Origin of the sequence: Actinomyces sp. 565, from assembly GCF_010365615.1 — a bacterium.
Lineage (GTDB): Bacteria > Actinomycetota > Actinomycetes > Actinomycetales > Actinomycetaceae > Actinomyces.
This window is the reverse complement of the sequence record NZ_PIZD01000026.1, coordinates 1-42,441: the sequence shown is the minus strand read 5'-3', so window position 1 is coordinate 42,441 and position 42,441 is coordinate 1. Positions and strand designations below refer to the sequence as shown.

The window sequence follows — 42,441 nt, the reverse complement described above, 5'->3', positions numbered from 1 at the left end:
GTCTACCACAACGGCCGCAGCCGCGACCTACAGACCAAGGGCGCCGAGTTCGAGTTCCAGCTCGACGGCCAATACCAGGTCCTGGCGCAAATGCCCGCCAAGGACTACCTGGCCGCCCGCGACCTATTCAGACAGCAAGGCAGACAAGGCAACGAAGCCACACGACAAGCACGCAAAGAACTTCAGAACAAACTATTCGACTATCGGTTGTCGCTAGAAGATAGTCCGTCCCGCACTCAAGCTCGCGCCTGGGCGCGTGAGGCTATGCGGCAGGTAGCAATCCTGCACAACCCCGACCAGGTCCTGGGAGGCAACCTGAAGCCCTCCCGGGACGCGGGCGGCACGCCAATCCCCGGGGACAGAGGCGTGAACTCCTCCCTAGGAGCGCAGAACCTCAGCAACGCGGCACTAATAGAGGCCGCCGCCGAGCGCCAGGCAGCCGCCGGGAAGGGCCACCTTCCGCTGAGCTTCCAGGTGGTACTGACCAACCGGCGCCGCAACGTCAAACAGCTGCGCGCCCAGCAGCCGCCCCCACCACTGGCCATCCAGCCGCGCACAGAACACGACTCCCGGGCACCCGCACAGACTCTGAGCAAGGCAGTACTCGCCGCCCGCCCACCACCCAGCACAAACACCAACCCGACCACCGCCGCCCGCATCCGCCAAACCCTGGGTATTAACACTCCCAGAAACACGCCCCCGCACCGAAACCGCCCCAACACCACCAACACAAACGGACCGGAGCGCTGACACCACTAGCGACCGCTTCAGCGAGCCGCCCCAAGCCAGTCCACCATGCTAATTCAGTCGTCGAACATGCCGGGCGGCGGAGCCACGTACGGAAGCGGATCGCCCTTCTTGGACAGATTCTCCTCCCCCAAAGCAGCGGTTGAGAACGGCCCATCCGGATCCATCAGCACGGCCATGTGGTAGTCGGCGTGATCGCGCCACCAAGTACTCATGCCCGTCGTCGGATCGAGTCGCAGGTACTCCCAGGCCCGCCACAGCGCCTCCAGCCGGGCTACGGCCTCTTCATACTGCCACCATCTTGCGGCCCAGCAGCGGTGTCTGCCGTCGATCCGCCGCCGGTACATGTTGCGTAGGAAGTCGCGCACGAACTCGTCGACATTACCGAAGTAGGGCTGAAACTCCTCGGCGCCTCCGCCCGGTCCACCGGTTTCAGCGAGCGCCGCCTGACCCGTTAGCAATTCACCTTCGCTCATGACGTCTCCTTCTCCTCGACATTGGCTTCGACAACAGCCAATTCGCTGTCCGCTTCCAGGATGGTTCGCTCGGCCCGCGGGTCATGAGCGGCGATTGATGCCCTCACTGCGTCTGCATGGGGACCGGACATCCAGGGGGTGGTGCGGATCAACGTGGGTCGCGCACCGGATGCGAACACGACCGCACGTCCCTTCGGCAGGGCGGCAAGGTCGGCGACGTCGAGGATGCGCTCTCGCTGCAGCTGGCGGGAGACGGTGCGTTGCGTTCCTCGAGAGTAGGAGGTTGAGGACGATACGCGGTCGTAGTCGCCGACCATCCGGGAGAGGTCTTCCAGGAATGCCGCCTCGGCGACACCCCCTCCGTACACCTTGATGTTCGACGCGCTCCACAGTTTCTTCATTCCTGCCTCGCCCCACACTTCCACGCCCTGAGACCAGGACTGCAGGATCGTCATCAGGACTATTCCGCGTGATCCGTAATGGCTGTACAGGTTCGGGAGTTCGCGCCAGCGGCACACGTTCGCAGCCTCGTCGAGTACGCCAAGCAGTGGCGTGGTCAGGCGCCCGCCGGGGGACCTGGCCGCCATCTCTTCGGCCGCTTCGACGACGGCGACGGTCAGGGCCGTCACCAGGGGGCCGGCGGTGCCGCGCCCTTCTTTCGATAACGAGTAGAGCGTGCCGTCGCCATCCCGCACGAAGTCCTCAGGAATGAACTGCGGGCGGGGGTCTACCGCGCCCTGTGGGGTGACCCAGCGCGCGACCTGACGGTTGGTCAGGCATGAGGCCATCTGCTGAGCGGTGCCGAACACACCCCCACGCTGCTTGTCGGGGGCGGTGACCACCCCGGCCACCTGGTCAGCGGTCAGATTGAATCCGTGATCACGCAGGATGTCCACGGCCGTCTCATCCGTGGGACGGGTGAGCCAGGTGTAGACATCCGTGATTGCGCGGTGGTCGAGTGCAGCAGCCAGCAACAGCCCTGCGAGGAGGTCCTGTCCGGCCGGGTCGAAGTAGGCGTCGGTACGGGCGCCCGGGTCGCGTGAGCCGGAGGCGAAGTGCTCAGCCAGTTTCGCCGCGCGCACCTCGTCGGTGACGTAGCTCAGCGGGTTCCACCACCAAGTAGGTTCCTCCAGGGCGATGCCTTGGGGATCAAACACCCAAACTTGGCCGGAGCCCTCACGCACGTCCCGAGTCGCGTCGACGATGTCACGCTTGTTGGAGGTAACCAGCGCGGCTCCCGGCGCATCCAGGATCGCGGGGACGGCCCGCGAGGTGGTCTTGCCGGTGCGCGGTCCCCAGATGTCGATGTGCATGTCCTCCCATGAGCCGTAGAGCACGTCGCCGCCGTTGAGGGCACGGCCGATTGGCACGCCCGGGGTAGCCGCGACGCCCAGGCGTCTTGCCGTCGCCTGAGCGCTCTTCCGAGTCAGGGAGTCGACGTCACGCCCCCGCCCCATATAGTTGGCGGCACGGTCCACGCGTGAGTGACGACGCCGCAGACGACGCACGCCCAATCCCACCAGGGTGCTGAACGCGATGACAACGACTCCGATACCACCCGTCACCCACCAACCGGCGGATCCGGGCCAGGGCAAGTCGCCTCCGAGCAGACCGAAGGCCACGGCGAAGGGGTTGCCGGGTACTTCAAGTCCCGTGCCCGCCAAACGGTGTCCCAGGTGCATCGCGGCATATACGACGCCCACCACAATGGCCACCAGGACGATAGCTACCCACAGGAGAATGACCTCGCCGGACATGCCCCCAGGGTCGCGACGGCGGTTACTAGCGGTACTCATTGGTCTACTTCCTCCTGGACCGGAACTGCGGATTCGGATCGTCTGCCCACGCGCGACTGCTCGTGCCAGAGCCTGTTGGTGTCGTTGATGGACAGCTCCGTGGCTGTGAGTTGGACGTTTACGGGGATACCCGGACGGCCGCCGACTTTCACAAGGAACTTGCCACGGCCAGGAGGCTCTGCCTCGCGGCCGGTGGCCGGGTCCCAGGCGGGCGGGTCCTGCCAGCCGATGAGCATTTCTTGCTCGGCACGGGAGAATGGCACTGCGGCCGTGAGTTGAGGCATCTCCGCCGACGGCAGTCCGCCGCATATCACCATCCCCGAGCGTTCCACGAACCCCCGGGCCTTCATCCGGTCCTCCTCGTTGGCCAGGGCGAGCAGGTCGCTCATGGTGTGGGAGATCATGGCCATGCCGACTCCGCGCTGGCGATTCAGACGGGTGAGGGCGTCGACGCGGTCGACCATTCCGCGGCCGGCGCGCAGGGCCCGCCATAGTTCGTCCAGAATGACGAAGTAGTGGCGGCGCGGCTCAAGTCCGGCATCAGCCAGTGCGTTGGCGACGTTGACGGTGCCGAATCCGGCCGACCAGCAGGCCAGCAGTGTGGCTGCCTGGAGATCCATCTCCGAGTCGTCGATCGCGGAGACGTCGTAGACAACCGGAGCGTCTCGCCGCATCGGATTGGTGGTGGGACGCGCAAAGGTCTCGCCCAGGCGGCCGCCGCCCACAAGGCCAATGAGGGAGGCCTCGAGGTTCTCGGTGATGGCCTGGTAGCGGGCGTCGTCGCCGCGGTCGAGCGCGACTGCGCGCACCTCTGCCGGCCCTTCCTGGATCACGCGCAGCAAGTCGCCCAGGACGGGGACGCCGTCGTGGTGGGCATCCAGATACTTCAGTGCCCGGTCGATGATGGTCTCTTCACGGTCGGTGGGTGGCGAGGAACGCAAAATGGTGAGTAGGGCAGAAACCATGGTGTGCCGGCGGCCGTGCGCGTCGGCCAGTACCTGCGCTGCCTCACGCGTGTAACCGGCCTGGCGCAGCCGAGCCGCGGCTTCGGCAGCCTCGCCTGGATCCAGGATGTTGAGGTACCCCCGACCACGCCCAAGGGTGATTACCTGCCCTCCCAGGGCCTCAATGAGGTCGACGTAGTCCGGCTTGAGGTCACCCAGGACCAGCGGCATGACGCCGTATCCTGCCAGGCCGGTGGCCATTCGGCGCACGATGGTGGACTTGCCCAGTCCGGGCTTGCCCAGCACGAATGCGCTCGGGTTGGAGATCAGCTTGGCCCGCTGGAACCAGGAGATCGGGTCGCAGCACAATGTGGCGCCGGTGTGGATGTGGCGCCCGAGGGGCACCCCAACCATGGGTGTGCCGGTGCCGATCGCGTACGGCCACAAACCGCACACCTGCACGGTGGTGCCCCGCCACTCGTCGGCGGCCTGCACGTAGCTGGAGGAACCGCGTCCGCGCCCCAGCCAGCCGCGCATAGGCGGCCGCTGCGGGCGTACCTCCCGCTTGCGCTCAGCCGGCTTCCGCTTCCGCTTACCGAGTAGCTGGCGCTGCTTGCGTGACGATTGCTCGCTCATAGCTTGTCCCTCAGCTCGGCCGGAACCTTGATGTGCTTCGGCAGCACCAGCCCCAGGGGCAGGGCTGCCGCGAACGCGGAGTCCTGCGAGCCGTACACGGGTCGCAGCCGCAGGCGGGCGGTGGCCGCAAGGTTGTCGATGGCGGCGCGTGCGTCGGCCTCCTTGGCCCGATCGGCGACAGTGGCGGTTACCAGCATGCCGAACTGCGTCAGGCCCGCTCCAGATGCCTCCTCCTGGGCGGTCGCCGCAGCCGCCCGCACTGCGAGGCTGTCGCGGGCCGCGGGCTTGTCCGTGGAGGTCATCCGGAACTCAGCCGCACGCAGGTCCGCTTCCACGATTGCGGCAGCACGTGCTGCATCAATGGGTCGGTAAAGGAGGGTCACACGCTTGCGGTCGACGTCTCGGTGCGGCGCCAGCAGCCGCGCGAGGATGCCAGACTGCACATTGCCGCGCGGCGCTTGCGTCATGGACCAGGTGCACGAATAGGCGCTGTCATGCCGGTAGCCGTCCCAGGAGGCCTGGGTGGCGGTAGGGCCGACGTCGGGCCATGAGAGCTCGGGCACCTCACCTGCCGCATGCGCCTCATCAATCAGTGTGGCCGCGGCCGGATCGTAGGCGACCCGGATGACCTCGCACAGCTCCTGGGCGGACAGTGGGTGGGCAGCGCCCGCCCCGGTGGCCTGCAGGCCGGCCGTCAGCCCGGGCAGACGGGCCGCCAACTCACGGGCCATTTCCTCGGCCTTCCGTTTGCGACCGCCGGATCGTGGGGCAGCGCTGAAGGTGACGGCGACGAAGGCTCGCACGGTGGAGGAACCAGCCGGGTAGCGGTCGACGACCTCACGCAGCATCTCACGGGCGAATGCGGGCGACTCCGGATCGATGCTGGTGCTCACCTCTCGGCGCAGTCGGGTACCGGAGTCGGGCGCGGTCTCAATCGTCACCGAAGCGGCTTCGATCCCAGGCTCATCGCCCAGATTCGCCAGCCAGTGCCCCCAGTCTGCGACCCAGATGTCGATTTGCTCCTGATCAACCAACGCCGCGCCGTCGGGCTCGGCACCGATGACCACCGAGTACGAGCCTGTGGCCGGGGTGTACAGGAGGGCGAACTCGCGTCCGTAGGAGTCCCTGTGCTCGCTCAGCCGGGTGGGAGCAGCAAGCCCGGGCAGCTGGTAGGTACCCCACAGCGTGCGTCCCAGCGGGCCCGAGCGGTAGATGGTCAGGCCCCGCGAGCGCGCCGACCACCAGGCGATGCGCGCTCCGCCTCGGGAAATCAGGCTCTTGCCGTGGGCGTCTTTGGTCAGTACCGCCAGCATGAGCACGCCCAGGAGCGCGGCGACTCCCAGCGCGTGCAGCAGGTCGGAGACCATTACGGTGATCACCACGATGATCAGTCCGGCCAGCAGCAGGCCCGTGCCCACTGAACCGAGCCCGAGAATTCCGGGGGATGCGGGCCGCTGCCAGTTCCCGTAGGTTCTCGGTCCACTGCGCGTCTCAACGGCTGCCATCCGGACCACCTCCTTCACCGGTTGCTGCATCGCCGAGCGACTGCGCCGCACCCACCGCCGTATCCATTGCCTTCTTGCCCACATCAACAGCGACGCCGGCGGCGATTCCGATTGGGCCGGCGGCCGCACCTGCTGCGGCTGCTCCACCACCGGCAGCGGCTCCACCGGCGGCAGCACCGCCTCCAGCTGCTCCACCACCGGCGGCAGCGCTTCCGCCTCCCGCGCCCGCACCTGCCGTACCCGCTCCCTTACCTCCGGCAGCGCCGGCACCTCCACCCGATTTGCTGCCAGCCGTACCAGACTGCGGTGCGCCATCGGCCTGCCCTTGCCGACTCATCTCGCCCTGACCGCCGCCAGTGGGCGCCTGCGTAGACGTGCCGGACTTTCCATCGGAACCGCTCCTACCGCTAGCGCCCGAGGGGCCTTCAGAACCCGAGGAGCTGCCGGAGGCCAAGCGTCCCAGCTGAGCAGCACCGCTAGGCAGCGAAGCCAGTGCACCGGCCGCCAGTGCGCCGCCACCGGCACCCGCAGCCATCGAGCCGACCATGGGCGTAACGAAGCGCATGAGTGCAGGCATGGCGAAAAGCGCCAGGATCATCAGCATGAGACCCGTAAGCACAGCCAACAGCCCGCTGCCATCATCCTTGAACACATCTGTACCTGCAAGCTGGAAAGCGGTGGCGTAGATGATCGCAGCGGCGGGTTTGTACAGGACGAAGGCCACCAGCCAGGAGACGCACTTCTTGAACCAGCCCTTACCCATCTCCGTATTGGTGAAGGATGCCGCGAGCGGCAGGATGCCTGTAAGAATGACCAGCATCCCACTGCGCGCAACCATCAGCACCACCTGGAACGCGGCGGCTAGGACGGCTATCAGACCGAGAATAATGATGAGCATCGGCCCCAAGGAATCGACCGACTGCCGCGTAGTGAACGCGAGTAGCACCAGCATGTTTTCACCGAAGCAGGTAGACCCTGCCTCGGATACCCTGCAGTCCAGGGAGCTGTCGATGATCCAAACCGAGAACAGGTCGGCCGACCGGATCAGTATGCTGACCACAGTCACCCCGGCACCCGCGACCACCACCAACGTCAGCAGACTTTTCACCACTTCACGACCCGGCTCCGCACGCTGCTCCCACGCCATACGCGCACCGCCGACGATCACGGAGAGAATTGCTGTCGCGCCCATGTACCACCACAGAGCCGATTGAAGGAACAGCGCCGCTCCGCCGACGCGGCTAGGCCGGGTAGGAATGAATCCGCCCACCAAGGCGCTAGCGCCGGATATCAATACGACCGCGCATAGGATGAGGCCCACCCTCCCGACGGCCATCACACCTTCTCCGGCCCGCATACGCGTGGCGATCATGGCACCCAGTATCAGCAACGAGAGTATTGCGACCGCAAGACTGACCCACACCACATAGTCCATGACCCTCTCGAGATTGAGACTATTCGGCGGGATCTCATCTGCCGATATAGCGGACTCAATACCACCAGAGTCCGTCAAGTCCGGCGTGCCGACATTAACCCAGATTGTTCCCACGGAAGCTACCGCCCTGCCGAACGCTTCCATCACCGCGTTCGCGAGGTTGTCAACAGCACCCCCAACCACCTTTGACGCCGAGCAACCAACAAAGTCCGTAGTCCACTCGCGAAAACCGCACATCATATGTCACTGACTCCATGAAATATAACCTGTGATATCAGGTATACGTTCTGCGCTACCTACATCCTCCGCGTCAGAGGGCAGTTTCCAATCTCCCTCCGACCACACAAGTGGAGCAATTACCGACATATAAAAAGACTGCCCTTGAAGAGAAACTGCCACCGCAACGTCAACTTTGGCCTCATTCCCATCATAGGAGAGCAACCGAAATCCCGCTATACGCAGCCGTCCGGTCTCCGCGGAGCCGTCATCCTCCGACAAGTCTTCAGACAGCTGTTGATCTCGATATGGCCCCGGAGCGATAAAATAATCCAAGAACTGCCTTGCCACATCCGGATCGGCACCAATAATCGACGCATAAGCAGCAGCATAAACCGCACCTTCTGGCGAACGCTGGAAACAGTACCGATAGCCGGCATCGGCGGTCGCCGCAGGACCATATTGCGCCGACACAGGATACGCCGCAGAACCCTGATAGTCCCAGTAGTCAACGTCGGGCGCCTTCGCGAGGCGGGCACGCTCCGTCACTTCACCAGTTAGCCCGCACACGCTCGTGCTGGCTGAATCCTCGTTGCTTGCCGGAGGCTCCGGGGACGCAAAGGGCGTTGGCGCCAATGTTGTCGATACCGCCGAGGCGCTCTCCGGCGCGGGGTCGTCACGCAGCACATTGGTCACGCCCACCACGATCCCAAGCACCGCGATCAACACGACTACCAGCGCGGCAGCGATGAACCCCGGCCGGCCGAACGCACCGTGCTCGCTGTTCTTTGCGTTGTTATTTTCATTCGTCACTGTACTTAACTCCTCGCTCATAGTCCTGTATTCAGGCGGACAGGGCTCATGAGTTGTGTCCGCTCACCATACTCAACTCAGGGCTAATGATGAGATCACGCCGCCACGTGATATACCCCGACGCAGCGGGAAGCGCCGCAAGAATAAACGGCGCAGTTACGCTGGCGTCGGCCTTCCATTCCCCGCCCTCCCAAATTAGAGAATAGATGATCGATGGCGTCACCCCGGTGGATCGTTGAAAACAACAGCGATAGCCGGAACCAGCAGTGGCACTGAGACCGTATTGCTCAGAGACGGGACAGGCAATGTCTCCTTGGTCTTCCGAGTAGTCGACGTCGATCGCCTTCGCAAGGCGAGCCTGCCCCATGACTCCACCGGACAGTCCGCACACGCTCGCGCCGGAGACGCCGGCGCCTTCGGCTTCCTCTGAGCTGGCCTGCCCCTTAACTGACGAGGAACCCGACGAGCGAAGCGGCCGCAGAGATCACGATAACGCCTCCGAGCGCCATACCGATCTTGCCAACGTGTTCTCCGCCCTCGCCCCGACGCGACTGAATTGCCATCAGCGCACCGGCAACGAACAAGCCGAGTATGCATACCGCCAGGGCGATCCACTTGGCCCACCCCATGATCGAGGTGAAGCCCTCGGTGCCAGGCGGCTGGACCGGCTCCGGATCAGGAAGATCGAGAGGCAGTGACAACATGGCCTCGGTCATGACCTGTGTGACATGTGCAATAACCATCAGTGTTCCTTTCGTTTGCCGACGCCATCGGCGTCCACATCGGTTGTGTTGATCAGCAGGTGCAAGTCCTTGATGAGCCGCCGCACAGCTCGAGGCGACTCCGTCTGCTCGGGCGGCTCTCCCAATCTCCAGGCCTCCACCCAGGGCAACTGCCAGGCACGGGGCACACCGCCACCTACCACCTGCGCGAGGTCCCGCAACGGTCGCGGCAGCCGGCCCGGTGCATCGGCGATAATCACCAGACCGAGGAGCTCAACATACGGGACTGCACCCGCAGCCCACTGGGTAGCTGCGCTCTGAGCAGCCTGCAGTCCGTAAGCGCTGGACCGCGACACGAGCACCACGCGCGCACGCTCGTTGTCCGGCGGCCGGGGCCAGCAGTGTCCGCCGCCCCGCCACTCGGGCACCAGCGCGGACAGGGTCGACTCGCCTGCTCCTCCGTGCGCCCCCACCCACCACAGAGCGACGTCACCCGGGCGGTCACAGGATGGGAGCCGACCATGCTCGGGCGCAGACACGTGTTCCTGCGGAGCGGCAGGCCCAGTGAGCGCAGGAGTCACGTCCGAAACCGGCGCTTCCGGCTCTGGATCGGGCTTCTTCTGCGCGAGCCACGGGTTGGTAGTGTACGGCACAGGAACATGTCTCCTCGGTAATGATTCGACCAACGTAGCGGGGTGACGGCAGCGAGTGTACACACTCCGCCAAATAACAACAAGGTTGACAAGATCACTGTAATATAGTTTGCTATAGCACAACGTTACCCAGATATCGTAGCGCCAACTTGCGCCAACCAGCATGCGGACAGCCTCGGCGCCCCAACGGCCAGTCCGCGCAGCCACAGGGAGGATCACGCATGGGAGAACTGACATGGACCCCTTCGCGCCTGCTGCTGCCGCTTGCGGCGTTAGCGGCCATCGTCTCCGGATGCAGTACGGATGCCCCACCTGAGGCAACGTCCAGCTCCACAGCGACCACGCCGGTACCGACATCGCCCTCTGCCACCGCGACCGATTTCAAGCGCCCCGATCCGAGTCAGTTCACTCTCGCCCCCGAGGGTTCGGTTGACGAGGACACCGGCCAGACAATATCCCCAGACCCCGCCGTGTGGGACGATGCTTCGCGCGAGGCTGCGATCGACGCGGCAGAGGCGGCCCTGGAAGCGTTCGCACACCCGGAACTCGACTATGACACCTGGTGGGCAGGCCTGGACCCGCACCTAACCCAGGAGGCCGCCGAAGTCTACGTGTACGTCGACCCCGCGAACATCCCCGTGCACGAGCTGACCGGCTCCGGATCCATCATTGAGGACGCCAGCGCCTATGTGGCGACTGTGAAGATTCCCACCGACGCCGGCCGCTACGACGTCCTGGTAATCCGCACCAGCGGCAGCGCCCCGTGGCTGGCCAATCGCATCGTGCCGGTCGAAGAGGCGTAGCAGTAGTGGACCAGAAGTCGACTACCGCTCTCATCATCGTCTGCCTGGTACCGGTTATGGTTCTGCCCCTGATCATCAGTATTGTGCTGCTGGGCGGAGACGACGACTCAGACACCTGCACTCCGGTGAGCTCACAGGCGGGCGGATCAGTCAACCTCGGCTCGGTACCGGAGGGGCCAATAGCCGGATACGGTCACGAGCAACTCGTCAACGCCGCCTACATCATCCAGGCCGGACATGACCTCGGGCTGACCACACGAGACCAGACCATCGGCGTGATGACTGCCATGGCCGAGTCAGGACTGATGGTGCTCGATTACGGGGACGCAGTGGGCCCGGACTCCCGCGGTCTGTTCCAGCAGCGCGCCAACGGCGCCTGGGGCAGCGAGGAGGACCGGATGGACCCGTACACCTCCGCCACATACTTCTTCAGGGTGCTCCAAAGTATTGACGACCGTGAGTCACTTGCGCCCACGCTCGTAGCACACCGCGTCCAGGCCAACGCCAACCCGTATGTCTACGAGTCTCACTGGCCGGCCGCCGTCACCGTCGTCGAGGGCCTCAGCGGCGTCCAGGGCATCAACGCCGCCGAAGCCGCCCAGGGCTCCAACCAGTACGCCCTCGGCGACGTTCAGCCGCAGACGGCGATTGTTGCGAACAAGGTCGGGCCGATGTTCGGCATCAAGACCGTAGGCGGATATCGAGATGCGACGAGCCCCTACGACGACATGACCTACGGTCACCCCGCCGGCCGCGCTCTGGACTTCATGATCAACGACCTTCCCGACGGCAAGGCCGTGGGTGACCGTTTGGCCGCCTACCTGCAGGAGAACGCCGAAAGCCTCACGGTCTACTACATCATCTGGCAACAGCGGATCTGGATGGCCGGGGATCCACCCGACGCATGGAAGTTGATGGAAGACCGTGGTAGCGACACCCAGAACCACATGGACCACGTACACCTGTCACTAGACGTCTCAGGAGAGGTCAGCGTCCCCGCAGCAGACGATTCCTGCACCACCAAGAGCAGCACGACCTCGACCACCACGGTGAGTCATGACGGTTGGGCCTCGCCCGGCGCAGGCCCGGTGACCAGCTCGTACGGCATGCGCGTTAATCCGGTTACCGGTGTCTATCGCCTACACGCCGGCACCGACCTAGGTGGCGGCGGCTGCGGCGGCCCCATATGGGCCGCCCAGTCCGGAACCGTCACCGTGGCGGGAATGGTGGATGGCACGGGCATAATCACCATCGATCACGGCGGCGGCGTGGAGACTTCGTACCTGCACATGTACGAGAACGGCATCCAGGTCAGGGCGGGCGACAAGGTGACTGCCGGCCAACAAATCGGGCTGGTCGGCTCCTCCGGGAACTCCACCGGATGCCACCTGCACTTCGAAGTCCACCTGGACGGTTCCCCCACTGACCCGGTGCCCTACATGGCCCAAGTCGGAGTAACGCTGGGCGACTGATAACGACGGAACGGAGACAAGACTATGACTGAACAAACTAAACCCGCCGACTGGCCGCGCGTGGAGGCGATCATTAACGCCGATGGCACGGCAGAAGTGTCAATCGGTGGACGGGCACATCATTTTGCCGCCGACAGCATCGACGCCGCTCGTCCCGAAGTGATCGCGCTGATCGCGCAGCACGCCGCACAACTCGGCCGCCCGCTGCGAGCCGTGACCAACGATCCGGACGGTCAATGGCCCCTGATCATCCACGCCGACGGCGTCGTCGAGAACGACCCAACCACACCGGCCCGGCCACACTCACGCCCTCAAACCGCGTCGGAACCGACAGCTCAAGTGGAACCAACGTCTCAACAGACAACGGTTCCACATACACAACCCGAGCCGGCGTCCCCGCCTGAGGCATTGACTCAGCCGCCCGCCCCATCAATGCCCGTCTCTCCCGCTCCTCAACAGGCACCGCGACCGCGGCAGTCCTTCCTGGTGCGGGAGCAGACCGAGGAGCCCGCGACGCAGGGATGGCGAGGAGTTGCCGCACGGCTAGGAATCCGCGTGGGCCCCAGCGAGACCGAGCGTGCCGAACGGGCCGATGTGCAGGCAGTCAGCCAGCACTGGCCAGGTCCGCGCACGATCGCGATAGTCAACGCCAAGGGAGGAGCCGGCAAGACCCCGACTACCGTGCTACTCGCCGCGGTGTTCGCCCGCTACGGCGGTGCCGGTGTGCTTACCTGGGACAACAACCAGACCCGGGGAACCCTGGGATGGCGCACCGAGCAAGGACCACACGACGCCACCGTCCTGGAACTGCTGCCCCAGGTTGACCGGCTCCTGGGCACCGGAGCCCAGTCCGCCGATCTCGCCCACTTCGTGCATCACCAAACCCGAGACCGCTTTGACGTGCTTCGCTCCAAGCCCACCGCCCTATCGGCGGACCAGCGCGTGGACGCCTCGGATGTGGATGCAATCCATCAGGTCGCCTCAAAGTACTACCGGCTGATCTTCGTCGACTCGGGCAACGACGAATCCGACCCCATGTGGCTGCGGATGATCGACCACACCGACCAGCTGGTGGTCGCTACTACCACCCGTGACGACCACGCCGAAGCCGGCGCCCTACTGCTCGAGGCCCTCACCAACCGGGACCAGCACGGCGCCGACCTCGCCCGGCAAGCGGTGGTCGTAGTCACCCAGGCGGACCCTCGCGCCCGGGGCAATGACATTGAACGCGTCGTCAACGGCTACCGCGACCTGGCGCGCGAGGCACGCACCATTCCCTATGACCCCGCCATGGTCGACGGCGTGCTCCGGTACGGCTCGCTCAGGCCCGTTACGCAGCGGGCTTGGCTGGGAGCTGCGGCGGCGGTTGCGCGGGGCCTGTGACAACGGCGGCGGTAGCAGCGGCGCAGGGCCGATGAGACCTTAGCGTTACTAGTTAGGTAGGGTTCGGTTCATGATTGCAGGTATGGACAAAGCCGCCTGGCATGAGGCGTGGCTGCACGCCACCCCGCAGTGGGTGGACGCCAGGATGGACGAAGAGCTGGAGTACAACGGCTGGTCGCCGATGGGGGCGGGTCGCCCGGCCAGCCGGGAGCACCTGGGGCGGTTCAAGGACGTGCTTCCGGCCTCGGTGCTGCAGCTGTGGCGCCGCTTCGGCTTCGACGGCTTCGGGGACGGGCGCTGGTGGTTCACCGACCCCCTGCAGTGGCAGCCAGTGGTGGACGCCTGGCTAGAGAACACCGAGGTGCCCTTCCCCGAGCAGAAGTGGTGGTGCCTGTCGCGCACCGCCATGGGCGACATGGATCTGTGGGGGGAGGTCTCCGGCCCCGCACTCACCATCACCCCCACCCTGGGCTGGATACGACCAAACGCCGGCAACGCCCGCAAGATATCCGACCCGGTGATGCGCGAGCGCAAGGGCTGCACCACGCTGGTGTCGGCACGGGAGGATACGTTCGAGGATGATGACACCGGGCAGCTGCTGGTGGACTGGGCCATCGAGCACCTGGGCATCCTGGGCCCGGGCCAGGTCTACGGGCTGACCCCCGCATACTGCTTCACCGGCAAGGCCAGCACCAGCCAGATGGGCATCGAGGACGCGACAGCCCACCTGACCTTCCTCGCCCAAGCCCAAGAACACCAACTAGTAGAGGACTTCTCCGACGCAGTCTCCGGCATAGCCGCAGGCATCGCCAACACCACCAACAACGGCGGCGGTAGCGCCGATGACCAAGACGGGGACACCAGCACCTCGGAGGCCGACTCCTGATGCCCATACACCCCGACAACCCCATCCTTGCCAACAACACCGGCACAGGCTTGCCGGCTGCGGATATGTTTACCCCGGGGCGCGCCGGTGGCAGGGATGTGCTGGTGTGGGAGGGGGATGCCGCGGCTCCGACCAGCCCACTGCCCTGGCACTCCAGGGAACCGGTGGAGGTCTTCTTCCACACCGGGCGCGGACCTGGCACCAGGGCGGAGCCCCAGGAGTTCACCCGCCAACTAGACCGCCAACTCTCAGCCCTGTCACTCCTGTCCGCCCAGCGCCTGCTAGAGGGCATCCGCACCTACCGGGAACAAGGCCGCGAGCCCATGTCCGAGGCCACCAGAAAAGCCCGCGAGAACTTCATGAACCAGGTCATGCGCGAACTGGTGGACGAGTATGACTTCTCTAAGCAGGATGCTGAGGAAAAGCGCGATGAGATCAATGATGCCCTGGTGGTGCTGCACGAGTCCGACCAGATCACCTTCGGCCCCTCCCAACCCGGGATGAGCGCTAGCGGACACCCGTCGATGGGGCACAAGCCGGTCAACTCCTCCATCGGCTCCCAGGGCAAGTCCATGGCCACCGCACTCGAACAAGCCGCCCTGGCCATCCCCGCCGAGCAGCGCCCCGGCGTACGCATCCTGATGCGAGCAGTACTGACCGACTCCCCCAGGCTCACCAAGCAGCTGCGCAGCGGCCAGGCGCTACTGCAACCCCGCTCACAAGCACAGCGAGCGGCCACCAGCCCCAGAGCACCACCCTGGACCCCCACCAAAATAGCCTCCGACATCGCCGCCGACCGTCTTCCCTGGCAACCACCCACATCATCCCAGACCAGGAAGCCGCGTGCGCAATCTCCTACAACTCCGGTACAGCAGGCCCCCCAGGTCCGCCAGCAGTCCGGACCCGCTGCGGCTAACCCGCCCCCCTCGCCGTCGGCACCCAGCCCCGGCGGGAACCCCGACAAGGCCGCCTTACGCCGCATCTCCTTCCCACAACCAGTCTCAGCCGGGCTGCGCAAACCACCACCCCACAAAACCACCCCCACAACCAGACCCCGCACCAACCCCCACCGACCCCACCGAGGACTAGACCGATGACTCACCGACGTCGAGGGCATAAGCGTGCCCGTGAGCCTGGCGGACCGAGCGGGGCACGCACTGCCAGTAACGGTAGGGTGGCGACATGAGCGTTGTGGGACCGTCATCGTCGGCCGTGCTCGGACGGGAGCAATGGCAGCAGCGGGTCCTGCCCGCTCTGAGCGGCACGATCCTCGACATGGGCGCGGGCAACGGAACGGCCGCATCAATGCTGCATCCCGCAGTCCACTGGCTGGCACTAGAACCCGCACCGGGGCGTAGGTTGGCGGCCGCAGTGAAGTCCAGACCCCGCTCTCGGTTGCTGACGGCACCCGCAGAACGGATGCCCGTGGAGGACGCCAGCGTCGACGCGGTCATCTGTTCCACCGTTCTGTGCTCGGTGGCCGACCCGGAGCTCGCCCTGACCGAGACCGTCAGGGTGCTGCGCCCCGGGGGCGTGCTGGTGTTCTACGAGCACGTAGCCGCCGCGCCCGGGTCGGCTGCTCGCCGCATCCAGAGGTTCGCAAGCCCGATCACCCGCCTGCTTGATCACGGATGCGACCCGTGCCGGGACACAGCCGACACAATCAACCACGCGGGCTTCTCCCACGTGCACTTGGAGGCGCCGCACGTTGACGGGGTGCTAGGCCGACTCACGCCGTTCATTCACGGTCACGCCGAGCGCTGAGAGGCACCTGCGTCAGTTTGGACCGCCTGGCAGGCACTCTCAGACGGTCCAAGCGCAAGAACGCGGCCCAACTGAAGGAGCCCGGCCAAACCGGGGAGGTTGACGCCAAGCCCCCGCGACACGCCGGCCAAAAGCACTACGCCCGAACCACACACGCATTCGCTCTGATAACCAGAAGATGGCGAGGCCCCCGGGCGGGCGCCTGCCCGGCCCGAGGGCCTTCGTCAGTGAGGGGCTCCGCGCCCGGGTTCCCACATCCGGGGGAGCGCCCTCCTTCGCCGGAGCGCCCGGCCCGGGCTCCCTAGTACCCGGACCGACCTCGAACCGGGCCGGTCATCGGGTTCCCCAACCCTCGCGGCCCGCCTCGTCCGGCGGCAGAACTCATATAACCCGCCGCATCTGAAAAGCCGCTCCGCTGAAGCTGTGAAAACCATGGGAACCGCTAACAGGCCGGTTCAGTCCCTGCCGTGGTTTCACCCTCACTGGTCACCACGGCCTCCCGGCCCTTGGAAGTTGAGCCGGAGGAGTCACGATCGCCGGCATCCCGGCGAGTGGCGTCTTCAGACTCGTCGGCATCGGTGTCTCCGGCCGAAAGGAAGATGTTCACCCACCGCGAGCGCGGATCGGAGTCCACCAGTAGCGCCTTGACGAACAGGGTCAGCGGCACCGCCAGAATAGTGCCGAGCGCACCAACGATCTGACTCCAGAACAGCAGGGACAGGAAGGTCGTGGTCGTGTTCAGTCCCACCGCGTCACCGGTGAACTTCGGCTGGATGAGCGACTGGATGACAAAGTTCAGCAGACTGTAGGCGACCACCACCCACAGCGCGGTCCACGGCCCGGAGTCGACCAGACCGATCAGAGCCGGCGGAATCAAGCCCAGGATGAAGCCGATGTTCGGTATGTAGTTAGTGATGAATGACAGCACGCCCCAGGTGACCGCCATCGGCACGTCCAAGAACCACAACGCGATCACGTCCAGCACTGCGACGATCAAGCCGAAGATGGTAGACACCAGCCAGTAAGAGCGCACCGATGAGGCGAAACCGCCCAGAGCCGCCGCAATGCCCGGCCGCAGTCGACTCAGGGCGCGTGAACGTACCTCAATACGGGCCGTGTCGAACATCAGGAACACGACAGTCAGCACCAGTACGCTCAGCACCGACCCCAGGTTGGACAGCTGCCCGAGCAGGCTCTGCGCCAGGGAGACAATCCGGCTGGGGTCCACCGACTGCGACACCTGATCGATAAGAGTGGACTCGTCAACGCCCAGTCGCTCCAGCAGGGAGCGCATGCTGTCCCAGATCGAGGTGAACTGCGCGGAGTAGTTGGGCAGGGTCTCAATCAGCTGCACGATAGCAATCGCCAGGGCCGCGAACAGTCCTATGACGAACGCGAAGATAATCAGGATGGCGATTACTGCCGCCAACGGCCTGGGCACGTGCCGCCGGGTCGCCCAGGACACCAGTGGGCGTACGGTGATCACCAGCGTCAGGGCGAAGAAAGCCGGACCGAAGAGTGATCCGATGTAGTACAGGCCCGCACAGCCGACAACGAGTACTGCGATTATGAAGGCGATTGACTCGCCCTGCGAGCGGCCGGTCACCGCCTGGCGTACGTCACTCATAAGTTCATCCTCACACGGGGCCACCCCCGCGCACACCCGACGGGCCGGGACCGCGAGTCACACCACTGTTGCTGCGCGCCTCAGCGCACCGCCTCCAGGGCCCGCACCCGATCAAGGGCACGCATATGCGGCAGCGGATCGATGCCCGCCTCAAGCACGAAGTCAGTCAGCTGATCACGCACCACCTGCTCCAGCACAGCGGGCTGCCACGGCTTGGCGATGTAGTGGTCCAGGCCGGCGTCATTGACCGCACGAATCGTATCGGCCTGGTCCGCCTGCCCGGTGACCAGCACCTTCCGCGCGGCAGCGGTACGCTCATCGGTGTTCATCTCTACCAGCATGTCCACACCGCTACGCCCCGGCATGCGGTGATCAGCAAGTACCAGCGCGAGCAGATCGCCGTCGTCATCGACATCCGCAACCGCCTCCCAGGCATCCGCAACGTCCTCGGCCGGCTCTATACGCACAGCCGAGGCGAACGGCGCCAGGTCCCCGACGACGGCGTCACGGACCTCAGGCTCATCTTCGACCACCAGGATGACCAGTTTCATTGCTTCCCCTTGAGTGACTGAAAGTCGTCACGCGACTTCTCTCCATGTGAATGCCCGACCCCGACCTTACGTAACCCTGCCCCGGGGGCATCCGGCCCGACGGCCCTGTCCCCCCGCACCACCGCCGGGTTAACCGGCAGCACCACCGTCACACGGGTACGGCCGGGCTGGGAGTCCACCGTGATAGAGCCGCGGTGCGCATCCACCACGCTCTTGGCCAACCCCATGCCGAGCCCGAGCCCATAGCGCACCTGGCCGTGCTTGGTGGTGAACCGGGGCTCAAAAATGCGCGGCAAAATATCCGGATCGATGCCCGGACCATTGTCCTGCACCTGCACGCGCACGCCCCCGGCCACCGGGCCGATGCGCACCGCGACCCGGCCTGGCTGCGGGTCCCTTCCGGCCTGAACGGCGTCCTTCGCCTGGGCAGCCAGGGCATCGGCGGAGTTAGCGAAGATGTTTGTCCACACCTGGACCAGCTCGCCAACATGACCGGGCACCGGCGGAAGCACGCCCGGCTCGGTGGGGTAGTCCCGCTGAATCTCCACCCCCTCCAGGCGATGCGCGGTAAGCCGCAGAGCGTCCTCAACCACCTCCCGCAAGTCGACGTCAACCATGTCCTCGCCGTCCGGGCGCACGTAGGTGGACAGGCTCGCAACCAGGCCGCTAATACGTTTAGTTGCCAGCTGCATGTTTCGTTCGGCGCGGCCTATGGCCGCAGCCGCCTCCACCGTAGCCAGGCGTTGAGGGTCCGCAGCCAGCGCACGCACAGCACCGGGATCCGCGTCGGCGTCAACCCCGGCGGCAACCAGTCGGCGCGCCAGTTCCCGATCCCCGACGGTTTCCTCCAGCCGCTTACGGGCAGCCCGCTCTGCACGCGTAGACGCGGCGGGCCGTGTGCGCGCGGCGACGGCCACCCGGCTGATCGTCTCCCCATCAGGGTGCGTAGCCAGCACTGCGGCCAAGTCCTCATGCAAGTGGTCGTTGGCGCGCTGCAGCGCAGCCACCGGATTATTCAGCTCATGGGCCACGCCGGCGGCCAGCTCCCCCAAGGTGGCGAAGCGCTCCTGGGCCAGCAGCTCCAGGCGTGCCTGCTCCAGAGCCGTAAGCGCCTCCTGCACCTGCAGGCGCTCGGCGTCCAGTGCCGCCGCCAGTTCGATCTTCTCCACCTGCAGGATCTCCGAACGCGCCAGCCGCTTGGTCAGCGAGCGAATGATCAGGGCGGCCAGCAGCTGCTCGGTGACCTCGTTCTCCCGCAGCGCCCGGTCCAGCTGCTCGATAGACAGCAGGATCAGCTCCACATCAGTGGTGGTGGTGGCCGTGACAAAGGCGCGTCCATGACTGGCCAGGGACACCAGGCCGATGATGCGGCCCGTGGTGGCATGGTGCAGAGTGACCTCACCTACTCGGGTGTGCCGGGTCAGCGCCACCGACCCGCTCACCACCACGTACACCCCGTCCACGATCTGCCCCTGATGAGTCAGCCGCACCCCTGCGGGCAGCCGCAGGCGCGGACGCGGCCCGAGGACCTGTTCGCAGGCCGTAATGAGCTCTGCGGTAAGCGCATCGGAATGACGCGTGAGCGCCTCCAGCAGCGGCGAGTGCCCCCCGTTTCCGTCACGCCTCCGAGGATCATCATCGGGCAGGTGGTCGCGCATCCAGCGGCGGATCTGCGCCCGGGCACGCTCCCCAATAGCTCCGGGCGTCCAGGGCACCGCAATCACCTCGCGCACCAGGTCCTCATCTATGGCACGGCCGAGGTTGTGTAGCTCGGCGCGCTCGGTCAGCAGTACCATGCGAGCCGATTCCAGGGCGGGGTAATGCGCCACCGCGGCGGCGACGTCGTCGAGGCTGCCGACCTCGTCGGTGGCGACGATCAGCGCCACCGTAGCCGGGGCCGTGCGGCCGGCAACCTCCGGGGCGGCGCCGTCGCCCGCGGAAGGCGGCGGCTCTTGAACAGGACCTGGGCGTTCTGTGCCCGCCCACCGGAGTAGTTCCGCCAGAGTACGTACACGCACGACGTCGGCCAGGGCGTGCACCGCCGGGGTGACCTCGTGGGCCGCCTGGGTGCCCAGCGAGCTTGGTGACACGACAGCAACCACCAACCGGTCGTAGTCTTCGGCAGCGGCGGACGAGGGACCTACGGCACCGGGTTCTTGAGTCATAGCATTCCCATCGCCGACCAGGCCAGGGGCATGAGCGTAACCAGGATCATGGTGCCGATCACGCCAATGATGATGCCGACCCGGGCCATGTCACCCGTGGCGATCTCCCCGGTGGCGTAGGCAATCGCGTTGGGCGGGGTGGAGATCGGCAGGCTCATGCCCAGCGAGCAGGCCAGCGCCAGCACCACGGCTATAGTGACCGGCTCCAGTCCATCGATCCCCGTGGCCAGGCCCATAGCCAGCGGCACCAGCAGGTTACAGGCGGCGGAGTTGGAGATGACATTGGACAGGGCCAGGCCGAGCGCCCCCATCAGCACCAACACGGCCAGGGACGGCATCGCAGTCCAGTTGAACAGGTTCAGGATCCACTTGTCCAGACCGGTGGCGCCCACGCCGTCACCCAGTGCGATGCCGCCCGAAACCAGCCACAGCACGTCCCAGGACAGTCCAGCCAGGTCCTTGCCGGTCATTACCCGGGTGACGAGCATCGCCACGATCGCCAGGAAGCCGACCACGTTCGCGCTCAGCCCGTGCAGCGACTCGGTCATCCACAGCAGGATGGTGGCACCGGCGATTACATAGAACATGACAGCGCGGCGGTCGGTGTACCACTCGGCTCGCATGTCCAGTTGTATGGCCATTCCGCCGGGCAGGAACACCGCGCAGATCAGCAGCCAAGCGGCCAGCAGGATAACGAGCATCAGCGGAATGGCCATGAGCATCCAGTCCAGGAAGCTGACGGCGTGGCCGGCCTCCGCCAAGGCGCCCAGGGCGATGGCGTTAGGGGGTGTGCCCACGGGTGTGCCCATACCACCGACGTTCGCCGCCACCGGTATCGACAGCGCCAGACCGGTACGGGGCCGCCCCTCCGGCAGGGCACCGAGCACGGGGATGACCACAGCGAACATGGTGGCGGTGGTGGCCGTATTCGACATGAACATGCTCAGCACGGCGGTAATCACCATCAGCCCGAGCACGGTGCGGCGGGCGGAGCCGGTGAATGGCTTGATCAGTACGGCGGCGAGGTTCTTGTCCAGGTGGAACTTCTCCGACCCGTCAGCGATCAAGAAGCCCCCCAGGAACAGGACGATGACCGGGTTGGCCAGGGCCGCGAAGAAGCTCGAGTAGGCGGTGGCATCCTCGGGAACCGGCAGGACCGCCTGATCGGAGATGAGCAGTACTTCCAGTCCGATGACCAGCACGGCGGTGGCTACCAGGGGGATCGCCTCAGTAACCCACAGCACGATGGCGAGCAGGAAGATCGACAGCATCCGCTCACCCATCGGGTCCAGGTCCGGGATGTCTACCAGCAGCGGTGCCGCGAAGACCGCGACGGCAAGCAGTAGGCCGATGACCTGCTTGGGTGTCAGCGGCTCAAGGCGGTCGGGAACACGAGGACGTGGTCGATTGGCGGCTGGACGTGTGCGCGCGGGCATGGATCCTCCTCGTGGCACCCGGTGTCCGGAGTGTCCCGACATCTTTGCGGGGTAAAGGAGATCCTAGGCGATAGTCAGCGATTTTTATCGAGTCCCAGACACCGCTGCGCACGCCCACCCGCGGAGTCGACGCTGGTGTAGGCGGCCCTGGGCGATCACGCGGGGCTGCACACGCCCACCCGCGGAGTCGACTCTTCAGGCGTTAAGCACTATTGCTCCCCCCGCACCGAACAACCGGTCCAGCCAGGAATCCACAGCCGCCCAGAACTCCGCGGGCCGGGTGCGCCGCACGTCATGTCCCGCGCCCGCAAGCAGCGCGGTCTCAATCCTCGGGTTGGCGATGCGAGCGAGCCGGTCCAAGCCGACGGGGCCCACGCGCGCCGATCCGGGGCGGTCGCCGGTGACCAGGAGCGTAGGCACCGCCAAATCGGCCATCGCCTCCTCCCACGGCACCGGTGGCGCAACTACTCCGGTGTCCAGGAGGGATGGATCAACCCGCTGGCCGGCCCACACACCGGCCACGGCCTCGCCATCTGGAATCTCCGGATTAGCCAGGGCACGCGCAACGGCGCCGGGCAGATCAGCGAGGTCGGCAGCGCGGGCGCGCTTGCGGGCAGCGCCACGCTCACGCAGCTCCTGTGGGCTGCGTGAGCCGTAACGGGCCGGGTCCAGTAGTACTGCGCCGCTTACCAGGTCCGGGCGGCGCACGGCCACCACCATCGCGGTGGCCGCCCCCATGGAGTGGCCGATGAGGACCGGGCGGGAGCCTGGCGCGGCAGGCGTCGTTTCAGATTCTCCCGACTCTCCCGCCACCGGGTTCACCGCCTTGGCCGCGACAGAGGGACTGACGCGCGATGCGCCGCAGAACTCACGAGTTGCGTCGCCGACCGCCGGTAACGCGGGTATTCCAGGCACTGCGGGAATGAGCTCCTCCAGCAGGCTGATGACGTCCTCCACCAGCACTTCTCCCGCCCGATCCAACTCGGCTGTTGTCCAGCGCGGGGACAGGCCGTGCCCGCGGGCGTCCGCCGCAACGACCCGGTAGCCACGGCCAACCCAGTGGTCGATGGCTTCTGCTTGTGAGACGGCGGATCCGGTGATTCCATGGAGTAGCACAAGGGTGGGAGCGTTGGCAGGACCGGCGACGATGCGGGCGAGGGGTAGGCTCATGGCCCAATTGTTCCCCGAAGATGCGGCTAGTCTGAAGGCATGGACAAGCACCGTATGAACGTGGAGTCCTTCAACCTCGACCACACCAAAGTGGCGGCGCCCTTCGTGCGCATTGCGGACCGCAAGCGCCTACCGGGCGGGGACGAGCTGGTCAAGTACGACGTGCGCTTCTGCCAACCCAACCGCGAGCACCTGGAGATGCGGGCCGTGCACTCGATCGAGCACCTGACGGCCGAGCTCATGCGCAACCACACCGACCGGTTGATCGACTGGGGGCCCATGGGCTGCCAGACCGGCTTCTACGCGTTGACCCTGGGCCTGGAGCCGGAGGACTTCCTGCCGCTGCTGGAGGCGACCTTCCAGGACATCCTGGCCGCAACCGAGGTTCCGGCAGCTAATGAGGTGCAGTGTGGATGGGGCGCCAACCACTCCCTGGAGGCGGCCCAGGAGGCGGTCCGCGGCTTCCTGGCCAAGCGCGATCAGTGGGAGACCGTGTTCGCGCAGTGAGTGCCGCGCGCCGCCTACTCCAGCACGCACCACCGGACGCCACTCACCCCGTGGCCACGCCCGGCTCGGCGGTGCTGAAGTGTCCGTCTCTCGCCACTTTGCCCGCCGGCGCGGCCTCCACCCTGGGCGCGGCAGCGCTGTTTGCCCTGGTAAGAGGCGGTACACGACATGTGCGAACCTCCCCGCATCCGTGAAAGTGGCGAGAGATGGACATTTTTGTCCGGTGCACCCACCGGGGCATAGGGTTCTCGCTCGCAGTCGGATACGCCTGCCACCCAAGGGCGCAGGCAGCTGCCGGAACCGCGAGCTCCTGTGGATATCCCGTGCGTGACCGTCAGTTATCCACAGGTCGCGGATTAGTCATTGCCGACTGTCACCCGCCGACCGATGCTCACTCCATGAGGTACGCGGACAGGCGGGAACAGATCCTGCATAGGCTGGCTAAGGCCCATGGCGCTGCCAAAACGCGCCACCTCGCTGCTGATCGTTCAGATCGCAGGGCTATCGCCCGCATGGTGGATGAAGGTCTGGTCAGGGAGCACCCGGGGCGCGTGATCGCCCTTCCCGGAGTGAAGCGGGAGATCATTGTCGCGCGTCAGGTGGGTGGGCTCATCGGCTGCTTTCATGCCGTCGAAGCCTGTGGACTTCCAGTCCGGAACCGGCCTGGGCCCCGAGTCCATGTCCTCGTTTCGGGAACACCGCCCTCCATTCCCCTACGCACTGTCTGCCATCACGTCCCCGGTCTGCAAGTAGACCCGGCGGCATCGCCGTACGCCGACGTGGAAACCATGCTCATTGCCTTCATGCGGTGCGTGGAGCCACTGGATGCACTCATCGCACTAGATGCGGCATTACGTGGGGGCATGATTGCCAGGGAGCAGATGCACGCCAGGCTGCGTGGCAACCGTAATGGCCAACTTCGACAGCTGCTGAACCGGGCCAATCCCAAGGCACGCTCGCCGCTGGAGACCATTGCGCGCTACGAACTTGAGGAAGCCGGCGCCACACCCGAGGCCGGCGCTGAGCTGCCCATCGGGGAGCTGGACCTGCTGCTGGGGCGGTTAGACATTGAAACCGACGGACACGAGTTCCACAGCCAGCGGGCGGACTGGGAGCATGACCGCCATCGCGACCAGTGGCTCATCGCGCACGGCTACACACCACTACGACTGACCGCCCGCCAGGTACTCGCCCATCAGACTGTCGAACTGGTGCGGCCCGTAGCACAGCGCCTGGGCTGGTGGCCCGACTGTGCCAGCAGACCGTAGAAAGTGTCCATCTCTCGCCACTTTGCCGCTGGCGCGGCCTCTGCCGCAAGAGCGGCACCACTGTTTGCCCAGGTCAGAGGCGGTATACGACATCTACGAAACTCCCCGCATCCGTGAAAGTGGCGAGAGATGGACACTCTGGCCGTTTAAGCTCGGGGTATGAGCGCGATTCCAAGTCATGTGCCGCAGGCGGACCGCCGCCGGGTGGCCGCCGTGGTCGTGGTGGCGATGCCGGAGGAGGCACACCCCTTCCTGGATCGTCTGCCGCGGCTAGTAGACGCGACCGCCCCGCATCTTCCGGGCGGTGCCGAGGCCTGGCCGCTGGACCTGGGCGGGGGCCGGGAACTGCTCCTGGTGCGCTCGGGCATCGGGCTGGTGGCGTCCGCGAGCGCACTGGCGACGGTGCTGACGCAGGTGAACACGGGACTCATCATCTCCGCGGGTACCACCGGCGGCCTGGGCCGAGAGGTTGAGGTCGGTGACGTGTGCGTGTCCGCCAACCTGGCCTACACCGACGTTGACGCCACCGCCTTCGGCTATGCACCGGGCCAGACCCCGGGGCAACCCGCCACCTTCACCGGTGATCCGGGTCTGGTGGCACGCACCGGAGCGGCCGCAACTGCCCTGCGCGCCGCGACGCCCAGCGCGGGCGCCGCCCATATCCACGTGGGCCAGATGCTGGCCGGCGGCTCCTTTGTCACCGCCGCTAACGTGGGCACCACCCGCGAGCGCTTCCCGCAGGCGATCAGCACCGACATGGAATCGACGGCCCTGGCACAGGTGGCACACGCCGCGGCCATCCCCTTCGCCTCGATCCGCGGGGTCTCGGACCTGTGCGGCCCGCAGGCCGGCCAGGACTTCCACATCGGCGCCGACGAGGCGGCTGCCCGCTCGGCCGCCGTGGTGCTGGCGGCGCTGGGCTGAGCGGCGCGAGCCGCGCCCGGGGAGCCAGACGCCCGCGGCACGAGCCGACAGTTGTACGGAAGCCACCACGTCCGTTTATGCGGGAAGTTCCACGTGCTTCCCGGCTCCCGCTCCCGCCCAGCGCTACACCGCCACCAGCACCTGCACCATGACGATCTTGACGATGATCGCCAGCGCGAACAGGGTCGCATAGCCTGCCTCCACCCGTTCGTCATCCCGCTTGGACAGGGCGAAGGCGAGGATTGCGGGCTGGCCCACTAGCCCCGCCAGGGCGCCGGCGGCGCGCGGCGCGCTCAGCCCCACCCGGCGGGCACCGGCCAGCAGCACCACCGCGCTGACCACCACGATGAGCGCGGCCAGCCCTCCCACTGCCAGCCCCGTCACAGAAAATGCGGAGGCGGCGAAGTCCGGCCCGGAGGCCAGCCCAATGGCGGCCAGGAAGAACAGCAGCCCAAGCTGGCGGATGGTGGCGTTGGCGGCGTGCGGCAGCTGCCAGATGAAGGGGCCGGTGCGACCCAGCCGCCCCAGCACCATACCGACCACGAGCGGCCCCGCCGCCACCCCCAGCCGCAGCGTTATGCCGCCGGGCAGCGGGATCGCAGCGAGCCCGGCCAATGCGCCCAGTGCCATGCCGACCCCTACGGAGAAGGCATCGATCTGGGCGATGGACTTCTCCGAGTCGCCGAAGTAGTCGGCGGCCCGCTCCAGGTCTCCGGAAGGAACCACGGCCAGCACCCGGTCCCCGAGCTCGAGCACCAGGTCGTCATTTGCGAGCAGGTCCAGGTCGCCTCGCCGCACCCGCGTGATGACGCCCCGGAAGCGTCCGTGCATGTCCAGCTCGCCGATCGTGCGCCCGGCCACGCGGGTGGAGGAGACGGTCAGGCGCCGGTAGTCGACGACCGTGCGGTCCTTGGCCAGGCAGCGGTCATACCCGGTGCCGAGCTCATGAATGGCGTCCTCGAGGGCCGCCGGGGCGCCGACGATCACCACCTTGTCGCCCGGCAGCAGCTCCTCGTCGGGGGAGACCACCCGCGTGGCGCCATCGCGCTCCAGGTAGGAGATGCGGATGCGGTTGCGCTGGAAGGCCTCCAGATCGCTCAGCGCAACGCGGCGCAGCAGGAACACGCTGGTGGCGGCCAGTCCATCGGCGGAGGCCGGCCGGGGGTCGCGGCGCCCCGGCCAGTCGCGGCCAATGACCAGGGCGACGATGAGGATGGCGACGGCCACGCCCACCGGGTAGGCCAGGGCGTAGCCGACGGCGGGCTCCTGGCTGCCGGCGGCCTCGATCGCGGAGTCCAGGACGGGACTGGTCAGGGCGCCCGCGTAGGCGCCGGCGTCCATGGCCGGGCTGATGCCGGTCAGGTGGGCGTACACCGCCCCGGCTCCTCCGGCGAGCACGAGCGCCACCACGCACAGTGCCATAAGCGGCAGCTGCCGGCGCAGATTGCGGAAGAACGTACTGCCGGCGCCGATGCCGACGGTGTAGCAGAACAGCCCCAGGCCGAGGCTGCGCAGCAGGGTGAGGTTCTCCCCCAGGCTCGGGTCCAGGGCACCGACGGCCAGGCCGACGAACAGCGCCCCGGCGGCTCCGAAGCGGATCGGCCCGAAGGGGATCTGTCCGACGGCCGTACCCACACCGATCACCAGGAAGACGGTCAGGATCGGCGCGGAGGCGAGCACGTCGACGACGGCGGCGAGGAAGTCTGGCACGCCCCCAGGCTAGTCGGCGAACGCACCGCCGCAGCGGGGCAGCGGGGCGGCGCCAGCCGCGCTGCTGGGCGGTCAGCCCTTGCACGGCCGTGGTCACGACTGGGATTCCGTAGCGGCACTCAACGCCGCCTCGGACGGCTATTGCCGCCCCGCCCCCACGGGAACTAGGCTTCCCGGGTACGGACCCTCCCTGGCCCGCTGCGCACCTGTCCCTCCTCAATGATGAGCCACCCGTATGGAAACCTCAGTAGCCCCTGCTCTCCCCACTTACAGCCCCGAGGAAGAGCACCTGGTTATCCGCAACCACCAGGGCGTCCCCGTGGGTATCAAGCCGCACACCAAATGGACCCCGAAGAAGATCGCCCTGTGGGTCGCAATCACCGCCCTGGGCGTGCTGGGGTGGTGGATGCTCGCCGTGGCGCGCGGCGAGAGCGTCAACACGATCTGGTTCGTGGTCACCGCGATCTGCACCTACGCCATCGGCTACCGCTTCTACGCCCTGTACATCCAGCGCACCATCATGCGGCCCGATGACACCAACGCGACTCCGGCCGAACGCATTAACAACGGCCGCGACTTCGACCCCACCCACCGCGTCGTCCTGTACGGGCACCACTTCGCCGCCATCGCCGGCGCCGGCCCGCTGGTCGGCCCCGTCCTGGCCGCCCAGATGGGCTACCTGCCGGGCACGCTGTGGATCATCCTCGGCGTGATCGTCGCCGGCGCGGTGCAGGACATGCTGGTGCTGTTCTTCTCCATGCGCCGCGGTGGCCGCTCCCTGGGGCAGATGGCGACCGACGAGATCGGCCGCGTCGGCGGCACCGTGGCCACGGTGGTCGTCCTGGTCATGCTGATGATTGTGCTGGCGGTGCTGGCGATGGTGTGCGTCAATGCGCTCGCCGAGTCCCCCTGGGGCGTCTTCTCCGTCGGCTGCACCATTCCGATCGCCATCTGCATGGGCCTGTGGCTGCGCTTCGTCCAGCCCGGCCGCATCACCCAGGTCTCGCTCGTCGGCTTCGCCGTGCTCATCGGCGTCATCATCGCCGGACGCTGGGTCGCGGAGTCCTCCTTCGGCCAGTACCTGCACCTGTCGCCCACCACCCTGGTGTGGTGCATGATCGTCTACGGCTTCCTCGCGGCCGTCCTGCCCGTGTGGGTGCTGCTCACTCCGCGCGACTACCTGTCCACCTTCATGAAGGTCGGCACCATCGCGGTCCTGGCCGTCGGCATCATCATTGTGCGGCCCCTGGTGGAGATGGCCGCCGTCTCCGAGTTCGCCCTTAACACCGACGGCCCCGTGTTCGCAGGCCAGCTCTTCCCCTTCCTGTTCATCACCATCGCCTGCGGCGCCCTGTCCGGCATGCACGCCACCGTGTCCTCCGGCACCAGCCCGAAGATGATCCAGAAGGAGAGCCAGGTCCGCATGATCGGCTACGCCGGCATGCTCATGGAGTCCTTCGTCGCGATCATGGCCCTGGCAGCCGCGGTCTCGCTGAGCCCGGGCATCTACTTCTCCATGAACACCTCCGCCGCCACCATGAACGCACTCGCCGGCGACGACGTCGTCGCCACGGCGTCCAACCGCGAGGAGGTCGCCGCGGCCGCCGTCGCCAACCTCCAGGTGACCGACGCCCACGGGGACTCGCTGGTTCCGGTGTGGGACTCCTGGGACGAGAACGGCAATCCGAAGACGTACACGGGCGCCGAGGCGCTGGAGCAGGTGGCCTCCGACGTCGGCGAGCCGAGCATCATCTCCCGCACCGGTGGCGCCCCCACGCTGAGCGTCGGCATGTCGCACATCCTCCACCAGATCGGCGGTGGCCGGACGATGATGGGCTTCTGGTACCACTTCGCCATCATGTTCGAGGCGCTGTTCATTCTTTCCGCCGTCGACGCCGTCACCCGCGTGGCCCGCTTCCAGCTCGGTGACGCCCTGGGCAACATCTGGCCGAAGTTCCGTGACCCGTCCTGGCACGTTGGGGCGTGGGTGACCACCGGAGTCGTCGTGGCGGCCTGGGGCTCGCTGCTGCTCATGGGCGTGACCGACCCGCGCGGCGGCATCCAGACGCTCTACCCGCTGTTCGGCATCGCCAACCAGCTCATCGCGGCGATCGCCCTACTGCTGTGCCTGGTGATGACGGTGCGCAAGGGCCGGCTGAAGTACGCGTGGATCCCCGCGATCCCGCTGGCCTTCGACACGGCCGTCACCTTCACGGCGTCGTGGCAGAAGATCTTCTCCACCGATCCGCAGGTGGGCTACTTCCAGCAGTGGCGCGACGCCCGGGCGCTGCTGCCCGCGCTCACTGACGCGGAGGCGATCAGTGTGCAGCGCGCCATTATCCGCAACACCATGATCCAGGGAACGCTGTCGGTCGTGTTCCTCGCGCTCGTCGTCTTCGTCATGCTGTGCGCTGCCATCACCATGGTGCGTGCCGTGCGCGCGGGCGACACCACCACCTCCGAGGATCCGTATCAGGAGTCGAACTTCTACGCCCCCGAGCACCTGATCGCCAGTCCGCTGGAGAAGAAGCTTGTCAACGAGTATGCGCTCGTCGGTGATCCGGCGCTCATTCCCGGCGGCGCACGCGCCGGCGCCCCGGCTGCCGTAGCCAACGACGAGGACCGCTGACTTGACCGGGGCGACCACAGAGGTGAGCGAGGTAGTCGGAGCGCCGGTGCCCGCCGCGTCGCGGAGTTTGGCTGCGGCGCGGTGGGCGGGCCGGATTCGCGCCTGCCTGTCCCGGGCGCGCGGGTTGTGGCGCGACTTCACCGGCGAGGCGGCGTACGACCGCTACGTCGAGCGGCACCGGCGCGAGCACCCCGACCATGCCCCGCTGACGGCGCGCCAGTGGTGGCGGGCCCGTTCCGAGTTCGACGAGAGCAATGTGAGCACCGGCTGCTGCTGATTGGAGTCGGCTTGGGGACGGTGGCCGCCTTAGGTTTCGGGTGCGTTTACTACGCCGGTTCACCGTTTGCTACGCCACTTAGCCGTTTGCTGAAGGCTTCTGAGGTATTCAGCAGGCCGTTAACTAGCGTTGTTAACGGCGAAGTGGCGTAGTAAAGGCGCGGCGGGGTTGCGGGTGCTCACGGGTTGTCTGGGGCGGTGGCGTCGGTGCGGCGGGGCCGCCTGGAGGTGACGAGAGCAGTAGTTGCGAGTGTTGCGTGTGATGCAGTCGGGGTGTATGGGGCTGGTGTGGCGCCCACGAGGAAGTCACAATTCGGTCTACGGTGCAAAGTTTGGTACATTTTGACCCTGACTTTTCCGCATGACTTCGTTGAAAGTTGGTGGCTGGAGGGGCCTGTGGGGGTGTCGGTGGCGCTTGGCTTGTTTTCAACGAAAGGTGGTAGTTTTGGCTTGGTGCCAGTCGGTTCCGTGGGGTGCTTGCGGGGCCGGTGGCGATCCCGGGCCTGGAAGTGGCGGAACGGCGCGGTTTCCAGGGGTAGGGGTCAGGAAGCACCTCGCACCTCCAGGTGCATTAAGACCTTCCGCCGCGGGTGCGGCGGGGGCTTCGACGGCCTGTCAGGAAGCACCTCGCACCTCAAGGTGCATTAAGACAGGGCCTTGCCCGAGCCCCACACCGTCACCACCCCCGTCAGGAAGCACCTCGCACCTCAAGGTGCATTAAGACATGCAACGGCGCAGGTAAGTGTTATCCCACGGTTCGAGTCAGGAAGCACCTCGCACCTTCCGACAAGCCGGCGCGGGCGCCTGCTGAAGGTCGCCGCGCTGGTGGGACGCGTCCCGGAGGGGCGGGAGATGTACGCACTCGGGCGGTGGATCAGGCCAGGCGGTTCCCGGGGTAGACGCACGTCGCGGTTCATGACGAGCCGTCACCGGAAGACGCCCCTGGCGGGCTGCACGACGGCGGCCTCCCAGGGGTGCGGTGTCAAAATCGATGACAAACGCGCGTCGTCACCTCCTGGCGCGATTCGGCGCCCGCATGATTCCAACGTTTCGTGCGCCGCCGTCGACGTCGCCGGACCCGTTTGTCATAGATTTTGACACTCACGGTCGCCGCCCAGCGCAATACACGGCGACGAACCACCCGCACCCCAAACCGAAAGACTCCCGCGATTCGGCCCCGGCGGAACGACGTCGCCCAATCCGCGACACACGCGGGTCGGGCCGATACGGGCCGCTACGATTCGCTAAGTGACCGACGCGACTAAGCCCCCGACCACCTTCGACGACGGCGCCACCACCGCCCCCGACCGCGAGGAACTGACCTGGGAGCTGTTCGGCCGCGCCGAACGCGAACTGTCCGCGCAGATCGTGTCCTCCGGCTGGGTGCCGGACCTGATCATTGCCATCGCCCGCGGCGGCCTGATCCCCGCCGGCGCCATCGGCTACGCGATCGGCGTCAAGGCGATGGGCACAGTCAACGTCGAGTTCTATACCGGGGTCGGCCAGACCCTGGCCGAGCCGGTGGTCCTCCCGCCGCTCATGGACGCCTCCGACCTTCCGGGCAAGAAGGTGCTGGTGGTCGACGACGTCGCCGACTCCGGCAAGACCCTGAAGATGGTGATGGAGCTGCTGCAGCACCAGGGCCTGGACCTGGGCGGGGAGAACGCCGCGGTGGATGCACGCAGCGCGGTGATCTACCGCAAGCCGCACAGCCTCGTCGAGCCCGACTACTGCTGGCGGGTGACCGACAAGTGGATCAACTTCCCCTGGTCGGTGCTGCCTGTCATTACCGCCTCCTCCCTGGAGCGGAATACCGCCAACCAGTGCGCTGCCGACCACATCGGAGGCTGAGGAGCCAGCGTGACCATCCCTGACAAGCCCCGGGTTCCACCTGCCGCCGAACAGGTCGGCACTGCCCGCTCGGCTACTCGCACCGGCAGCGCCGCCCGCGCCCTGGCCGCACTTTACTTCGGCGTCGTTCTGGTGGCCGTGCTGTGGCCATCGGGGGATGACATCGCCGCGTTCAAGGACGGACTGGGACCATGGTTCCTGACACTGCGCGGCAAGGACATCTTGCTGAACTTGATCATGCTCGCACCCCTGACCCTCCTGGCCACGCTTGGCTGGCCGCGAGTGCCCTGGTGGGCCTGGGCGCTGGCAGGATGTGCCGTGGGCCTGGGGGCAGAGCTCGCGCAGTGGGTGGCTCCGGGTCTGGACCGCCGCCCCTCATTTGCCAACATTCTTCAAAACGGCGCCGGCGCCTGGGTGGGGGCTGCACTGGCCGGAATGCTGCTGCACCGGCGCCGACCGGAGCGCCGACAGCACCCGGGACGATCCCACAGAGCATGACGATGGAGCACAACAAAGGCCCGGACCAATCAGTTGGCCCGGGCCTTTTCCGTGCGCGGGGGGGGACTCGAACCCCCATGATCGCAAGATCACACGGACCTGAACCGTGCGCGTCTACCAATTCCGCCACTCGCGCTTGAGTGATCTCATGCTATCGGCAACTCGGTGCCCGCGTCCAATCCAGTTCGCCACTCACAGCCGTGAAACCGCTCACCCGCCATCGTCCGCCCCTGCGCAGCCCCGCGACAACCGGGGCCTGTTTCGCCTAGTATCCACAATGCCTGCAACCCTGATCGCAACACAGCCGTCGTACTGGTCTTCCCGTCACGCGGGCCACAGCAGCTACCATTGGGCCAGGTCACCTCTGGAATCCTGCCCATATGCACACCGTCCTCGGGCAGTGCCGGTATCGTGGCCCGATCAGGCCGCGGGCCGGGCAGTCGCCCGCCTCGCGGACGGCAGCGGCGCCGCCGCAGCCGCTCCAAAGCACACGGGGAGGTAGTCCATGGGTTTCCTGGACAAGTTCGAGAAGGGCGTCGGCAACGTCGCCAATCGGGCCATGTCCCGGTTCTCCGACGACGTTGAACCCATAGAGATCGCCTCTAAGCTGCGGGAGACAATGGACAAGCGCGCCGCCTCCTTCGCCCGCGACCGCTCCGTGGTGCCCAACGTGTTCCGCATCCACCTGGCCCCCAGCGACGTTGAGCACCTGGGCACCTGGGGCATGGATGAAGTGGTCCGGCAGATGGAGGAAGTGGCCACCACCCACGCCGGCGAGCAGGGCTACTCATTCGTCGGCCCGGTCGACGTCTCCTTCCTGGCGGACGAGCGCCTCACACCCCCCATGATCGAGATCGAGTCCTCCACCCGCCGCGGAGCCGCCGCCCCCGCTGCCGCCGCCACCGCCTCCCCAACCCACCCCATCCTGGACATCGACGGGCAGCGCTACCTGCTTACCGGTCCCGTCACCGTGATCGGCCGCGGCAGCGAGGCTGACATCATCGTGGACGACTCCGGCGTCTCCCGCCGCCACCTGGAGATCCGGCTGACCCAGGGCCACGCCATTGCCACGGATCTCGGCTCCACCAACGGCACCTTCGTCGAGGGCCACCGGGTCGACGCCGCGACCCTCCTGGACGGCAACACACTCACAATCGGACGCACCCGGATCATGTTCTGGGACGGCACGCAGGGCACAGGGACCAACGGGTGAGTGAGCTCGCATTCACCATCGCTCGACTGGGTTTCCTAGTCCTGCTGTGGGTTTTCGTCTTCCTCGTGGTACGCGCGCTGCGCCGCGACGTCGCCGACGTCTCCACAGCCCCGGCCCGGCGCCGCTCCACCCGTGAGTCCTCCCCGGCCGGCCGGAACCGCGGACCCACCCGCCTGGTAATCACCGAGGGCCCCCTGGCAGGTTCCATGGTGCCGTTGACGCCCACTTCCATCACCATCGGCCGCGACCAGAACTGCACACTCGTGCTCAACGACTCCTACGCCTCTTCCCGGCACGCCCGCGTATTCCCCAAGGATGGCGCCTGGTGGCTGGAGGACCTGTCCTCCACGAACGGCACCACGCTGGCGGGGCGCCCCGTGTACGGTGCCGTTGAACTGCCTGTAGGAGTGCCGGTGCGAATCGGCCAGACCACCTTGGAGCTGCGGCCATGACCATCTCCCTGCGCTACGCCGCCAGGAGTGACGTCGGGCTGGTGCGCGCCTCCAACCAGGACTCGGGCTATGCCGGCCCGCACTTGATGCTGCTGTGCGACGGCATGGGCGGACCCGCCGGCGGAGATATCGCCTCCGCGGTAGCGGTTGAGCACCTGGTGCCCCTGGACGCCGACTCCCACCAGGCCGGGGAGCTCCTCGACCTGCTGCGCGACGCCGTGCAGGAGGCGCACAGCGACCTCATCTCCCTGTCCAGCGACAACCCCGACCTGGCCGGCCTGGGGACCACCTGCATCGCCGTAATGCGCTCCGGCAACAAGCTCGCCATGGTGCATGTGGGCGACTCGCGCGCCTACCTGCTGCGCGACAGCGAGCTCACCCAGGTCACCACCGACCACACCTTCGTGGAGTACCTGGTGGAGACCGGCAGGCTCACGCGAGACCAGGCGCGTCGGCACCCCCAGCGCTCAGTGCTGCTGCGCGTACTGGGCGACGCCGAGGGTGAGGTCCAGCTGGACGAGTCCATCCGCGAGGCAGTGCCCGGCGACCGCTGGCTGCTTTGCTCCGACGGCCTGAGCGGTCCCGTCTCCGCCGAGACGATCGGGGAAGTGCTGGCCACCGTGGAGGATCCCGGCCAGGTCGGCGACCAGCTCATCGACCTTGCCCTGCGGGCCGGCGGACCAGACAACGTCACCGTGGTGGTGTTCGACGTCGTCGACGACGACCCCCAGCCGCAGACCGATACCCAGATCGTGGGCTCCGCGGCCAACCGGCGCGCCCGCCTGCACCAGGCCGCCACCGGCAACAATTCGCATTCCTCCCCGGAGCCGGCCGAGCCCGTAGAGGCCACCACGCCGGCCGCCAAGGCCGCCGCCCTGGTGGCCGGCCTGGACTCCACACCCCCGCCCACCGACACCGCCGAGGAGGAGGCCGTCGCCGCCCAGGCCCGCACCGAGCTCGCCCGGCGCCGCGTACGCCGGCTGCGTTCCGCGATCGCCTCCCTGATCCTGCTCCTGGCCCTCCTAGGATCCGGGGCACTGGGGTACCAGTGGACCCAGTCCCAGTACTACGTGACCACCCTGAACGGCCAGATCGCCATCTACCAGGGCATACCCCAGTCGGTCGGACCGTTCTCGCTCAGCCACGTGGTGCAGACCTACAGCCGGCCCGGCGTGGATGAGCTCAACGAGCAGATCCTGGCCAAGCTCGAGCGAACGGTGCAGCAGCCCTCCCTGGATGCGGCCCGCCAGTACGTGCGCACCACGGTGATGGACAACCTGGTGGACGTTCCAGAGGAACAGCCCACACCGGAGCCGACGCCGACCCGCTCTCCCACTCCCGCACCGACTAACTCCCCGGCGCAGACCCAGCGACCCACGCCGTCCGCGAGCGCGACGCGCACGGCGTCCTCCTCCTCAACCCGCGCCCTGGGGAGCACCCGGCCGGGGCAATCACCCCAGGCGTCCCAACGGCAGCCGGGGCAGCCGGATCCTGGCGCGATACCCGCTGAAGGACCTGCCGGGGGCCCTGCTGAGGGATCTGCTGCATGAGTTCACCCACCTTCCGCCCCGCACCGGTGCCGAGTTCGGCGTCGGCCCAGAGCACGGGCCGCTGGGCCGAGGCCGGGCTACTCATCATTGCTCTGGTCATCGGCCTGGCGGCGTTCGTGCTCACCGCCATCAACCGCACTGGCTCCTCCCCCGCCCAGTCGCTTCAACTCGCCGCCGCCCTCGCCGCGGTGTGCCTGGTGGTGCACCTGTGGGTGCGGCGTACCGCCCCCTGGGCGGATCCGGTACTGCTGCCGACGGCGGTCGCCCTAAATGGCATCGGGCTGGCAATGATCCACCGGCTGGACATGTCCTATGAGCGCTTGGGGCAGACCCACGACTATGGGCCCAAGCAGGCGGTGTGGACCGCGCTCGGTGTATTCCTGTTCTGCCTGGTTCTTCTGGTGCGTGACTACCGGTTACTGCGCCGCTGGGATCACCTGGCCATGTGGGGCGGTCTGGGGTTCTTGGTGCTGCCGTTCGTGCCCGGGCTGGGCACGGAGATCAACGGCGCCCGCATCTGGATCCGGCTGGGGCCGATGTCCTTCCAGCCGGCGGAGCTGACCAAGGTGGCGCTGGCGATCTTCTTCGCCTCCTTCCTGGTGTCCAACCGGGACAACCTGGCCCTGGCGGGCCGCCGCGTGCTGGGGGTGAACCTGCCGCGCGCCCGCCACCTGGCGCCCCTGCTGGTGGTGTGGGGCGTCAGCATCCTGGTGCTGGTGCTCCAGCGGGACCTGGGCTCCTCGGTGCTGCTGTTCGGACTGTTCGTGGTCACCCTGTACGTGGCCACGGACCGGCCCAGCTGGCTGCTTATCGGTGCGGCACTGTTCGTGCCGGCGGCATGGTTCGCGGCCACCCACCTGGCGCACGTGCAGCAGCGCATCACCGCCTGGCTCAACGCCATGGACCCGGGCGTCTACGAGATGCCGGGCGGCTCCTGGCAGCTGGTGACCGGCCTGTTCGGCATGGCTTACGGCGGGCTGATGGGCACCGGCTGGGGTGAGGGCTACCCGAACCTGACCACCTTCGCCAACTCCGACTTCATCGTCGCCTCCCTCGGGGAGGAGCTGGGGCTGACGGGCACGCTCGCCATCCTCATGCTCTACCTGATCCTGGTGCAGCGGGGGCTGCGCACGGCCCTGGCCCTGCGGGACGGCTTCGGCAAGCTGCTGGCGACCGCCCTGTCCTTCACCATCGCCCTGCAGGTGTTCGTCGTAGTCGGAGGTGTCACGCGCCTGATCCCGCTTACGGGACTGACCACCCCCTTCCTCGCCTATGGCGGCTCCTCCCTGATTGCCAACTGGATCATCCTGGCGCTACTGGTACGCCTGTCCGACGCCGCCCGCCGCCCCACCGCCGCCGCCCCCCGCATCATCGACACTGCGGAGCTGCCCTCCTCGCTGCGCAAGCGGGTGCGTGACGCCGACGACGCCGCGGACGCTGAAGCTAGCGACGGTCCGCCCGCCTTCACGCCCGCGCAGCCAGCACCTAAGGAGGGCAGCGCATGAACCGGCAGATACGACAAGTCACTGTCCTAGTGCTAGTCATGATGCTTGCGCTGGCGGCTTCACTGACCAGCGTCCAGGGCCTGAGCCGCCCAGCACTGTGGGAGTCATCCTCCCGGCAGGGCACCCTGACGACGGACGCGCGCAACTCGCGCATGGTCTACGCCCAGTTCGGCACCGACCGCGGGCAGATGCTGGCGGGCGACACCGTGATTGCCGACTCTCAGGCCTCCGACGACGCTTACACCTACCAGCGCACCTATCCGGGCGGGGAGCTGTACGCCCCGGTCACCGGCTACTTCTCCACCTCCTTCTCCTCCATGACCGGCCTGGAGCTGGCTGCCAACCCCGTGCTCAACGGGGAGGACCCCTCCCTGTTCTCCAGCCGCATCAAGTCCCTGATCACCGGCGAGACCCAGCAGGGCGGTGCCATCAAGCTGACCATCGACCCGCAGGTGCAGCAGGCCGCCTGGGACGCCCTGGGTGGCCGCCGGGGCAGCGTCGTCGCCATCGACCCTTCCACCGGTGCGATCCTGGCAATGGTCTCCTCACCCTCCTACGACCCCAACCTGCTGGCCTCCCACGACGCCGACACCGCCCAGTCCGCCTGGGATACCCTGGCCGCTGACCCCGCCAAGCCGCTGAGCAACCGGGCCATCGCCGGTGACCTGTACGCACCCGGCTCGACCTTCAAGATCCTGACCATGGCCGCCGCCCTGCGTACCGGAACGGCCGGTGCCTCCACCGAGGTGGAGGCACCGGACACCCTGACCCTGCCGGGCACAAACCACGCCCTGTCCAATTACGCCGGTGAGTCCTGCGGGAACGGCAAGGTCACACTCACCTACGCCTTCGCCGAGTCCTGCAACACTCCCTTCGCCCAGCTGGCCATGGACGTGGGCGACGAGGAGCTGGCCACCGAGGCCGCCAACTGGGGCTTCGGGGAGAACCTGGAGATACCTCTCACGGTCACCCCGTCCATCTATCCGGCCAACGACTCGCAGGCACAGACCGCCATGGCCGGCATTGGGCAGGCGTCGGTGCGGACCACCCCGCTGATGATGGCCTCGGTGGCGGCAACCATCGCCAACGGCGGTAAGCAGATGACCCCGTACCTGATCTCGCAGGCACTGGACTCGGACCTGTCAGTCGTCTCCACCACCTCGCCATCCGTCGCACGCACCCCGATCGACTCCAGCACGGCGCAGACCCTGTCGGAGATGATGCAGCAGGTGGTTACCGACGGCACCGGCACCACCGCGCAAGTGGCCGGGGTGACCGTGGCCGGCAAGACCGGCACCGCCGAGACGGGCTCGGCCGAGGGCGGTCCGGTCACCTGGTTCGTCGGCTTCGCCGGCACCGATATCTCCAAGCCCACGATCGCCCTCGCCGTCGTCCTGGACGGCGGCGAGCAGACTGCCACCACCGGCACCGGCGGCTCAGTTGCGGGACCGATAGCCGCCTCCGTCATTGATGCGGCGGTGGATCAGTGAAACCCGAGCCTGGACTGGAGCTGCAGGGGCGCTACCGCCTGGTAGAGCGCATCGCCCTGGGCGGCATGGGGGAGGTGTGGCGCGCCACGGACCTGCGTTCCGGGCGCGCGGTGGCGGCGAAGATCCTACGGCCCGAGCTCGCCGGGGATGAGATCTTTCTGTCCCGGCTGCGGGCCGAGGCCGCCAACTCCCGGGGGCTGCGGCACCCGAACCTGGCCGTGGTCCTGGACTCCGGTGAGCGGCGCGGCTCCGGCTGGATCGTCATGGAGCTGGTGCAGGGCCGGGCCCTGTCAGACATCCTCGCCGAGCGGGGCACCATGCCCCCGGAGGAGATCCTGCCGATCCTGGCACAGGTCGCCCGCGCCCTGCAGGTGGTGCACGACTCCGGCGTCGTGCACCGGGACGTCAAGCCCTCGAACATCCTGATCAACCGGGAAGGGCTGGCCAAGCTCACCGACTTCGGCATTTCCATGGGCGTCAACCAACGGCCCATGACAGCCACGGGCATGGTCATGGGAACGGCTCAATACCTGGCCCCCGAGCAGGCCATGGGCAACATGGCCACGCCGTCCGGGGACTTGTACGCGCTGGGGGTCATCGCCTACGAGGCACTGGCCGGACGGCGCCCCTTCACCGGCTCCACCCAGGTTGACATCGCCTTCGCCCACGTCAACCAGCCGGTTCCACCGCTGCCGGACGATCTGCCCGAGCAGGTACGGGAGGTGGTCATGGAGCTGCTCGCCAAGAAGGCCGCCGACCGGCCCCGCACCGCGCGTGAGCTCGCCCGCCGCCTGGACCGGATTGTGGTCAACCTGCCGGCGGAGTCCTGGGATCCGCGCCAGGCCCCCACCTGGCGCGCCACCGGGCGCAGGAGCGCTGAGCGCCCCGGCGGCACCGGCAGCTCCGCGGCCGGGGGCGCCGATACCTCCGCTACCACCGACGCAGCTGGTACCACCGGGAACACCGCCACCGGCAACAGCACCAACGCGGGCGCAGGCGGGCAGCCGACCACGAACCAGCCGCATACCGCGGTCGGCGGCGCGCAGGCGGACCGGGAGCCGCCCACCGCGACCCGCTCCATCCCCGCTGCGGATCAGACCCGCTCCGCCGTCGCCGACGCCCCCGAAGCCGGTCACGCGGCAACCCGGCACGCTTCCGGCAGGGAACGGTTTGGGCTGCCCGCCGGCACCATCCGGATCGTGGTCATCATCCTGATCCTGCTCGCTCTGCTGTTAACGACGGGTACCCTTGCTTCAGCGCACCCGGGCGCCTCACGTGATTCAGCGGTCGCGTCAACCACCTCTTCAAAGGAGGCACTGTGACGATTCAGTCCCCTCAGCAGATGCTCGCCGGACGGTACGAGCTGCGAGAGCTCATCGGTCGCGGCGGCATGGCCGAGGTGCACCTCGGTTATGACACGCGTCTGAGCCGAATCGTCGCCATCAAGCTGCTGCGCTCGGACATCGCCGGAGACCCCACCTTCCAGGCGCGGTTTCGGCGGGAGGCGCAGTCTGCGGCTGCCCTGAACCATCCGTCGATTGTGGCCGTATACGACTCCGGTGAGGAGGAACTGACCCAGCCCGACGGCTCAACCCGGGTCGTCCCCTTCATCGTCATGGAGTACGTCGAGGGGCACACGGTGCGTGAGCTCCTCGGCGAGGGCGAGGCGGTACCGATCCCGGAGGCGGTGGAGATCACCACCGGAGTACTCGACGCCCTGGAGTACTCCCACCGCGCCGGCATCGTGCACCGCGACATCAAGCCCGGCAACATCATGCTCACCCAGGCCGGCGCCGTGAAGGTCATGGACTTCGGCATCGCCCGGGCCGTGGAGGACTCTGCCGCTACCGTCACCCAGACGCACGCCGTGGTCGGTACCGCCCAGTACCTGTCCCCGGAGCAGGCCCGCGGCGAGGTGGTCGATGCCCGCTCCGACCTGTACTCCACCGGCTGCCTGCTGTATGAGCTGCTCACCGGCCAGCCGCCCTTCACCGGTGACTCGGCGGTGGCGATCGCCTACCAGCACGTTCGGGAGATCCCGAAGACGCCGTCGTCCATCGCCGCCGACATCCCCGACTCCCTGGACCGGGTGGTCCTCAAGGCCCTGGCCAAGAACCGGGATGACCGCTACCAGGACGCCGCGCATATGCGGGCCGATCTACTGGCGGCTGCCCGCGGCCTGGACGTGGCCGCGCCGGCTACCGACACCTGGGCGGCCACCGCCGTCATGGCCCCGGAGGCCGCCGCTGCCGCACCCTCCCCGGAGGAGGAGTCGGCGGCGCCGTCGGAGGAGGAGCAGCCGCGTAGGCGCTGGTGGCTGTGGGTGCTTGTCCTGATTGCCCTAATCGGCCTGGGCACGCTGCTGGGGCTGTCCGCCTCAGGGTTCTTCGGTGGCGGCCCGACCCCCACCCCGACGCCGACCGCCACGGCTGTGGCCGTGCCGAACGTGTCCGGCATGAGCGAGTCCGATGCACAGGCCGCCATTGAGGGCCTGGGGCTGGTTTACGAGAAGGGTGAGGACGTCAACTCCGACACGGTTGACGCCGGCCTGGCCGTATCCACCGACCCCGGCGACGGTACCTCGGTGCTGCTGGGCTCCACCGTCACCGTGCACTTCTCCTCCGGATCGGCCATGGTGGATGTGCCCGACGTGACCGGCAAGTCCCAGGCCGATGCCCGTACGGCAATCACCGACGCCGGCCTGAGCGTCGGTGACGTAACCACCGAGGACTCCGCCGACGTCGCCTCTGGCGCGGTCATCCGCACCGACCCGGTGGCCGGAACCCCGGTGGAGCGCGGCTCGACGGTCTCCCTGGTGGTGTCTTCGGGCAAGACCACGGTGCCGAATGTGGTTGGCATGTCGCAGGAGGAGGGGCAGGCCGCAATTACTGCCGCCGGCCTGAACTACAACAGCTCCACGGTGGAGGAGACCACCAATGATGAGAGCAAGGACGACCAGTACGTTGTCACCGCGGTAGACCCGGGCGCGGGATCCTCGGTTGACACCGGCCAGTCGGTGACGCTGACCATCACTCACTACACCTACCAGGCGCCTGCCACCATCGCTCCTACGCAGCAGCCCACAACCGCGCAGTCCGCCGAGGCGAATGACGACGAGCACAACCAGGCCGACCAGTAACCGCCGAGGTCGGTAGATATGGCCAGGCCGGCACCCGTCCGCGCGCATAGGCGCAGGCGACTGCGCGGGCTAGTCCGGCTCTCCAGCTCAAGGGCATGGTGGTGTCAGGTATGCGTATCTCGGTAGGTCGGTGTGGCGGTTCGTACGTTCCGGTCGACGATTCGTACCCCACGGTGACGGTTCGTACCGCAGGGGTACTGTGTTGTCTCATGACTTCTGGGACTGTTGG

At 67.1% G+C, this 42,441-nt stretch carries 37 protein-coding genes, 1 tRNA gene and 1 CRISPR repeat array; of the genes, 21 read left to right on the top strand and 17 right to left on the bottom strand.

The genetic code is table 11. The features are described from left to right. Nucleotides 1-750, top strand: a 750-nt coding sequence (locus GZ997_RS12425) for a polymorphic toxin type 15 domain-containing protein (protein ID WP_203234026.1), incomplete at its 5' end; no start/stop codon positions are given. 53 nt (nucleotides 751-803) lie between these two features. Here GZ997_RS12425 and GZ997_RS05655 read toward each other — a convergent pair. From GZ997_RS05655 to GZ997_RS05620, 8 genes are all read right to left on the bottom strand, one after another. After that, nucleotides 804-1,223, bottom strand: coding sequence for a DUF4913 domain-containing protein (locus GZ997_RS05655; protein WP_161923236.1), 420 nt, complete (start codon nucleotides 1,221-1,223; stop codon nucleotides 804-806). Beyond that, a complete protein-coding gene (locus tag GZ997_RS05650; protein WP_161923235.1) occupies nucleotides 1,220-3,019 on the bottom strand; it encodes a type IV secretory system conjugative DNA transfer family protein in 1,800 nt (599 codons plus the stop codon). Before GZ997_RS05650 ends, GZ997_RS05655 begins: the two co-directional genes overlap by 4 nt. Beyond that, the gene (locus GZ997_RS05645) at nucleotides 3,016-4,599 is read right to left on the bottom strand and encodes an ATP/GTP-binding protein (protein ID WP_162679182.1); all 1,584 of its coding nucleotides are present in this window, start codon (nucleotides 4,597-4,599) and stop codon (nucleotides 3,016-3,018) included. The genes GZ997_RS05650 and GZ997_RS05645 overlap by 4 nt, the downstream gene beginning before the upstream one ends. Next, nucleotides 4,596-6,104: an SCO6880 family protein gene (locus GZ997_RS05640; RefSeq protein ID WP_203234025.1), complete on the bottom strand. Its 1,509-nt coding sequence runs from the start codon at nucleotides 6,102-6,104 to the stop codon at nucleotides 4,596-4,598. The genes GZ997_RS05645 and GZ997_RS05640 overlap by 4 nt, the downstream gene beginning before the upstream one ends. Then, nucleotides 6,091-7,779 (bottom strand): hypothetical protein, encoded by a 1,689-nt coding sequence (locus GZ997_RS05635; RefSeq protein WP_203234024.1) that lies wholly within the window; start codon nucleotides 7,777-7,779, stop codon nucleotides 6,091-6,093. The genes GZ997_RS05640 and GZ997_RS05635 overlap by 14 nt, the downstream gene beginning before the upstream one ends. 3 nt (nucleotides 7,780-7,782) lie before the next feature. Continuing rightward, the gene (locus GZ997_RS05630) at nucleotides 7,783-8,568 is read right to left on the bottom strand and encodes a hypothetical protein (RefSeq protein ID WP_161923233.1); all 786 of its coding nucleotides are present in this window, start codon (nucleotides 8,566-8,568) and stop codon (nucleotides 7,783-7,785) included. A 443-nt stretch (nucleotides 8,569-9,011) separates the two neighbouring features. Further along, nucleotides 9,012-9,311, bottom strand: a complete 300-nt coding sequence (locus GZ997_RS05625; protein WP_238994291.1) for a hypothetical protein — start codon at nucleotides 9,309-9,311, stop codon at nucleotides 9,012-9,014. Then, on the bottom strand, nucleotides 9,311-9,943 hold the full coding sequence (locus GZ997_RS05620; RefSeq protein WP_203234023.1) for a DUF6668 family protein: 633 nt from the start codon (nucleotides 9,941-9,943) through the stop codon (nucleotides 9,311-9,313). Before GZ997_RS05620 ends, GZ997_RS05625 begins: the two co-directional genes overlap by 1 nt. Nucleotides 9,944-10,164: 221 nt before the next feature. Here GZ997_RS05620 and GZ997_RS05615 point away from each other — a divergent pair, with 221 nt between their 5' ends. After that, on the top strand, nucleotides 10,165-10,746 hold the full coding sequence (locus tag GZ997_RS05615) for a hypothetical protein (protein ID WP_162679181.1): 582 nt from the start codon (nucleotides 10,165-10,167) through the stop codon (nucleotides 10,744-10,746). Between the two features lie 5 nt (nucleotides 10,747-10,751). After that, complete coding sequence (locus GZ997_RS12420; RefSeq protein ID WP_343212283.1) at nucleotides 10,752-12,218, top strand: M23 family metallopeptidase; 1,467 nt, start codon at nucleotides 10,752-10,754, stop codon at nucleotides 12,216-12,218. A 99-nt stretch (nucleotides 12,219-12,317) separates the two neighbouring features. On the opposite strand, the gene GZ997_RS12685 is transcribed toward GZ997_RS12420, so the two are convergent. Continuing rightward, nucleotides 12,318-12,455 (bottom strand): hypothetical protein, encoded by a 138-nt coding sequence (locus GZ997_RS12685; protein ID WP_219108301.1) that lies wholly within the window; start codon nucleotides 12,453-12,455, stop codon nucleotides 12,318-12,320. A 318-nt stretch (nucleotides 12,456-12,773) separates the two neighbouring features. Between GZ997_RS12685 and GZ997_RS05605 the strand changes: the two genes are divergently transcribed. From GZ997_RS05605 to GZ997_RS05590, 4 genes are all read left to right on the top strand, one after another. Then, a complete protein-coding gene (locus GZ997_RS05605) occupies nucleotides 12,774-13,601 on the top strand; it encodes an AAA family ATPase (RefSeq protein WP_343212282.1) in 828 nt (275 codons plus the stop codon). Between the two features lie 82 nt (nucleotides 13,602-13,683). Continuing rightward, nucleotides 13,684-14,487 carry a GAD-like domain-containing protein gene (locus tag GZ997_RS05600; protein ID WP_162679179.1) on the top strand — a complete coding sequence of 268 codons (804 nt, stop codon included), beginning with the start codon at nucleotides 13,684-13,686 and terminating at the stop codon, nucleotides 14,485-14,487. Beyond that, the gene (locus GZ997_RS05595; RefSeq protein WP_162679178.1) at nucleotides 14,487-15,584 is read left to right on the top strand and encodes a polymorphic toxin type 15 domain-containing protein; all 1,098 of its coding nucleotides are present in this window, start codon (nucleotides 14,487-14,489) and stop codon (nucleotides 15,582-15,584) included. The genes GZ997_RS05600 and GZ997_RS05595 overlap by 1 nt, the downstream gene beginning before the upstream one ends. Nucleotides 15,585-15,669: 85 nt before the next feature. Beyond that, nucleotides 15,670-16,251 carry a class I SAM-dependent methyltransferase gene (locus GZ997_RS05590; protein ID WP_161923227.1) on the top strand — a complete coding sequence of 194 codons (582 nt, stop codon included), beginning with the start codon at nucleotides 15,670-15,672 and terminating at the stop codon, nucleotides 16,249-16,251. Nucleotides 16,252-16,693: 442 nt separating this feature from the next. Here the strand turns inward: GZ997_RS05590 and GZ997_RS05585 are convergent, their stop codons facing one another. The 5 genes from GZ997_RS05585 to GZ997_RS05565 form a co-directional block, all read right to left on the bottom strand. After that, nucleotides 16,694-17,878, bottom strand: coding sequence for an AI-2E family transporter (locus tag GZ997_RS05585; RefSeq protein ID WP_161923226.1), 1,185 nt, complete (start codon nucleotides 17,876-17,878; stop codon nucleotides 16,694-16,696). 80 nt (nucleotides 17,879-17,958) lie between these two features. After that, entirely contained in the window at nucleotides 17,959-18,429 is a 471-nt protein-coding gene (locus tag GZ997_RS05580) for a response regulator (RefSeq protein ID WP_161923225.1), read from the bottom strand. Further along, the gene (locus tag GZ997_RS12925; protein ID WP_162679177.1) at nucleotides 18,426-20,594 is read right to left on the bottom strand and encodes an ATP-binding protein; all 2,169 of its coding nucleotides are present in this window, start codon (nucleotides 20,592-20,594) and stop codon (nucleotides 18,426-18,428) included. The genes GZ997_RS05580 and GZ997_RS12925 overlap by 4 nt, the downstream gene beginning before the upstream one ends. Next, nucleotides 20,591-22,030: a DASS family sodium-coupled anion symporter gene (locus GZ997_RS05570; RefSeq protein ID WP_162679176.1), complete on the bottom strand. Its 1,440-nt coding sequence runs from the start codon at nucleotides 22,028-22,030 to the stop codon at nucleotides 20,591-20,593. The genes GZ997_RS12925 and GZ997_RS05570 overlap by 4 nt, the downstream gene beginning before the upstream one ends. Nucleotides 22,031-22,225: 195 nt before the next feature. Beyond that, a complete protein-coding gene (locus tag GZ997_RS05565) occupies nucleotides 22,226-23,200 on the bottom strand; it encodes an alpha/beta fold hydrolase (RefSeq protein ID WP_162679175.1) in 975 nt (324 codons plus the stop codon). 39 nt (nucleotides 23,201-23,239) lie between these two features. Between GZ997_RS05565 and GZ997_RS05560 the strand changes: the two genes are divergently transcribed. Next, nucleotides 23,240-23,707 (top strand): S-ribosylhomocysteine lyase, encoded by a 468-nt coding sequence (locus tag GZ997_RS05560; RefSeq protein ID WP_162679174.1) that lies wholly within the window; start codon nucleotides 23,240-23,242, stop codon nucleotides 23,705-23,707. Between the two features lie 488 nt (nucleotides 23,708-24,195). Here the strand turns inward: GZ997_RS05560 and GZ997_RS05555 are convergent, their stop codons facing one another. Then, the gene (locus tag GZ997_RS05555; RefSeq protein ID WP_161923220.1) at nucleotides 24,196-24,333 is read right to left on the bottom strand and encodes a hypothetical protein; all 138 of its coding nucleotides are present in this window, start codon (nucleotides 24,331-24,333) and stop codon (nucleotides 24,196-24,198) included. A 237-nt stretch (nucleotides 24,334-24,570) separates the two neighbouring features. On the opposite strand from GZ997_RS05555, the gene GZ997_RS05550 reads away from it, so the two are divergent. Both GZ997_RS05550 and mtnN read left to right on the top strand, forming a co-directional pair. Continuing rightward, a complete protein-coding gene (locus tag GZ997_RS05550; protein WP_162679173.1) occupies nucleotides 24,571-24,975 on the top strand; it encodes a DUF559 domain-containing protein in 405 nt (134 codons plus the stop codon). A 159-nt stretch (nucleotides 24,976-25,134) separates the two neighbouring features. Then, nucleotides 25,135-25,899, top strand: coding sequence for a 5'-methylthioadenosine/S-adenosylhomocysteine nucleosidase (mtnN, locus tag GZ997_RS05545; protein ID WP_238994289.1), 765 nt, complete (start codon nucleotides 25,135-25,137; stop codon nucleotides 25,897-25,899). 123 nt (nucleotides 25,900-26,022) lie between these two features. Here the strand turns inward: mtnN and GZ997_RS05540 are convergent, their stop codons facing one another. Continuing rightward, nucleotides 26,023-27,609, bottom strand: coding sequence for a TrkA C-terminal domain-containing protein (locus GZ997_RS05540; protein WP_162679172.1), 1,587 nt, complete (start codon nucleotides 27,607-27,609; stop codon nucleotides 26,023-26,025). A gap of 235 nt (nucleotides 27,610-27,844) precedes the next feature. On the opposite strand from GZ997_RS05540, the gene GZ997_RS05535 reads away from it, so the two are divergent. From GZ997_RS05535 to GZ997_RS05520, 4 genes are all read left to right on the top strand, one after another. Further along, nucleotides 27,845-30,238, top strand: coding sequence for a carbon starvation CstA family protein (locus GZ997_RS05535; protein ID WP_162679171.1), 2,394 nt, complete (start codon nucleotides 27,845-27,847; stop codon nucleotides 30,236-30,238). Between the two features lies 1 nt (nucleotide 30,239). Continuing rightward, complete coding sequence (locus GZ997_RS05530) at nucleotides 30,240-30,515, top strand: YbdD/YjiX family protein (RefSeq protein WP_343212281.1); 276 nt, start codon at nucleotides 30,240-30,242, stop codon at nucleotides 30,513-30,515. A gap of 540 nt (nucleotides 30,516-31,055) precedes the next feature. After that, a CRISPR array of direct repeats spans nucleotides 31,056-31,297; the repeat unit is 22 nt; unit sequence GTCAGGAAGCACCTCGCACCTC. 465 nt (nucleotides 31,298-31,762) lie between these two features. Next, nucleotides 31,763-32,365, top strand: a complete 603-nt coding sequence (locus GZ997_RS05525) for a phosphoribosyltransferase (RefSeq protein ID WP_162679170.1) — start codon at nucleotides 31,763-31,765, stop codon at nucleotides 32,363-32,365. A 9-nt stretch (nucleotides 32,366-32,374) separates the two neighbouring features. Further along, on the top strand, nucleotides 32,375-32,863 hold the full coding sequence (locus tag GZ997_RS05520) for a VanZ family protein (RefSeq protein ID WP_343212280.1): 489 nt from the start codon (nucleotides 32,375-32,377) through the stop codon (nucleotides 32,861-32,863). A gap of 52 nt (nucleotides 32,864-32,915) precedes the next feature. Here GZ997_RS05520 and GZ997_RS05515 read toward each other — a convergent pair. Beyond that, nucleotides 32,916-32,999: transfer RNA gene (locus tag GZ997_RS05515), tRNA-Leu, on the bottom strand. Nucleotides 33,000-33,368: 369 nt separating this feature from the next. Between GZ997_RS05515 and GZ997_RS05510 the strand changes: the two genes are divergently transcribed. The 7 genes from GZ997_RS05510 to pknB are packed head-to-tail and all read left to right on the top strand — an operon-like array spanning nucleotide 33,369 to nucleotide 42,212. Then, nucleotides 33,369-34,076, top strand: coding sequence for a DUF3662 and FHA domain-containing protein (locus tag GZ997_RS05510; RefSeq protein WP_162679169.1), 708 nt, complete (start codon nucleotides 33,369-33,371; stop codon nucleotides 34,074-34,076). Then, on the top strand, nucleotides 34,073-34,528 hold the full coding sequence (locus GZ997_RS05505) for an FHA domain-containing protein (protein ID WP_161923215.1): 456 nt from the start codon (nucleotides 34,073-34,075) through the stop codon (nucleotides 34,526-34,528). Before GZ997_RS05510 ends, GZ997_RS05505 begins: the two co-directional genes overlap by 4 nt. Continuing rightward, nucleotides 34,525-36,078 (top strand): protein phosphatase 2C domain-containing protein, encoded by a 1,554-nt coding sequence (locus GZ997_RS05500; protein ID WP_162679168.1) that lies wholly within the window; start codon nucleotides 34,525-34,527, stop codon nucleotides 36,076-36,078. Before GZ997_RS05505 ends, GZ997_RS05500 begins: the two co-directional genes overlap by 4 nt. Further along, nucleotides 36,075-37,583: an FtsW/RodA/SpoVE family cell cycle protein gene (locus tag GZ997_RS05495; protein ID WP_162679167.1), complete on the top strand. Its 1,509-nt coding sequence runs from the start codon at nucleotides 36,075-36,077 to the stop codon at nucleotides 37,581-37,583. The genes GZ997_RS05500 and GZ997_RS05495 overlap by 4 nt, the downstream gene beginning before the upstream one ends. Next, a complete protein-coding gene (locus GZ997_RS05490; protein ID WP_161923213.1) occupies nucleotides 37,580-39,073 on the top strand; it encodes a penicillin-binding protein 2 in 1,494 nt (497 codons plus the stop codon). Before GZ997_RS05495 ends, GZ997_RS05490 begins: the two co-directional genes overlap by 4 nt. Next, nucleotides 39,070-40,395, top strand: coding sequence for a serine/threonine-protein kinase (locus GZ997_RS05485; protein WP_162679166.1), 1,326 nt, complete (start codon nucleotides 39,070-39,072; stop codon nucleotides 40,393-40,395). The genes GZ997_RS05490 and GZ997_RS05485 overlap by 4 nt, the downstream gene beginning before the upstream one ends. Next, nucleotides 40,392-42,212 carry a Stk1 family PASTA domain-containing Ser/Thr kinase gene (gene pknB, locus GZ997_RS05480; protein ID WP_162679165.1) on the top strand — a complete coding sequence of 607 codons (1,821 nt, stop codon included), beginning with the start codon at nucleotides 40,392-40,394 and terminating at the stop codon, nucleotides 42,210-42,212. The genes GZ997_RS05485 and pknB overlap by 4 nt, the downstream gene beginning before the upstream one ends. Nucleotides 42,213-42,441: the final 229 nt, after the last annotated feature.

Coding starts and splice junctions, on each gene's coding strand:
- GZ997_RS05655 (WP_161923236.1), bottom strand. CDS start 1,223: ATGAGCGAAGGTGAATTGCTAACGGGTCAGGCGGCGCTCGCTGAAACC.
- GZ997_RS05650 (WP_161923235.1), bottom strand. CDS start 3,019: ATGAGTACCGCTAGTAACCGCCGTCGCGACCCTGGGGGCATGTCCGGC.
- GZ997_RS05645 (WP_162679182.1), bottom strand. CDS start 4,599: ATGAGCGAGCAATCGTCACGCAAGCAGCGCCAGCTACTCGGTAAGCGG.
- GZ997_RS05640 (WP_203234025.1), bottom strand. CDS start 6,104: ATGGCAGCCGTTGAGACGCGCAGTGGACCGAGAACCTACGGGAACTGG.
- GZ997_RS05635 (WP_203234024.1), bottom strand. CDS start 7,779: ATGATGTGCGGTTTTCGCGAGTGGACTACGGACTTTGTTGGTTGCTCG.
- GZ997_RS05625 (WP_238994291.1), bottom strand. CDS start 9,311: ATGGTTATTGCACATGTCACACAGGTCATGACCGAGGCCATGTTGTCA.
- GZ997_RS05615 (WP_162679181.1), top strand. CDS start 10,165: ATGGGAGAACTGACATGGACCCCTTCGCGCCTGCTGCTGCCGCTTGCG.
- GZ997_RS05600 (WP_162679179.1), top strand. CDS start 13,684: ATGGACAAAGCCGCCTGGCATGAGGCGTGGCTGCACGCCACCCCGCAG.
- GZ997_RS05595 (WP_162679178.1), top strand. CDS start 14,487: ATGCCCATACACCCCGACAACCCCATCCTTGCCAACAACACCGGCACA.
- GZ997_RS05590 (WP_161923227.1), top strand. CDS start 15,670: ATGAGCGTTGTGGGACCGTCATCGTCGGCCGTGCTCGGACGGGAGCAA.
- GZ997_RS05585 (WP_161923226.1), bottom strand. CDS start 17,878: ATGAGTGACGTACGCCAGGCGGTGACCGGCCGCTCGCAGGGCGAGTCA.
- GZ997_RS05580 (WP_161923225.1), bottom strand. CDS start 18,429: ATGAAACTGGTCATCCTGGTGGTCGAAGATGAGCCTGAGGTCCGTGAC.
- GZ997_RS12925 (WP_162679177.1), bottom strand. CDS start 20,594: ATGACTCAAGAACCCGGTGCCGTAGGTCCCTCGTCCGCCGCTGCCGAA.
- GZ997_RS05570 (WP_162679176.1), bottom strand. CDS start 22,030: ATGCCCGCGCGCACACGTCCAGCCGCCAATCGACCACGTCCTCGTGTT.
- GZ997_RS05565 (WP_162679175.1), bottom strand. CDS start 23,200: ATGAGCCTACCCCTCGCCCGCATCGTCGCCGGTCCTGCCAACGCTCCC.
- GZ997_RS05560 (WP_162679174.1), top strand. CDS start 23,240: ATGGACAAGCACCGTATGAACGTGGAGTCCTTCAACCTCGACCACACC.
- GZ997_RS05555 (WP_161923220.1), bottom strand. CDS start 24,333: ATGAAAGCAGCCGATGAGCCCACCCACCTGACGCGCGACAATGATCTC.
- GZ997_RS05550 (WP_162679173.1), top strand. CDS start 24,571: ATGATTGCCAGGGAGCAGATGCACGCCAGGCTGCGTGGCAACCGTAAT.
- mtnN (WP_238994289.1), top strand. CDS start 25,135: ATGAGCGCGATTCCAAGTCATGTGCCGCAGGCGGACCGCCGCCGGGTG.
- GZ997_RS05535 (WP_162679171.1), top strand. CDS start 27,845: ATGGAAACCTCAGTAGCCCCTGCTCTCCCCACTTACAGCCCCGAGGAA.
- GZ997_RS05510 (WP_162679169.1), top strand. CDS start 33,369: ATGGGTTTCCTGGACAAGTTCGAGAAGGGCGTCGGCAACGTCGCCAAT.
- GZ997_RS05500 (WP_162679168.1), top strand. CDS start 34,525: ATGACCATCTCCCTGCGCTACGCCGCCAGGAGTGACGTCGGGCTGGTG.
- GZ997_RS05495 (WP_162679167.1), top strand. CDS start 36,075: ATGAGTTCACCCACCTTCCGCCCCGCACCGGTGCCGAGTTCGGCGTCG.
- GZ997_RS05490 (WP_161923213.1), top strand. CDS start 37,580: ATGAACCGGCAGATACGACAAGTCACTGTCCTAGTGCTAGTCATGATG.